Source organism: Brucella pseudogrignonensis, from assembly GCF_032190615.1.
Classification (GTDB): Bacteria; Pseudomonadota; Alphaproteobacteria; order Rhizobiales; family Rhizobiaceae; genus Brucella; species Brucella pseudogrignonensis_B.
Genome location: NZ_JAVLAT010000001.1, coordinates 284669 through 340151 on the forward strand (window position 1 = coordinate 284669; position 55483 = coordinate 340151).

Here is a 55483-nt window from a genome sequence, read left to right on the forward strand (position 1 = left end):
GTGACAAGCTTTTCTACGATTGGACGGATTTCCTTAGCTTTAGGAAGCGTGGTCACAATCTGTTCATGCTCGATGAGCGAAGCCGCCATGTTGGCGAACATTGCCTTGCGATGCGAGGCAGTGCGGTTCAGCTTACGCTGTCCATTACCGTGGCGCATGGCCTTCTCCTTTAATTCAGTTCAGCCGGAATTGTCCGGTCTTAATATTGGTCTTCGTAGCGCTTGGCGAGATCTTCGATATTTTCAGGCGGCCAGGCTGGGATTTCCATACCAAGATGGAGACCCATCGACGCCAGAACTTCCTTGATCTCGTTGAGCGACTTGCGGCCGAAATTCGGAGTCCGCAACATCTCGGCTTCCGTCTTCTGGATCAGATCGCCGATATAGACGATGTTGTCGTTCTTCAGGCAGTTTGCCGAACGTACTGACAGCTCGAGTTCGTCAACCTTCTTGAGCAGAGCCGGATTGAAAGCGAGCTCCGCAACTTGTTCCTGCGGAGCTTCCTTCTGTGGCTCTTCGAAGTTAACGAAGACAGCCAGCTGGTCCTGAAGAATGCGTGCTGCATAAGCAACGGCATCTTCACCGCTCACCGAACCATTGGTTTCGATGTTGAGCGTCAGCTTGTCATAATCAAGAACCTGGCCCTCACGGGTGTTCTCAATCTTGTACGATACCTTGCGGATCGGCGAATAAAGGCTATCAACCGGAATAAGGCCGATTGGAGCATCTTCCGCACGATTACGGTCGGCAGGCACATAGCCCTTACCGGTGTTAACGGTGAATTCCATGCGGATCTCAGCGCCTTCATCCAGTGTGCAGATGACGTGTTCCGGGTTAAGGATCTCGACATCGCCAACAGTCTGAATGTCACCAGCCGTAACAACGCCCGGGCCCTCCTTACGGACAACCATGCGCTTCGGGCCCTCGCCTTCCATACGGATGGCGATTTCCTTGACGTTCAGAACAATATCCGTGGTGTCTTCGCGGACGCCCGGAATAGAAGAGAACTCATGCAGAACTCCGTCGATCTGAACAGCGGTAACTGCTGCGCCGCGCAGCGACGACAGAAGTACGCGACGCAGAGCATTGCCGAGTGTCAGACCAAAACCGCGTTCCAGCGGTTCAGCAACAACGGTTGCACGCGTGCGGGAGCCGTTGGTGATGAAATCCACCTTATTCGGCTTAATGAGTTCCTGCCAGTTTTTCTGGATCATGTATTTTTCCTCTATCAACTGTCGCTACTATCCAATCGTAGCGATCCTGTGAAGAACCGCAGAGGAACCCCGAAGTCACCTTCGGGGTTCATGCAGCATATAAAAGAAATTAGACCCGGCGCTTCTTGCGCGGACGGCAACCGTTGTGCGGGATCGGCGTAACATCGCGGATCGACGTGATCACAAAGCCAGCAGCCTGGAGGGCGCGCAGCGCGGATTCACGGCCAGAACCCGGTCCGCAAACCTCGACTTCGAGGGAGCGCATGCCATGTTCCTGAGCCTTCTTGGCGCAATCTTCAGCAGCGATCTGTGCGGCAAACGGGGTCGACTTACGCGAACCCTTGAAACCCTGAGCACCTGCAGACGACCAGGCAATCGCATTGCCCTGTGCATCCGTAATGGTGATCATGGTGTTGTTGAACGTCGAATTTACGTGGGCAACGCCCGACGAGATGTTTTTGCGCTCGCGACGGCGAATACGCTGGGCTTCCTTAGCCATGATAGTCCTTTCAAAACTCGATCTCGACACCGCCGTAATTCCAGCGGCTCCACCAGCCCTTTGATAAGGACCAGCACCGAACCCACCCAATCAAGGGCAAGCCCGGCAGAACGAATGGTTCTGCCGAAAATTACTTCTTCTTACCTGCGATAGCCTTTGCTGGACCCTTACGGGTACGTGCATTGGTATGCGTACGCTGACCACGAACTGGCAGCGAACGACGATGACGCAGACCGCGGTAGCAGCCAAGGTCCATCAAACGCTTGATGTTCATGGAAACTTCACGACGCAGATCACCTTCAACGCGGTAATCAGCATCAATTGCTTCACGGATCTGAAGGACTTCAGCATCCGAAAGCTGATTTACACGACGGTCGTCAGCAATCCCAACTTTCGTTACGATCTGACGAGCAAATTTTGGTCCAATCCCATGAATGTACTGAAGCGCAATGATAACGCGCTTGTTCGTTGGGATGTTGACGCCAGCTATACGTGCCACGTCTGTTCTCCTTGGTTATATAAAAATCCATCTGGGCGATGCGATCAACCAGACAGCATTGTTTGACCGGTCCCGGCCTCTTACTATTTCCGCCAGAACCGACCATTCAAAACAAATTGAAGTGGCGCAGTCTTTGACGGAATCGCCCGAAAAAGTCAACTCTTAACTGTCCGTAAAGTCGCCGTAACAACCTTGCAGACATTAAAAGCAACTTTTGGAAGCGACAAACGGGCAGAAAAACAAAAGATGCTTCTCTGCCCGTAATTCATGAAGGCTCATTTGAGCCTAATCCTTACCCACTCAAGCAGGAACGAGAATTCTCTCGATTTCAGCAGTGACCTCTTCAACAGGTGCCATGCCGTTTAAAACGCGCAATTCGCCTGTTCCAGCATAATACTCCGAGAGCGGCGATGTCTTCTCACGATATTCAACCAGACGCTTACGGAAAGCTTCAGGATTATCGTCAGAACGAACCTGACCACCTTTAGCAATCGTCTCGGCGACACGGCTCTCCATCCGGTTGACCAACGCGTTCTCATCAACCTTCAGCTCGATGACCGCATCAAGCTTCAAGCCTTTGCCACGAAGCATTTCACCAAGCGCCTGCGCTTGTGGAACTGTTCGTGGGTATCCATCGAGAATGAAACCACCGGCACAATCCGGAGCGTCAATGCGCTCCGAAACGATCTGGTTTACGATCTCATCAGAAACGAGCTGACCAGAATCCATGACGGCCTTGGCGCGCTTACCGATTTCGCTTTGCTGTGCGACTGCTGCACGCAGCATGTCGCCAGTCGAAAGCTGAGGTATTCCATGCTTCTTGGTAAGAAGTCCAGCCTGCGTCCCCTTACCTGCTCCGGGCGGCCCAAGAAGTATTAGTCTCATTTACTGCGTTTCCCACCTCTGAGTTTGGACTTCTTGATCAACCCTTCATACTGATGGGCGACAAGGTGTCCCTGAATTTGCGCAACCGTATCGAGCGTAACGCTGACCACGATCAGCAGCGACGTACCGCCAAGATAGAAAGGTACACCGGTCGCAGAAATCAGAAATTCCGGCAGAAGGCAGACAAGAACGATATAGATAGCGCCGACAACCGTAATGCGGGTCAACACATAGTCTATGTACTCGGCTGTACGCTCGCCCGGACGGATGCCCGGAATAAAGCCGGAGTGCTTCTTAAGCTGGTCAGCAGTGTCCTTGGGATTGAACACAATCGCCGTATAGAAGAAGCAGAAGAATGCCATCAACGCAGCATAGAACAGCATATAAAGCGGCTGACCATGGCCGAGGGCATTGAGAATAGTCGTACCCCAAGCAGGCATTTCAGCCGTATTCGCGAAACCAGCGACAGTCGCAGGCAAAAGCAGAAGCGACGAAGCGAAGATCGGAGGAATAACACCAGCAGTGTTCAGCTTAAGTGGCAGGTGCGAAGTATCACCCTGGAACATGCGGTTGCCAACCTGACGCTTCGGATATTGTATCAGAAGACGACGCTGAGCGCGCTCAACAAACACGATGATCGCAATCAGCGCGACAGCCAGAACGATAACACCAAGGATCAGGCCAGTAGACAAAGCGCCCGTACGACCCAGTTCCAGCGTGCCTGAAATAGCATGCGGAAGGTTTGCAACGATACCTGCAAAGATGATCAGCGAAATACCATTACCGATACCGCGTGCAGTGATCTGCTCACCAAGCCACATCAGGAACATCGTACCGCCAACAAGCGTGATGACCGATGAAACAAGGAACATTGGTCCAGGGTTCGTAACGATACCGTTACCCGCCTGCAAACCAACGGAAATTGCATAGGCCTGAACGATCGCCAAAAGAACAGTACCATAACGTGTGTACTGATTGATGATCTTACGACCCGATTCGCCTTCCTTTTTCAGCGCTTCCAGCGTCGGAACAACCGACGTCATAAGCTGCACGATAATGGAGGCGGAAATGTAAGGCATAATGCCGAGCGCAAAAATGGCCATACGACCAACAGCACCACCGGCAAACATGTTGAAGAGTCCAAGCACACCCTGGCTATGCTGCTGGAAAGCCTGCGCAAGCGCATCAGGATTGATGCCGGGTAGAGGGATATAGGTACCAAAACGGTACACGAGCAAAGCGCCCAGTGTGAACCAGATACGCTTCTTAAGTTCCTCAGCTTTCGAGAAAGCAGAAAAATTAAGATTGGAAACTAGCTGTTCAGCAGCCGATGCCATTAAATTACTCCGGTGAAAAGTATCGGGCCCCCTACTCCAACGACACGCATCAAAAAATCCGCATGCCTTCGGACAAAAGACTCTACCCAGATATGCGCATTGGCATAAATGTGCAAGCGGCGGCACTAAGGCCGCCGCTTTTATTTTTATCTCGATGCTTTATTCAGCAGCTGCTTCAGGAAGCTTTACGCTACCACCAGCCTTTTCGATCTTTTCGATCGCGGCCTTGGAAGCACCAGCAACATCAAAAGCTACCTTAGCAGTCAATTCACCGTCAGCAAGAACGCGAACACCGTCAAGCGCACGGCGAATCACGCCAGCAGCCTTGAGGGCTTCAATGTTCACAACAGCCTTTGCATCCAGCCTGCCTGCATCGATTGCAGCCTGAACACGGCCGAGCGATACAACGTTGAAGCTCTTTGCGAAGATGTTGGTGAAGCCGCGCTTTGGCAGACGACGGTAGATTGGCATCTGGCCGCCTTCAAAGCCGTTGATCGCTACGCCAGAACGGGACTTCTGTCCCTTGACGCCGCGGCCAGCGGTCTTGCCGGTGCCGGAGCCGATACCACGGCCAACGCGCTTACGCGCTTTTACTGATCCTGGCTTGTCACGCAGATCGTTGAGTTTCATGTCTCTATCCCCTGCGTTATCAGACCTCGTCCACAACGCGGACGAGATGCTGAACCTTGGCGATCATACCACGAACTGAAGGAGTATCCTCCAGTGTGCGGCGGCGGTGCATTTTGTTAAGTCCCAGACCGATCAGCGTTGCACGCTGTTCGGCTGGACGACGGATAGGGCTTCCGATCTGTTCGACCGTAACCGTCTTACCCTTCTTCTCAGCCATCACTCAAATCCCTTGTCTATGGCGTATCCGATGCTCGCGCACCGGACTGGCACAAACTATCGGCTATTCTTCCGAACCGACCACATCATGGCGGCGAGCCTGAAGGGTCGAGTACTTGATACCGCGCTGTGCAGCGATGTCCTTTGGATGCATCTGATGCTTCAGAGCGTCAAAGGTTGCACGAACCATGTTGTAAGGGTTCGAGGAGCCGAGCGACTTAGCAACAACGTCCTGAACGCCAAGCGTTTCGAACACTGCACGCATTGGACCACCAGCAATGATACCCTTACCGGCAGGAGCTGCACGGAGGAGGACCTTACCAGCGCCGTGACGGCCCTGCACATCGTGATGCAGAGTACGGCCCGAACGAAGCGGAACGAAAATCATGTCGCGCTTAGCAGCTTCAGTAGCCTTACGGATCGCTTCAGGCACTTCGCGTGCCTTACCATGACCGAAGCCAACGCGACCCTTCTGGTCGCCAACTACGACGAGCGCTGCGAAACCAAAACGACGACCACCTTTAACAACCTTGGCGACGCGATTAATGTGAACGAGCTTGTCAACGAATTCGCTGTCGCGCTCCTCACGACCGCGATCTTCGCGGTTACGTTCTCTCTGTGCCATATCCTATTCCTTTATTTTTTTCCGGAAGCACAAAATATTAGAAGCTCAGACCGCCTTCGCGGGCAGCTTCGGCGAGAGCCTTCACGCGACCGTGGTAAATGAATGCACCACGATCAAACACTACTTCACTGACGCCTGCTTTCTTAGCACGCTCTGCAACCAGCTTGCCAACTGCAGCAGCTGCTGCGGAGTCGGCGCCAGTCTTGAGCTTGCCCTTCAGGTCGCCATCCAGGGTCGAAGCAGCTGCGATGGTAACACCGCGAACGTCGTCGATAACCTGAACGTAGATGTTCTTGGAAGAGCGGTGTACGCTGAGACGTGGACGGCCGTTTGCGACAGCCTTGACCTGACGGCGTACACGAGCAGCGCGACGCTGCAAAGTTTCTTTTGGCGATGCCATGACGCGCTTCCCTTACTTCTTCTTGCCTTCTTTGCGGACGATCTTCTCGCCAGCATACTTGACGCCCTTGCCCTTGTAAGGCTCGGGGCCGCGATATTCACGAATCTCAGCCGCGACCTGACCAACCTGCTGCTTGTCGATACCAGAGACAACGATTTCCGTTGGCTTTGGAACAGCAACAGTGATGCCAGCTGGCACGTCATAGATAACTTCGTGAGAGAAGCCGAGCGAAAGCTGAACGTTTTTACCCTGCATAGCAGCACGGTAACCAACGCCGCTGATCTCAAGCTTCTTTTCAAAGCCCTTGTTGACGCCTTCGAAAATATTTTCAATCATCGAACGCGACATGCCCCACTTGGAGCGAGCTTCTTTAGACTGATCACGAGGATCGACGCTAACAGCGCCATCTTCAAGCTTAACCAGTACTTCTTCGTGCACAACGAAAGACAATTCGCCTTTCGCGCCCTTAGCCTTGACGGTCTGACCTTCAACGCTGGCAGTTACGCCTGCCGGGACCGGCACGGGTTTTTTACCGATACGAGACATTTTTATACCTGTCTTCTATCTGTTCACTGTCAGCCGCATCAGAAGATGCGGCAGAGCAGCTCACCACCAACGTTTTGTTCACGAGCTTCATGATCAGCCATCACACCCTTAGGGGTGGACAGGATCGAGATGCCAAGACCATTCGCGACCTGCGGGATCGACTTAACCGACACGTAAACGCGACGGCCAGGCTTCGAAACGCGGGTCAGTTCACGAATGACTGGAACGCCTTCATAATACTTCAGTTCGATTTCGATCTCGGCTTTGCCGTTCACGAATTCACTCTGCGTGTATCCGCGGATGTAACCTTCAGACTGAAGAACATCCAGAACGCGAGCGCGGAGCTTCGAAGCCGGGGTCGAAACCTTGGTCTTCTTGCGGCCTACTGCGTTGCGAATACGGGTCAGCATATCGCCGATAGGATCTGACACAGACATATGCTACTCCTTACCAGCTCGACTTAACTATGCCTGGAATCTGTCCAAGCGAACCCAACTGGCGAAGCGCAATACGCGACATCTTCAGTTTACGGTAATAACCACGCGGGCGACCCGAAACTTCGCAACGGTTGCGAATACGGACCTTAGCGGAATTGCGCGGCAGTTCGGCGAGCTGGATAGTAGCGCGAAAACGCTCATCCAACGGAAGGCTCTGATCCATTACGATCGCCTTCAGACGTGCACGCTTTTCAGCATGACGCTTAACCAACTTTTCGCGGCGCTTATTGTTTTCGACTGCGCTAGTCTTGGCCATATTATTATACCTCGCTACGCTTGCCGTTACTGCCGGAATGGGAAGTTGAAGGCGCGCAAAAGAGCGCGAGCTTCATCATCCGTTTTAGCGGTCGTGCAAACGATGATGTCCATGCCCCAGATCTGATCAACTTTATCGTAGTTGATTTCTGGAAACACGATGTGTTCCTTAACACCCATGGCAAAGTTGCCACGACCGTCAAAGCTCTTCGGATTCAGACCACGGAAATCTCGAACGCGCGGAAGCGCAATCGTGATCAGGCGATCAAGGAATTCGTACATGCGGTCCGAACGAAGAGTGACCTTCGTACCGATTGGCATGTCTTCACGCAACTTGAAAGTTGCGATCGAATTACGGGCGCGAGTAATGACAGGCTTTTGACCGGCAATCAAGGCCAGATCTGCTGCAGCAACAGATGGCTTCTTTGAGTCGCCAGTTGCTTCGCCTACACCCATGTTCAGGACAACTTTGGTGATGCGTGGAATCTGCATCTCATTGTCGTACTTGAATTCTTCAAGGAGAGATTTACGAATTGTTTCGTTGTAAATCTTCTTGAAGCGTGGAAGTTCCTTAACTTCAGCCATCAGATAACCGCTCCCGAACGCTTTGCAACGCGGACCTTCTTGCCATCTTCAATGCGGAAACCAACGCGGGTTGGCTTACCGTCTTTAGGATCAGCAATTGCCAGGTTAGACAAATGGATCGGCGCTTCTTTCGTGATAATGCCGGCTTCCTGAGTCTGTGTCTGGCGCTGGTGACGCTTTACAGTATTAATACCGCGAACAAGCGCTTTGTCGTCCTTAGGCATAACCTGGAGAACTTCGCCCTTACGGCCTTTGTCCTTACCGGACAACACGACAACGCTGTCGCCTTTGCGAATCTTTTGCATCGTCTTGCTTCCTTACAGAACTTCCGGAGCCAACGAGATGATCTTCATGTGGTTCTTAGCGCGAAGTTCGCGTGGAACCGGTCCGAAGATACGCGTACCGATAGGCTCTTTCTTGTTATCGATGAGAACAGCTGCGTTGTTATCGAAACGAATAACGCTGCCGTCTGCGCGACGGATGTCCTTAGCGGTCCGTACGACCACTGCCTTCATCACGTCGCCTTTTTTGACGCGGCCGCGCGGAATAGCTTCCTTGATCGACACCACAATGATGTCGCCCACGGAAGCATAACGCCGCTTGGAACCGCCCAGCACCTTGATGCACATGACACGACGTGCGCCGGAGTTATCCGCCACGTCGAGGTTTGTTTGCATCTGAATCATGACTGGCCGCCTTCTTTTCCTTCAGCTGGTTAAGGGCTCCTGCCCTACCTAAGCTGCGTGTTTGTAATTTAGCCTGCTGTTACGTTCGAAAGAACGATCCAGCATTTGTCCTTCGAAATTGGCTTGGATTCTTCGATAGAAACCTGATCACCAATCTTGAACTGGTTGTTTTCGTCATGCGCTTTGTATTTCTTAGACTGACGAATAGTCTTCTGGAGGAGCGGATGCGAATAGCGGCGCTCAACCTTAACTACAACAGTCTTATCATTCTTGTCGCTGACGACAACGCCCTGCAGAACGCGTTTAGGCATTATACTTGTTCCTTATGCCTTGCTTTCGGCCGCCTTCTGGCGGGCGATGGTCTTGATACGCGCAATGTCGCGACGAACTTGCTTCACGCGCGCGGTTTTTTCGAGCTGACCGGTTGCCTTCTGAAAGCGCAGGTTGAACTGCTCTTTCTTCAGGGAACCCAACTCATCGTTAATCTGATCGAGGCTTTTCGCCCGAACGTCTGCGGCTTTCATGACTGCCCTCTTACTCTGCGATGCGCTGAATGAAGCGCGTCTTGACCGACAACTTTGCAGCGCCGAGTCTTAAGGCTTCGCGTGCCACATCTTCGGGTACGCCGTCAAGCTCAAACATTATACGACCTGGTGCAACACGTGCTGCCCAGTAGTCAACGGAACCCTTACCTTTACCCATACGGACTTCGGTTGGCTTCGATGTTACTGGCAGATCCGGGAAGATTCGGATCCATACACGACCGGCACGTTTCATGTGACGGGTGATCGCGCGGCGGGCCGCTTCGATCTGTCGTGCTGTGACGCGGTCAGGCTCTACTGCCTTCAAACCGAATGCACCGAAATTAAGATCCGTACCACCCTTCGAGTTGCCGTGAATACGGCCCTTGAACTGCTTACGGAACTTGGTGCGCTTAGGCTGCATCATTGTTCTTTACTCCAATTTTCTCGCCGGCGGCCCGCTTTTTAAGCGTTTTCGCGGCGGCGGTTCTGATGGGAACCCTGATTGTCACCCTCAACCGCACGACGCTCAGAAGCCATTGGGTCATGCTCAAGGATTTCGCCCTTGAATACCCAGACCTTTACGCCGCAGATGCCGTAAGCAGTCTTTGCTTCAGCCGTACCGTAGTCGATATCGGCGCGCAGCGTGTGAAGAGGAACGCGACCTTCGCGGTACCATTCCATACGTGCGATTTCAGCGCCGCCCAAACGACCGGAGCAGTTGATACGAATACCTTCGGCACCGAGACGCATTGCCGACTGAACGGAACGCTTCATGGCGCGACGGAATGCCACACGGCGTTCGAGCTGCTGTGCGATCGACTGAGCGATCAGCGTAGCGTCGATTTCCGGCTTACGAACTTCAACAATGTTGAGCGACGTATCGGAATTCGTCATCTCGGAAAGCTTCTTGCGGAGCTTTTCGATGTCCGCGCCCTTCTTGCCGATGATGATGCCCGGACGAGCAGCGTGAATGGTCACGCGGCACTTCTTGTGTGGACGCTCGATTACGATCTTAGCAATCGCAGCCTGCTTGAGTTCGTTCTTAAGATACTCACGGATCTTAACGTCTTCATGCAGCAGCTTACCGTATTCGCCGGTATTCGCGTACCAACGCGAATCCCAGGTGCGGTTGATGCCGAGGCGAAAACCGATCGGATTAATCTTCTGGCCCATTATGCGGCCTCCCCTTTTTCCGCAACTTCGCGGACAACAATGGTGAGATGCGAAAACGGCTTTTCGATGCGGCTTGCCTTACCACGTCCACGAACGTGGAAACGCTTCATGACAATAGATTTGCCGACGTAAGCTTCTGCAACGATCAGCGCGTCAACGTCGAGATCATGATTGTTCTCTGCGTTGGCGATAGCCGATTCGAGCGTCTTTTTCACTGTTTCAGCGATCCGCTTGCGCGAGAAAGTGAGATCAGCAAGTGCCGCATTTACTTTCTTGCCGCGGATAAGTGCCGCGACAAGATTAAGCTTCTGCGGGCTGACGCGAAGCGTACGGGCGACGGCTTTCGCCTCGTTATCCTTAAGCTGGCGGGGAGCCTTGGCCTTGCCCATCTGTTACTTCCTCTTTGACTTCTTGTCCGCGCCGTGACCGTAATAGGTCCGTGTCGGCGCGAATTCACCGAACTTATGTCCAACCATTTCTTCGGAGATCGATACCGGCACATGCTTGTTGCCGTTATAAACACCGAAGGTCAGGCCAACGAACTGCGGCAAGATCGTGGAGCGACGGCTCCACATCTTGATAACTTCATTACGACCGCCCTCGCGTACCTTCTCAGCTTTCGTGAGAAGATAGCCATCGACGAACGGACCTTTCCAAACTGAACGAGCCACTTCAGACTACCTCTCTTACTTCTTGCGCTGATGACGCGAACGCATGATGAACTTGTCGGTTGCCTTGTTCGAACGGGTCTTTTTGCCCTTCGTAGGCTTACCCCAAGGGGTAACCGGGTGACGACCACCAGAAGTACGGCCTTCACCACCACCATGCGGGTGGTCAACTGGGTTCATAGCAACGCCGCGAACGTGTGGACGCTTACCGCGCCAAACCGAACGACCGGCCTTACCGTCATTGATGTTGCTGTGCTCTGGATTGGATACTGCACCAACCGTTGCAAAGCATGCACCCGAAACCAGACGCTGTTCGCCCGAGTTCAGACGCAGGATAGCCATACCCTGATCGCGACCGACGAGCTGTGCGTATGCACCAGCCGAACGAGCAATCTGACCGCCCTTGCCTGGCTTCATTTCCACGTTGTGGATAATGGTACCAACTGGCATCGACGAAAGCGGCATTGCGTTGCCTGGCTTAACGTCAACGGACTGACCGGCGATAACCTTGTCGCCAGCTGTCAGACGCTGTGGAGCCAGGATATAGCTCAGTTCACCGTCTTCGTAGCGGATCAGCGCGATAAACGCTGTACGGTTTGGATCGTATTCCAGACGTTCTACCGTCGCGACAACGTCGTGCTTACGACGTTTGAAGTCTACAAAACGGTAGGAACGCTTGTGACCGCCGCCCTGAAAGCGAACAGTGATACGACCTGTGTTGTTACGGCCACCCTTCTTGGACAGGCCTTCAGTCAATGACTTGACTGGCTTGCCCTTGTAGAGTTCCGAACGGTCCACGATGACCAGCTGACGCTGGCCTGGCGTGATCGGATTAAAGTGCTTGAGTGCCATTGTCTTTACTCCGTGGCCTCTCAGAGACCTGTCGAAACGTCGATGCTCTGGCCTTCAGCCAAAGTTACGATCGCTTTCTTGACATCGCTCTGGCGCCCGACAATGCCGCGGAACCGCTTCACTTTGCCTTTGCGCACAGTGGTGTTTACAGCCTTAACCTTGACGCCGAAAAGCGCTTCGATTGCAGCCTTGATTTCCGGCTTCGTCGCTTTGCGAGCTACGTTAAAGACGACCTGGTTATGTTCGGAAACAAGGGTCGACTTTTCGGTGATGACTGGGCTGACGATCACGTCATAATGGCGAAGATCGGTCATTTAAAACGCTCCTCGAGTGCTTCGACAGCTGCCTTGGAAAGCACGAGCTTGCCACGACGCAGAATGTCGTAAACATTGATGCCCTGTACTGGCAGAACATCGATGTTCGGGATGTTCGAAGCAGCGCGCTGGAAGTTCACGTCGATTTCTGCGCCGCCAATGAGCAGTGCATTTTCCAGACCGAGCTTTGCGAACTGCGACACAAGCTGCTTTGTCTTGGCTTCGGAAGCTGCCAGATCATCGATGATGATCAGGTCAGATGCCTTTGCCTTAGCCGACAGAGCGTGACGCAAGCCGAGAGCGCGAACCTTCTTTGGCAGATCGTGATCGTGGCTACGAACAACTGGTCCGTGAGCCTGACCACCGCCGCGGAACTGCGGTGCACGTGCTGAATGGTGACGAGCGCGACCCGTACCCTTCTGCTTGTACATCTTTGAACCGGTGCGGCTGATGTCGCTACGGCCCTTGGCATCATGAGAGCCCTGCTGGCGTCGAGCCAGCTGCCAGCGCACAACGCGCTGGAGAATGTCGTCGCGTGGGTCGAGACCGAAGATTTCTTCGTTCAGCTTGACCTGGCCGGCATCCTTGCCTTCAAGTGTTGTAATTGTGAGATCCATTATTCGGCTCCCTCAGTCGCTGCAGTTTCAGAAACTACAGCAGCTTCTACCTTGGCCTGTGCTGCTTGGCGCAGACCAGCTGGCTTGGGAGCATTATCTGGCAGCGATACCTTTACGGCGTCGCGAACGTAGATCCATGCACCCTTTGAACCAGGAACCGCACCGCGAACAAGGATAAGGCCGCGATCGAGGTCTGTAGAAACAACTTCGATATTCTGCGTGGTTACACGGGTCTGCCCCATGTGACCGGCCATCTTCTTGCCTTTAAATACTTTACCTGGGTCCTGACGCTGACCGGTCGAGCCGTGAGCGCGGTGGGTAACTGAGTTACCGTGCGAAGCACGATGACCAGCAAAGTTATGACGCTTCATAACACCGGCAAAGCCCTTACCGATCGAAGTACCCGTCACGTCGACCTTCTGGCCAGCGACGAAATGTTCGGCTGTGATTTCCGCGCCGACTTCGAGCAGATTGTCAGGAGAAACGCGGAATTCCGCAACTTTCGCCTTAGGCTCAACTTCAGCCTTCGCGAAGTGACCGCGCAGAGCCTTAGTTGTGTTCTTTACCTTGGCAAGTCCAACGCCAAGCTGAACAGCCGTGTAACCATTCTTTTCAACTGTACGCTGAGCTACCACGTGGCAGTCTTCCATACGGAGAACTGTTACTGGTACATGTTCGCCGGCGTCGTTATAGACGCGGGTCATGCCCAGCTTTTGTGCAATAACACCTGAACGCATCGGGTTCGTTCCTTCCGTCCTCAAGCCGATTAAAGCTTGATCTCGACATCAACACCGGCGGACAGATCGAGCTTCATCAGCGCGTCTACAGTCTGCGGGGTTGGGTCAACGATATCGAGAAGACGCTTGTGCGTGCGCATCTCGAACTGTTCGCGGCTCTTCTTATCGATGTGCGGCGACCGGTTTACTGTGAACTTTTCGATCCGCGTTGGAAGTGGGATCGGTCCGCGTACATTTGCACCGGTACGCTTAGCAGTCGACACGATTTCGCGCGTCGAAGCGTCAAGGATCCGATGATCAAACGCCTTAAGGCGAATGCGGATGTTTTGACCGTTCATTTGATCTGTTCCTTGTTACGCGGAGCGTTTCTGGAGAAACGCTCCTGTACAAATCTAATTACTCGATGATCGAAGCGACGATGCCTGCACCAACGGTACGGCCACCTTCACGGATAGCGAAGCGAAGCTTGTCTTCCATCGCAATCGGTACGATCAGCGTTACGTCAACGGTTACGTTGTCGCCTGGCATAACCATTTCCACGCCTTCTGGCAGGGTAACAACACCGGTAACGTCAGTTGTACGGAAGTAGAACTGTGGACGGTAGTTGGTGAAGAATGGTGTATGACGGCCACCTTCGTCCTTGGTTAGAATGTATGCTTCTGCCTTGAACTTGGTGTGTGGCTTAACCGAACCTGGCTTGCAGAGAACCTGACCACGCTCAACGTCTTCACGACCAACGCCGCGAACCAGTGCGCCGATGTTGTCGCCAGCCTGGCCCTGATCGAGCAGCTTGCGGAACATTTCAACGCCGGTAACAGTCGTCTTGCCAGTTGCCTTGATGCCGACGATTTCAACTTCTTCGCCAACCTTGATGATACCGCGCTCAACGCGACCGGTAACAACAGTACCACGACCCGAAATCGAGAACACGTCTTCGATTGGCATCAGGAACGGCTGATCAACAGGACGTTCTGGCGTTGGGATGTAGGTGTCAACAGCGTCCATCAGGTTGCGAATTGCGTCTTCGCCGAGTTCCTTCGAGGAATCTTCGAGAGCTGCAAGAGCCGAACCCTTGATGATTGGCACTTCGTCGCCTGGGAAGTCGTACTTCGAGAGAAGTTCACGAACTTCGAGTTCTACAAGTTCAAGAAGTTCAGCATCGTCAACCTGATCGCACTTGTTCAGGAACACAACGATCGCAGGAACGCCAACCTGACGAGCAAGCAGGATGTGCTCACGGGTCTGTGGCATTGGGCCGTCTGCTGCCGAAACAACGAGGATCGCGCCGTCCATCTGAGCAGCACCGGTGATCATGTTCTTAACATAGTCAGCGTGGCCTGGGCAGTCGACGTGTGCGTAGTGACGTGCAGGGGTTTCATATTCAACGTGTGCTGTCGAAATGGTGATACCACGAGCGCGTTCTTCTGGTGCAGCATCGATCTGGTCGTACGCCTTGAATTCACCAAAGAACTTGGTGATCGCTGCAGTCAGCGAGGTCTTGCCATGGTCAACGTGACCAATGGTGCCGATGTTTACGTGTGGTTTATTACGTTCAAATTTGCTCTTTGCCATCTGAGCTCTCCTAAAATTACAGCCTGCTCAGGCTTTTTACTGTTTGGCGTAATCAGAAATTACGCGAACTTCTTCTGAATTTCCTGTGCGACCGCGGTCGGAACCGGCTCATAGTGGTCGAACTGCATGGTGTACTGCGCACGGCCCTGAGACATCGAACGCAGGTTGTTCACATAACCAAACATGTTGGCGAGTGGAACGTTTGCGTTGACGACCGTAGCAATGCCACGAGCTTCCGTACCGGAAATCTGACCACGACGTGAGTTCAGATCGCCAATTACGTCACCGACGTAATCTTCCGGAGTTACGACTTCGACCTTCATGATCGGCTCGAGGAGCTGAGCACCGGTCTTCTGCGCGCCTTCACGGAATGCAGCGCGAGCAGCGATTTCGAAGGCGAGAACAGACGAGTCAACGTCATGGTATGCGCCGTCGATCAGGGTGGCTTTCACGCCGAGCATTGGGAAGCCAGCAAGTGGACCCGCGCCCATGACGCTTTCGATACCCTTCTGAACGCCTGGGATGTATTCCTTAGGAACAGCACCACCAACGATCTTGGATTCGAAGATGAAGTCATCGCCTTCATGTGGTTCGAAAACGATCTTGACGCGAGCGAACTGACCCGAACCACCCGACTGCTTCTTGTGGGTGTAATCGATTTCAGCAGCACGTGTAATCGTTTCACGGTAAGCAACCTGCGGCGCGCCGACGTTTGCTTCAACCTTAAATTCGCGCTTCATACGGTCAACGAGAATGTCGAGATGAAGCTCACCCATACCAGCGATAATTGTCTGGCCGGATTCTTCATCAGACTTAACGCGGAACGAAGGATCTTCAGCGGCCAGACGGTTGAGCGCGAGGCCCATCTTTTCTTGGTCAGCCTTGGTCTTTGGTTCAATCGCGATTTCGATAACCGGATCTGGGAATTCCATGCGTTCAAGAATAACCGGCTTCAGTGGATCGCAAAGCGTATCACCTGTTGTGGTTTCCTTGAGGCCAGCCAGAGCAACGATGTCGCCTGCGAAAGCTTCTTCGATGTCTTCACGGCTGTTGGAGTGCATCTGCAACATACGGCCGATACGCTCACGCTTGCCCTTAACAGTGTTTTCGAGCGAAATACCCTTGGTCAGCTTGCCCGAGTAAATACGAGCGAATGTGAGCGAGCCAACGAACGGATCGTTCATGATCTTGAATGCGAGCATCGAAAGCGGTGCTTCATCCGAAGATTCACGGGTCGTTTCGGTTTCCGTCTTAACGTCGATGCCCTTAATTGCAGGAACGTCGATTGGTGATGGAAGGAATTCCACAACAGCGTCGAGAAGCGGCTGAACGCCACGGTTCTTGAATGCTGTACCGCAAAGGATTGGATGGAACTTAACGGCAATCGTACCCTTACGGATCAATGCGCGAAGCTGTTCATTCGAAGGCATGTTGCCTTCAAGGTAAGCTTCCATTGCAGCTTCGTCGATTTCCACTGCCAGCTCGATGAGCTTTTCGCGGTACTCTTCAGCCTTATCCTTAAGATCTGCAGGAATTTCACCAACGGTCGCAGCTGCACCGATTGTACCATCCCAAGTCAGGGCCTTCATCTCGATCAGATCGATGACGCCTTCGAACTCGTTTTCAGCGCCAATTGGCAGCTGAACTGGGAGCGCGACTGCACCAAGACGCGAGCCAACCATTTCTACGCAACGGTAGAAGTCAGCACCGATCTTGTCCATCTTGTTAACGAAGACCATACGTGGAACGTGGTACTTCTCAGCCTGACGCCATACGGTTTCAGTCTGTGGCTCAACACCAGCATTCGCATCAAGAAGAGCGATTGCGCCATCGAGAACGCGGAGCGAACGCTCAACTTCGATCGTGAAGTCAACGTGGCCCGGGGTGTCGATGATGTTGAAGCGACGCTTCTTGCCATCCTGACCCTGCCAGAAAGTGGTCGTAGCAGCGGACGTGATGGTGATACCGCGTTCCTGTTCCTGCTCCATCCAGTCCATGGTGGACGCGCCATCATGGGTTTCACCAATCTTGTGGTTCTTACCGGTATAGAACAGAATACGCTCGGTCATCGTCGTCTTACCGGCGTCGATGTGAGCCATAATACCGAAATTGCGGTAGTCTTCGATTTTATATTCGCGGGCCATGTTTTTGCTCTTTGAATAGGGTTCGACGATTACCAGCGGTAATGCGAGAATGCGCGGTTGGCTTCAGCCATGCGATGCGTATCTTCACGCTTCTTCACAGCAGAACCACGGTTGTTTGCAGCATCAAGCAACTCACCGGAAAGGCGATCAATCATTGTGGTTTCGTTACGACCGCGAGCTGCGTTGATCAACCAACGAATGGCAAGCGCCTGGCGGCGTTCTGAACGCACATCGACCGGAACCTGATAGGTTGCACCACCAACGCGGCGCGAACGGACTTCAACGTGCGGAGCGACATTGTCGAGCGCCTGATGGAACAGCGCGACCGGCTCTGACTTCGCCTTGGCTTCAATTGCTTCAAGAGCACCGTAAACAATGCTTTCTGCAACCGACTTCTTACCATGAAGCATAACTGCATTCATGAACTTGGTGATGACGAGATCGCCGAACTTTGGATCCGGATTAATCTCACGCTTATCAGCTTTATGGCGTCTGGACATTTCGTCTCAACTTTCAATTACATCGGGCTCAACTCGCCATTATGGCGGCCGGTATCCCCGGAAAATTCTTACTTAGGACGCTTCGCACCGTACTTCGAACGACGCTGCTTACGGTTCTTAACACCCTGTGTATCAAGTACACCACGAATGATGTGGTAACGCACACCTGGCAAATCCTTGACGCGGCCGCCGCGGATCATAACCACGGAGTGCTCCTGAAGGTTGTGACCTTCACCAGGGATATAACCGATGACTTCAAAGCCATTGGTGAGACGAACCTTGGCAACCTTACGAAGAGCCGAGTTAGGCTTTTTAGGGGTTGTCGTATAAACGCGGGTGCAAACGCCGCGCTTCTGTGGGTTTGCCTGCAGAGCAGGAACCTTATTACGCTTTACCGGCGCAATGCGCGGCTTGCGGATCAACTGGTTTACGGTAGGCATTGAACCTTCCTCTATAAAAAATCTCGTAACAGAGCCCAATAAGGGCCGTTCCACCGGAGTGAACATGCACAAATTCGGGATGAGCCACTCCATCAGCGGCCAACCCGAACAAAAGCAGAGGAAGCAACAGCTTCATGCGAACGGCAAGTTGCATTTCGATCGTAAAACGAACCCTGTTTGAGGCGAACTCCAGAGCGTGTCGCTCCGAAAAGACCAGCCTCACATCGGCTCAGATGGGCTGCTGATACGCGTTAACGGGCGTTTCGTCAAGGGCAACGGGGTAAGTTTCTTATGGAAGGGCCGCAAAACGGGATTTTGGACGACCAATGACAGTCAGTTGGGCCAATTCAATCGGCATATCTCAAATATTTAGGAGACAAAACTGTCATTTTCATGTGTCAGCATAGCATCTGACATCAACAGAGTTTATTGAAGCACATCTGAGTCGAAAAGCAACGCCATTTTAAGGGATTCTTAATGTCATCCACCACCCCATCCACAGAAAATGATTCGCCGCTGGTACATCTGGTCATCGCTGATGTCTGGAATGAAGGTGAAGAAGAATCTATCGAAGTTCATATTCTTCTGAAGTCGAACGAAGACGAAGATTTGGTTCAGACCGTTCTCGCGATCCTCGCAGAAGAAGGCTATAACGAAGCTGAACTGGTTGAGATGGGCACTATCACTGAAGAGCCTGAAGAAGAGCCGCACAAAAGTGCATGGCACACTGCCCTCACCGGCGAAGTTGCACTGATCGAATTTGATGGTGAAGAAGAAGACGAGTAAGTTTTCTCTCCTACATCTGAATGAAAAAGGGCGGTTTCAAACCGCCCTTTTTCTTTTATCCGCCATACAAAAAGGCCGCCTCGAAAGGCGGCCTTATCTATTTCTCTAACAACTTGCCTTATTCGGCTGCGCTGTTGGTCATATCTGCCAGCATCGCATTTGCGTCCGACGAACCAGTCGACTTGCGACGCTCGTCGATAATCAGATCGTCGCGCGCTGTTGCAATGCGACGGATCTGGTTGGTCATGCCACCCGTACCAGCCGGGATAAGACGACCAACGATGACGTTTTCCTTGAGACCCTGTAGCGTATCCATCTTGCCGGCAACTGCGGCTTCGGTAAGAACGCGCGTGGTTTCCTGGAACGACGCTGCCGAAATGAACGACGGTGTCTGCAACGAAGCCTTGGTAATACCAAGCAGAACCGGATTACCAGAACCTGGCTTCTTACCTTCTTCGATCAGACGATCGTTAACTTCATCCAGTTCGATGCGGTCGACATGATCACCAACGAGATAACCCGTGTCACCCGACTCCGTGATCTCAATCTTCTGGAGCATCTGACGAACAATCACTTCGATGTGCTTGTCGTTGATCAAAACGCCCTGAAGACGATAGACTTCCTGGATTTCGTTCACGAGGTAAGAAGCAAGTGCTTCAACGCCCTTGATCGCCAGAATGTCGTGCGGAGCTGGATTACCGTCGAGGATATATTCACCCTTTTCGATAACGTCACCGTCCTGAAGATGGAACGGCTTGCCTTTGGGGATCAGATACTCAACAGGCTCGATCGTATCGTCGTTTGGCTCGATGATGATGCGACGCTTGTTCTTGTAATCGCGACCGAAGCGGACAGTACCATCAATCTCGGCGATGACGGCGTGATCCTTAGGACGACGAGCTTCGAACAGTTCCGCAACGCGTGGCAGACCACCGGTAATATCCTTGGTCTTCGCGCTTTCCATCGGCAGACGCGCAATAACGTCACCCGCATTCACATGAGCACCAGGCTCGAACGAAAGGATCGTTTCAACTGACAGCAGGAAGCGAGCTTCGCCACCCTTCGACAGCTTCTGGATCTTGCCGCTCTTATCCTTGATGACCATAGCAGGCTTGAGATCGGCACCGCGTGGTGTCGAACGCCAGTCAATGATAACGCGCTTTGTGATACCGGTCGACTCATCCGCTGTTTCCGAAACCGAGAGACCATCGACGAGATCTTCGAACTCGACGTAGCCTTCCACTTCCGTAAGAATTGGACGGGTGTATGGATCCCATTCAGCAATACGTTGACCGCGCTTGACTGTATCGCCTTCGTCAACGAACAGACGCGAACCGTAAGTTACACGGTGAACGGCACGTTCCTTGCCCGTTGCATCAACAATCAGAACCGCCATGTTACGGCCCATGACAACGAGGTTGCCATCGGTGTTGCGAACCACATTGCGGTTACGCAACTTAACGGTGCCTTCATACGATGCTTCGAGATACGAGCTATCAACAACCTGAGCAGTACCACCCAAGTGGAAGGTACGCATGGTCAGCTGAGTGCCGGGCTCACCGATCGACTGCGCAGCGATAACGCCAACAGCTTCACCCTGGTTAACCGGCGTACCGCGTGCAAGGTCGCGACCATAGCACTTGGCGCAAACGCCGTTCCGGGTTTGACATGTCAGAGCCGAACGAATGCGGATCGACTGAATGCCAACCTTCTCGATAACTTCGACGTCCTTTTCATCGATCATACGGCCAGCTTCAACGATAACATCGCCGGTGGCTGGATTGATGATCGGATCAAGAGCCGTACGACCCAGAACGCGCTGACCAATTGGTGCAACGATCTGACCAGCATCGACGATTGGCTGCATGGTGAGACCGATTTCGGCGCCGCAATCGACTTCCGAAATGATCGCGTCCTGTGCAACGTCAACGAGACGGCGTGTCAGGTAACCCGAGTTAGCGGTCTTCAAAGCAGTATCAGCAAGACCCTTACGGGCACCGTGTGTCGAGTTGAAGTACTCGTTAACGGTCAGACCTTCTTTAAAGTTCGAGATGATCGGTGTTTCGATAATTTCACCCGACGGCTTGGCCATAAGACCACGCATACCGCCAAGCTGACGCATCTGGTTGACCGATCCACGGGCACCCGAATGCGACATCATGTAAACCGAGTTCATCTGCTTCTGACGGCCAGTCACCGGATCAAACTCAACAGCCTTAATACGGGCCATCATTTCTTCCGTGATCTTGTCCGTCGCCTTACCCCAGGCATCAACAACCTTGTTGTACTTTTCGCCCTGAGTGATCAGACCGTCATTGTACTGCTGTTCATATTCTGTGGTCAGCGCTTCGGTTTCTGCAACGATCTTGGCCTTCGAGTCAGGAATAACCATGTCATCCTTACCGAACGAAATACCCGCGCGACATGCATGGGCAAAGCCGAGCTGCATGATGCGATCGCAGAAAATAACCGTCTCTTTCTGACCGCAATGGCGATAGACGTGGTCGATCATCTTGGAGATGTTCTTCTTCGTCATTTCCTGATTGCAGATATCAAAAGATACGTTTGCATTCTTCGGCAGAAGCTCACCCATAATCAAGCGACCAGGCGTGGTGTCGTAAACCTTGGAAACAGGCTTTCCTTCCGCGTCAACCGTCTTGAAGCGGCCCTTGATCTTCGTGTGAAGCGTGACAACCTTGTTTTCAAGCGCATGCTGAAGTTCGCCCATATCGGCAAAAATCATGCCCTCGCCCGGCTCCTTGTCTGCCACAATCGACAGATAATAGAGGCCAAGAACCATGTCCTGCGACGGTACGATGATCGGCGCACCGTTTGCTGGGTGCAGGATGTTGTTGGTGGACATCATCAGCACGCGTGCTTCAAGCTGAGCTTCAAGCGACAGTGGAACGTGAACAGCCATCTGATCGCCGTCAAAGTCAGCGTTAAACGCTGTACAAACGAGCGGATGCAGCTGGATGGCCTTGCCTTCGATCAGCGTAGGTTCGAATGCCTGAATACCAAGACGGTGCAGCGTAGGCGCGCGGTTCAGAAGAACCGGATGCTCACGGATCACTTCGTCAAGGATATCCCAAACTTCTGGACGTTCCTTTTCAACCAGCTTCTTCGCCTGCTTAACGGTCGAGGAATAACCCTTTGCGTCAAGACGAGCGTAGATGAATGGCTTGAACAGTTCGAGTGCCATCTTCTTTGGAAGGCCGCACTGGTGAAGCTTCAGCTCAGGACCAGTCACGATAACCGAACGACCAGAATAGTCGACGCGCTTACCGAGAAGGTTCTGACGGAAACGACCTTGCTTACCCTTCAGCATATCGGAGAGCGACTTCAGCGGGCGCTTGTTAGCACCGGTGATGACGCGGCCACGACGGCCGTTATCGAACAGCGCGTCAACAGCTTCCTGCAACATACGCTTTTCGTTACGGATAATGATGCCAGGAGCGCGTAGTTCAATCAAACGCTTCAGACGGTTGTTACGGTTGATCACACGACGGTAAAGGTCGTTAAGATCGGACGTAGCAAAACGACCGCCATCAAGTGGAACCAGAGGACGCAGATCCGGTGGGATAACCGGAACGATCTTCATGATCATCCACTCAGGACGGTTGCCAGATTCCATGAAGTTCTCAACGATCTTGAGACGCTTCATCAGCTTCTTGGTCTTCAGTTCCGAGGTGGTTTCTGCAAGATCAACGCGCAGGTCTGCAGCGATGTTTGGAAGATCCATCGAAGCCAGAAGTTCAAAGATAGCTTCTGCACCAATCAGGGCTGTGAACTGATCTTCGCCGAATTCATCGACGGCAATCATGTATTCTTCTTCCGAAAGAAGCTGATGCTCCTTCAGTGAAGTCAGACCTGGTTCGGTAACGATGTAGTTTTCGAAATACAGAACGCGCTCAATATCCTTGAGCGTCATATCGAGAAGCGTACCGATGCGCGATGGCAGCGACTTCAGGAACCAGATATGGGCAACAGGTGCTGCAAGCTCAATATGGCCCATGCGCTCACGACGAACGCGTGACAGCGTCACTTCAACGCCGCACTTTTCGCAGATGATGCCTTTGTATTTCATACGCTTGTACTTGCCGCACAAGCATTCATAATCCTTGATCGGGCCAAAGATACGCGCGCAGAAAAGACCATCGCGTTCAGGCTTGAACGTACGATAGTTGATGGTCTCTGGCTTCTTGATCTCGCCGTATGACCAGGACAGAATCTTCTCAGGGCTGGCAATCGAGATTCTAATGGAATCGAACGTCTGTGCCGGAGCCTGAGGATTGAAAAGATTCATGACCTCTTGGTTCATGCCGTTCTCCTTGAGGGCGATCCGCCGCCCTGTGTGTCGTAGACAACAGGCTGAAAGTCCCTGCCGTCTTGAAAAGAAATCGCGGTATTTCGCAGTATTAACTGCGCATTCCGTTTGGCATTTCGTTCACACAAATCGCTTTACGCTTTTGCTGGAAACACCTTACGGGCGCGCCACGGCAGAACCATGGCGCGCCTTGATACTTTTTATTCCGCCGCGTCCGGAAGTGCCGGCTGCTCGTCACGTGTATCGTCCAACTCAACATTGAGACCGAGCGAACGCATTTCCTTAACGAGAACGTTGAAGCTTTCCGGAATACCGGCTTCAAACGTATCGTCGCCACGAACGATGGCTTCGTAGACCTTGGTACGGCCTGCAACGTCGTCGGACTTGACTGTAAGCATTTCCTGCAGCGTGTAAGCCGCACCATATGCTTCCAGAGCCCAGACCTCCATTTCACCGAAGCGCTGACCACCGAACTGCGCCTTACCACCAAGCGGCTGCTGGGTGACGAGCGAGTAAGGTCCGATAGAACGAGCGTGGATCTTGTCGTCAACCAGATGGTGAAGCTTGAGCATGTAAATGTAGCCCATTGTCACCTGACGGTCGAACGGCTCACCCGTACGTCCATCATACAGTGTCGACTGACCCGAGGTCGCAAGACCTGCATCTGTCAACATCGCATTGATGTCAGCTTCAACCGCACCGTCGAATACCGGCGTTGCGATCGATACGCCGCGCTTCACCTGATTTGCCAGCATGAGGACGGAATCGTCGTCATACGAACGGACAGGTTCATTGCGGTCGTTGTCCGGATAGATGTGCTCCAGAGTATCGCGCAGCGGCTGAATATTTGCCGTCTTGCGATAAACGTCGATCAGCTCACCGATCTTCTTACCCATGCCTGCGCATGCCCAGCCAAGATGTGTTTCCAGAATCTGGCCCACATTCATACGGCTTGGAACACCAAGCGGGTTCAACACGATATCAGCATGCGTACCGTCTTCGAGGAACGGCATGTCTTCTACAGGCAGAATGCGGGAAACCACACCTTTGTTGCCGTGACGGCCAGCCATCTTGTCGCCTGGTTGGATCTTGCGCTTAACAGCAACAAAGACCTTAACCATCTTCATGACGCCTGGAGGCATCTCGTCGCCGCGCTGTACCTTTTCAACCTTATCCATGAAGCGAGCTTCGAGCAGCTTCTTGGATTCGTCGTACTGGCCACGCAGAGCTTCAAGTTCGCCCTGATGCTTTTCGTCTTCGACAGCGAACTGCCACCACTGCGAACGCGGATATTCGGTGATCAGATCACGCGTAATGGTCGTGCCCTTCTTGAAGCCCTTAGGGCCTGCAGCAGCAACCTTACCGTCGATCATATCAACGAGACGGCCGTAAACGTTACGGTCGAGAATAGCCTGCTCGTCGTCGCGATCCTTCGCAAGACGTTCGATCTCTTCGCGCTCAATCGCCATTGCACGTTCGTCTTTTTCAACGCCGTGGCGGTTGAATACACGAACTTCAACGATTGTACCGTATGTTCCCGGAGGCATACGCATTGAGGTATCACGAACGTCAGAAGCCTTTTCACCGAAGATGGCGCGCAGAAGCTTTTCTTCCGGCGTCATTGGGCTTTCGCCCTTCGGTGTGATCTTGCCGACAAGAATGTCGCCAGGATGGACTTCCGCACCGATGTAGACAATACCAGCTTCGTCGAGGTTCTTCAGCGCTTCTTCCGAAACATTCGGAATATCGCGAGTGATTTCCTCAGGTCCAAGCTTCGTATCGCGAGCCGCGACTTCAAATTCTTCGATATGGATCGAAGTGAAGACGTCTTCCGAAACGATCTTTTCAGAAAGAAGGATCGAATCTTCGTAGTTGTAGCCGTTCCATGGCATGAACGCGACGAGCACGTTACGGCCAAGAGCCAGATCACCAAGATCGGTTGACGGACCATCAGCAATGATGTCGCCCTTACCGATTGGATCACCAACGCGTACGAGCGGACGCTGGTTGATACAGGTCGACTGGTTCGAACGCTGGAACTTCTGCAGACGATAGATATCAACGCCAGACTTCGACGGATCGAGGTCTTCAGTCGCGCGGATAACGATACGCGTTGCGTCAACCTGATCGACGATACCACCGCGACGAGCGGCAATAGCGGCACCGGAGTCACGCGCAACAACTGCTTCCATACCTGTTCCAACGAACGGTGCTTCTGCACGGACGAGTGGAACAGCCTGACGCTGCATGTTCGAGCCCATGAGAGCGCGGTTCGCATCGTCGTTTTCAAGGAATGGAATAAGCGCTGCTGCAACCGAAACGAGCTGCTTTGGCGAAACGTCCATCAGATCCACGTTTTCACGCGGGGTCATCATCACTTCGCCTGCATGACGGCAGATGACGAATTCGTCAACGAAGCTGCCATTTGCATCCAGCTCTACGTTTGCCTGAGCAACCGAGTGCTTTGCTTCTTCCATAGCCGAAAGATAGACAACGTCGAGCGTTACCTTGCCATCGACAACTTTACGGTATGGGCTTTCGATGAAGCCATACTTGTTGACGCGGGCAAAGGTTGCGAGCGAGTTGATCAGACCGATATTCGGGCCTTCCGGCGTTTCAATCGGGCAGATACGGCCATAATGCGTTGGATGCACGTCGCGGACTTCGAAGCCAGCGCGCTCACGGGTCAAACCACCAGGTCCAAGAGCCGAAAGACGGCGCTTATGGGTGATTTCCGAAAGCGGGTTGGTCTGATCCATGAACTGCGACAGCTGCGAAGAACCGAAGAATTCACGTACAGCCGCAGCAGCAGGCTTCGCGTTGATCAGATCCTGCGGCATGACCGTGTCGATTTCGATCGAGGACATACGTTCCTTGATCGCACGTTCCATACGCAGGAGACCGACGCGATACTGATTTTCCATCAGCTCGCCGACCGAACGTACACGACGGTTACCGAGGTTATCGATATCGTCGATTTCGCCGCGACCATCACGCAGTTCAACCAGCATCTTGACGACGGCAAGAATGTCTTCCTTGCGCAGAACGCGCACGGTGTCTTCTGCATCGAGGTCAAGACGCATGTTCATCTTCACGCGACCAACAGCTGAGAGGTCGTAGCGTTCAGAATCGAAGAACAGCGAGTTGAACATAGCCTCAGCCGAGTCCATTGTCGGCGGCTCACCTGGACGCATCACACGATAAATATCGAAAAGAGCTTCCTGACGGCTTTCATTCTTGTCGACTGCTAGTGTGTTACGGATATATGCACCAATATTGACATGATCAATATCGAGTACATTAATCTCCTCTACGCCTGTGTCGAGAAGCGTCTTAAGAACCTTCTCGTCAATTTCGTCACCGGCTTCGAGATAAATCTCACCCGTTGCGTAATTGACAGTATCTTCAGCAAGATACGCACCAAAGAGATCGTCTTCAGTTGCCTTGATGAACTTCAGGCCCTTTTCAGCAAGCTGCTTCGCAGAGCGAGCGGTCAGCTTCTTACCTGCTTCGAGAACAACTTCACCTGTGTCAGCATCGATAAGATCAGAAATGATCTTCATGCCCTTGAAGCGTTCAACCGAATAAGGAATGCGCCAATTATCACCGTCACGCGAATAGGTGACAGTGTTATAGAACGTCGACAGAATTTCTTCGCCGTCCATGCCAAGCGCCATCAGCAACGTCGTAGCAGGAAGCTTACGACGACGATCGATACGCGCATAGACCACGTCCTTGGCATCGAACTCGATGTCAAGCCACGAACCGCGATAAGGAATAACGCGAGCAGCAAACAAAAGCTTGCCCGAGGAGTGCGTCTTACCCTTGTCGTGATCGAAGAACACACCAGGTGAACGGTGCATCTGCGAAACGATAACACGTTCCGTACCGTTGACGATAAAGGTGCCGTTGTCTGTCATGAGCGGCATATCGCCCATGTAAACGTCCTGCTCCTTGATGTCCTTGATGGACTTCGCACCGGTATCTTCATCAATATCGAACACGATCAGACGCAGCGTCACCTTGAGAGGTGCCGAATACGTCAAATCGCGCTGACGGCATTCGTCAACGTCGAATTTTGGTGCATCGAATTCGTAGCGAACGAATTCAAGCATTGAAGAGCCGGAGAAATCCTGAATAGGGAAAACAGACTTGAAAACGGCCTGCAAACCCTCGTCAGAACGCCCACCAGCTGGTTCCTCAACCATGAGAAACTGGTCGTAGGATGCCTTCTGAACCTCAATGAGGTTAGGCATTTCCGCGACCTCGGGAATCTTACCGAAAAATTTGCGTACGCGCTTGCGACCATTGAAAGAATGGGTCTGAGCCATCGTCGCTCCTCGTTCTATAGCCTTGCGGCTTGCTCACGCCTTGCGGCCTTTATCGTGCGCCGCCTTTCGGCGGTCCTTCTAACGCATGCCCCTTCAAATCTTTTGAATTTGAAGAAAGGATCATGCGTAATCTCTAGTATCAGGGCGACCTTTACGTGTCGTTTTCGACACGTGGCGCCCTAACGGGCTAAACCCGTTTCCTGAAAGCCTCAGCCGAGGCCATCAGAAAAAGGGTTCAAAAAGATCAGAACGTAGTAACCAAAATCGCTCTGACTATGATTTGCATAAAGAGAACCTATTTCCGCGCTTTTCGTTTCTTTTCATGCATTTACTCCAGATGCAAGCCCAGAGTTTAATAAGGATTAAACTGGCGGACGTTTCCGTCCGCCAGAATAAAGAACTTACTTAAGTTCAACCTTAGCACCAGCTGCTTCGAGCTGTGCCTTGATCTTTTCAGCTTCGTCCTTGGAAGCGCCTTCCTTGACAGCCTTAGGAGCTGCTTCAACGAGGTCCTTAGCTTCCTTGAGGCCGAGACCAGTGATCGCGCGAACTTCCTTGATCACGTTGATCTTGTTTGCGCCGCCGTCTGCGAGAACAACGTCAAACTCGGTCTTTTCTTCAGCAGCAGCAGCTGGTGCGCCAGCAGCAGCAGCAACAGCTACAGGAGCAGCAGCAGAAACGCCCCACTTTTCTTCGAGAAGCTTCGAAAGCTCAGCAGCTTCGAGAACTGTCAGAGCCGAAAGGTCTTCAACGATCTTTGCGAGATCAGCCATTTTGGTATTTCCTTAGTTTAAGGTTTGAACTGTTTGAAATGAGAAACGGCCTTAAGCCGCCTCGTTCTTCCGGGCGTGCGCACCAATAACGCGAGCGATCTGGCCCGCTGGAGCGCTGGTAAGTACTGCAAGACGCTGAGCTGGGGTTTGGATCATTCCAACCAGCTTTGCGCGCAGTTCGTCGAGCGATGGGAGCGAAGCAAGCGACTTTACGCCATCGGCGTTAAGTGTTGTTGCGCCCATTGAACCACCAAGAATAACGAGCTTGTCGTTAGTCTTAGCGAACTCGACGGCTACTTTCGGTGCAGCAATCGGATCGTCTGCATATGCAACGACCGTCTGACCTACGAATAGGTCTGAAATGCCTTCCGATTCCGTGCCCTGAAGAGCGATTTTGGCAAGGCGGTTTTTCGCGACTTTAACGGTGCCACCAGCGTCACGCATCTTGGAACGAAGATCGCTCATCTGCGCAACAGTGAGACCGGTATAGTGGGCCACGACGACCGAACCGGACTCTTTGAAAGCGCCGTTCAGCCACGCGACAAATTCGCGTTTTTCCGCTCTATCCACTGTGTCTCTCCAGTAGACAGGACCAGTTTGGCCCTGTCGGGTTGCCTTTGCCAGATTTGCCTTACGGCGCATCTGACGTTCGAGGATCCTGTCCCCTTCAGCTTCACCCGCAAAGCGGACTACACTCAAAGGCAACTACGGTTCAAACCTCGCATGCACTTTCGTGCGAAACAGGGTTATTCCACGTCTCATGCAGGCCATATGTTTAAGGACAACCACCGAAGGTAATTATCCGCCTGCAATCTCGGACAGGATAACCGGACTTTCGTCCGGCTATCCGGATCTTGCGATCCGGAATTTGTGCACATTCGACTGCTTGCACAGTCCGGTAGCGCGACCAACCTCCCCTCAGGAGAGGTAAAGGCTCCGGCAAACCGGAGCCCAAAAATTAAGCGACGACCTTAACGGTAGCCGGGTCGACCTTAACGCCAACGCCCATGCTCGAAGAGATGGATACGCGCTTAACGTATTCGCCCTTCGCAGCCGAAGGCTTCGCCTTGATGACCGCATCAGCAAAAGCTTTGATGTTTTCTTCGAGCTTCTGATCGTCGAAGGAAACTTTGCCAATGCCAGCGTGGATGATACCAGCCTTTTCGACGCGGAACTCAACTGCGCCGCCCTTAGAAGCGGTAACAGCAGCTGCTACGTCAACAGTCACAGTACCGACCTTAGGGTTTGGCATCATGCCGCGTGGGCCGAGAACCTTACCAAGACGACCAACGAGTGGCATCATGTCTGGTGTCGCAATGCAGCGATCGAATTCGATCTTGCCGCCATTAACGATTTCAAACAGGTCTTCTGCACCAACGATATCAGCGCCAGCCTTCTTAGCTTCTTCAGCCTTGTCGCCGCGTGCAAAAACTGCAACGCGAACGGTACGGCCAGTGCCGTTTGGAAGGTTGACAACGCCACGAACCATCTGGTCCGCATGACGTGGGTCAACGCCAAGATTCATAGCGATTTCGATAGTTTCATCGAACTTTGCAACAGCGCGCTCCTTAACGAGGCCGATTGCATCGGACAGGTCGTAAAGCTTGTTGACGTCAATGCCTTCGCGGATTTTAGCTACACGCTTGGAAATCTTTGCCATCGTCTTAGCCCACCACTTCCAGGCCCATCGAACGGGCAGAACCTTCGACCATACGCATAGCTGCTTCAACGTCAGATGCGTTCAGATCTTTCATCTTAGCCAAAGCGATTTCGCGAACCTTTTCGCGCGCAATCGTACCAGCCTTTTCCTTGCCAGGCGCCTTCGAACCGGACTTGAGGTTCGCAGCCTTCTTAAGGAAGTAGGTCACAGGAGGCGTCTTCATCACAAAAGTGAAAGACTTGTCCTGATAATATGTAATCACGACTGGAACAGGCGAACCTTTTTCCATTTCCTGCGTGGCAGCATTGAATGCCTTACAGAATTCCATGATATTGATGCCGCGCTGACCCAAAGCTGGACCAATCGGAGGCGATGGTGTGGCCGAAGCCGCTGCAACCTGCAGCTTCAACTGGCCTGCAATTTTCTTAGCCATTGCATTCTGCCTTCATATAAATGCTGGGAATCCAGCGTTCTCGATTAATGCCGGAAACCCGGCTCTCGACTGACGTCAGTTAAAACTGACTGGCAGCTCGGTGGTGCGAAATCGGCAACCGGCTAAGCCGCCTATCCTCCCACCATTTTTCGTCACTTACGACGAAAACCCTTGCGGGTAACAATCAGACCTTATCGACCTGACTATATTCAAGATCCACAGGCGTCGCACGCCCGAAGATGGAAACTTCAACCTTGAGGCGCGCACGCTCTTCGTCAACTTCCTGAACGATACCATTAAACGACGCAAACGGACCATCGGAAACGCGAACATTTTCACCGATCTCGAAGGTGACCGACGTCTTAGGACGCTCAGCACCATCCTGAACCTGATTCAAGATCAGATCGACCTCTTTCTGCGAAACAGGGACCGGCTTTGAATCACCAAGAAAACCAGTAACACGTGGCGTATTCTTAATCAGCGAAAACACAGCATCGGTCAGCGTCGCCCGCACCAGAACATAACCCGGAAAGAATTTGCGCTCAGCATCAACCTTACGGCCGCGACGAACTTCAACAACCTTTTCGGTCGGCACAACGATCTGCTCAATGAGACCGGAGAGACCCTTCTGGGCAGCTTTCAGCTCGATATCCTCAGCCACCTTCTTTTCGAAGTTGGAATAGGCGTGAACGATGTACCAGCGCGCTGTCATCTCAAAACTCCCCAATCCTGCTTAGCGGCCAAGGCCAAGTATAAATTCTACGCCATAGGCCATAAGCTGATCGGCAAGAAAAAAGAATGTAGCAGCCAAAAAAGCCATAACCACAACCATGATTGTGGAGATGATCGTTTCACGCCGTGTCGGCCAGGTCACTTTCGCCGTCTCGGCGCGAACCTGCTGAAAAAAGGTGATCGGATTCGTCTTAGATGCCATCTGTCACTCTACTTGCTTGGTGAACCGCCATTTTTGAAGCTGAAACACGAATCAAAAACAGGAACCCACGCGTATACGGTACGCAAAGCCGAAGATTCAGCCCCACGCACCGCGTGTCTGTTGACGTTACATAGAATCGATTCCCAAAAAAAACAAGCCCAATAGTTAAAAGAATACCATACAGGCTTATCGGAAATCCGATCCATACGAACATCGCTTGTAGCACCATTCAATCGCACCACAGCGACCTCCCCTGCCCGATCATCAAGTCGGCGGAAAGTTATCGATATCTGACTTAGCAGCTCTAAGCAAAAGCGCCCTTCAGATCAGTCAGCGAAAACGCAGCATTAAAATACAAAAAACGAGCACTCACAGTCAACCCATGAGTACCCGTTAAATGGCAGGGGCAGCAGGGTTCGAACCCGCGACCTACGGTTTTGGAGACCGTCGCTCTACCAACTGAGCTATACCCCTATTTGGCATTCAAGATGCCAGACCGGCGGCATAACCGCCAGTCAAATTCTTTACTCGATGATCGAAGCGACGATGCCTGCACCAACGGTACGGCCACCTTCACGGATAGCGAAGCGAAGCTTGTCTTCCATCGCAATCGGTACGATCAGCGTTACGTCAACGGTTACGTTGTCGCCTGGCATAACCATTTCCACGCCTTCTGGCAGGGTAACAACACCGGTAACGTCAGTTGTACGGAAGTAGAACTGTGGACGGTAGTTGGTGAAGAATGGTGTATGACGGCCACCTTCGTCCTTGGTTAGAATGTATGCTTCTGCCTTGAACTTGGTGTGTGGCTTAACCGAACCTGGCTTGCAGAGAACCTGACCACGCTCAACGTCTTCACGACCAACGCCGCGAACCAGTGCGCCGATGTTGTCGCCAGCCTGGCCCTGATCGAGCAGCTTGCGGAACATTTCAACGCCGGTAACAGTCGTCTTGCCAGTTGCCTTGATGCCGACGATTTCAACTTCTTCGCCAACCTTGATGATACCGCGCTCAACGCGACCGGTAACAACAGTACCACGACCCGAAATCGAGAACACGTCTTCGATTGGCATCAGGAACGGCTGATCAACAGGACGTTCTGGCGTTGGGATGTAGGTGTCAACAGCGTCCATCAGGTTGCGAATTGCGTCTTCGCCGAGTTCCTTCGAGGAATCTTCGAGAGCTGCAAGAGCCGAACCCTTGATGATTGGCACTTCGTCGCCTGGGAAGTCGTACTTCGAGAGAAGTTCACGAACTTCGAGTTCTACAAGTTCAAGAAGTTCAGCATCGTCAACCTGATCGCACTTGTTCAGGAACACAACGATCGCAGGAACGCCAACCTGACGAGCAAGCAGGATGTGCTCACGGGTCTGTGGCATTGGGCCGTCTGCTGCCGAAACAACGAGGATCGCGCCGTCCATCTGAGCAGCACCGGTGATCATGTTCTTAACATAGTCAGCGTGGCCTGGGCAGTCGACGTGTGCGTAGTGACGTGCAGGGGTTTCATATTCAACGTGTGCTGTCGAAATGGTGATACCACGAGCGCGTTCTTCTGGTGCAGCATCGATCTGGTCGTACGCCTTGAATTCACCAAAGAACTTGGTGATCGCTGCAGTCAGCGAGGTCTTGCCATGGTCAACGTGACCAATGGTGCCGATGTTTACGTGTGGTTTATTACGTTCAAACTTGCTTTTTGCCATCGCCGTTGTTCTCTTTGTTCTAGAACCGCTCGAGCGCCCGCGCAAAAGCCTCTATAGACATTCGCGCCGACATTTATGCCAAAACGGAACGGCGAACCGCCCGTCGATGATACCTTACGCCTATCCGCTCACAAAAACTGGAGCGGGTAACGGGAATCGAACCCGTGTATTCAGCTTGGAAGGCTGCTGCTCTACCATTGAGCTATACCCGCATACTCTAAACCCTGATCCGACAGTGGTGGAGGAAGTTGGATTTGAACCAACGTAGGCTTAGCCAACGGATTTACAGTCCGTCCCCTTTAACCGCTCGGGCATTCCTCCTAATATCACTATCAGCAGAGTCGAGTAACTAGGCATTTTGTACAGAATGTCTGGCTGCCCGTTTGGGCCGTACCGTCGTTCTGCGAGGGGGCTTATGCCGATATGCGTCGCTCCTGTCAACAGGGTAAAAGTGAAAAGAATGCAGAACTTTCCACAGCTTGCACATATTGATCGATAGAAGACGCCCGAGAACCGCACGAAACAGGGATTTCACGCCCTTAGCAAACAATTATTTCTTGTCTTAAATAAAATCGCACATGCTATCTTCCCTGTTGTGGACAGGATATAAGCGCCTCATGAACGATAAAAACTCTTCCCACACTCCAAAAGATTCTCACTATGCACGCCTGCGTCGCGAACATCGCGACCAGAAAGCCGCATCTGAGGGCAAAGCGCCGCACAGACCGCAACGCGCACCGATTCCTGCTGGTCGCATAAGCGATGGAACAGTCCGTCTTTACGGCCTGCATACCGTACGCGCAGCAGTAGAGAATCCCGCGCGTAAGATTTTGCGCATGCGCGCCACACGCAATGGCTTCGCTCGCCTCGAAATTGGCGAAGCTGAAAATCAGCCCTTCCCTGTTGAAATCGTCGAACCAAAAGAGATCGACAAGGAAACAGGTTCAGATGCCGTGCATCAGGGCGTTATGATTGAAGCAGAACCGCTTCGTCATAAAAAGCTCTCTGAACTGAAAGACAGCCCACTTCTTCTTGTGCTTGATCAGGTTACCGATCCACATAATGTTGGCGCAATCATCCGTTCCGCTGTCGCCTTTGGCGCGGGCGCAATCATCACAACAAGCCGCCACAGCCCGCAAGAAAGCGGTGTTTTGGCGAAAGCGGCATCCGGTGCACTGGAAATAATTCCGCATATCGAAGTGCGTAATCTTGCAGATGCAATCGAAGAGCTTCATTCCCTTGGCTTCATGACGATTGGTCTTGATTCTGAAGGACCAAATGAAATGGAAGCGACGCTGAACAGTGATCGGGTTGCCCTTGTTCTGGGCGCAGAAGGCAAAGGCCTTCGCCAGAAAACCCGCGAAACAGTCACGGCACTGGCACGTCTCGACATGCCGGGCGAAATCAAATCGCTCAACGTCTCGAACGCCGCTGCAATTTCACTTTATGCAGCCGAGCGCTACCTGCGCACCCGTCGCTCTGCCTGACGAATCGAAAAAATATAATATCTGGAGCGTTTTTCACGCTCCAGATTATGAATTAAGCGGTTGCGATATAGCTGCGAATATCTTCCGCTTCTTGCTCAACATCCTCTATACGCCGTTTGACGACGTCACCGATTGAGATGATTCCCGCGAGTTTACCGTTTTCTTCAACCGGCATATGACGGAAGCGGTTATTCGTCATAATTTCCATCACCTGATTGATCGTGTGATGCTCGCGGCATACCTGCACTTGTGCCGTCATAAAGTCCGAAACTGGACGCTTCCATATTTCCGCATCCATCGTCGCCATTGCACGAACCACGTCGCGCTCGGAAAGAATGCCCTTGATATGGCCTTCCGCGTCGCAGGCAACAATTGCACCGATTTTATATTGGGCAAGAATGGCAATGGCGTGTGCAAGCGTATCATCAGGCCTGATGACAACGACTTCCCTGCCCTTGGTTTCAAGAATCGATCTAACAGTCATGCCAAAGTCCCTCCCAAGGTTCAGCAATCCAATCAGCAGCAGCGCTGCATGATTCTGACGCAGCTCCTCCAGCTGCGCTCCCATAATGGTGCGCTTTGATGCTCTGCTTTGCAAGCGTGCGAAATAGGAAGAATTAACTTCTGCGACGGATAACAGCGTCGTAACTGCGTGGCTTATCCAGCAAAGCAATGCCGAAAAAACCTGCAACGAATCCGCCGATATGCGCTTCCCATGCGATTCCCGAGAGATCCTCACCGCCTGTCGAATAAAGCCCCGTGACAATATTGATCAGGAACCAAACGCCAACAAAGGTCAACACAGGCTTCAAGGTCAATGTGAGACCAATCGGCAAAACGGGCCCTGCAAATTCTGATTTGCGTCCATGACTTACTCGTCGAAAGCCGTAACGCGCAGCAGCACCCATCATGCCCGAAATAGCACCCGAGGCACCGACAAGCGGCGTCACGCTCTCAGGATAAATCGCATAATGCGTCAATCCGGCGACCACAGAAGTAAGAATCCAGAAGATAATCATCCGTCCGGTGCCGATACGGCCTGCAAGGGGAGAACCGAAAGCCGCAAACCAGATCATATTCACTGCTATATGCGCCAAACCACCGTGCATGAAGGAATAGCTGATGAGCGTGAACAGGGCTGCGGGGTCAGTGAAACCACCCGCCAATGAGAACCGCGCAGGAATGAGTGCGAAGTTCAGCATGAAGGCATAGTTCTGCTGCTCGCTGATAATATAGTTCTGATAGATATAAACGCCAGCGCAAATGGCCATCAATGCCAGCACGACGCCTGGTATGTTGAATATCGGCTCTCCTCCACGAGAGGAGTGCGAATTTTCCCGCATATCAGGCTGAGGTATGCTCATGAACCGCCGCTTTCCAGCTAAAAATCTTCCGAATAATGATTCTAGATAAGTGACAATTCGTTAAAAATAAAGGCCGCCGGATTGAACCGTACGGCCTTGTCGCAAATGTTGAAGCATTGCGAGACGGAATCTGGAGATCAGGAAAAAGTCAGCCAAGACAATGACTTCTTCTGATAGCCCATCAAAGCGTTATCATAGATTCTTTGCAACCATTACTTCCTGTTAACCTTAACAGACATCCCTCGTGGATGAAGAAAGGGTTAAGCTGGCGTCCCTGTCGTTAATACTATTTTAATGCGCTGAGCGATGGGCAAAGCCCGCAAACCCAGACGAGCAATAAGCAGCGCAAGATGAAAAACCGCAGCACGATCGCAATTTTTAGCGAATGGCAGCGACTGGCACTCAGCCAGAGCGGTAGCCTTCAAGCGCCCTCACGCGAATCTATTCAGCCACGCAAACTCGGACGGCATTTGTCTGATCTGTTCTTTCTGGAAGAAGATGAAACAGGGCAGCTGATCTTTCGTCTCGCAGGCACACGAATCTGTACCTTGTTCGGGCGTGAACTTAAAACGACGCATTTTCTTGGTCTCTGGCCAGAGCGGAATCGTCCTGCCCTTCATGAGTTGACGCGAAACATCAATGAATTTCTGGTTCCAGCCTTGAGCCACAATGACGGCATTAGTCTTTCGGGGCGCAGTCTGTCATTTGAAATGTTGCTGGCGCCGCTCTCAATCAGCGATGATGGCAGACTAAACCTGCTTGGCAGCATTTCTGTACTGAATGATATCGCATGGGCGGGAGCTGATCCAATCGTGCTCGGCAATCTCAACCGAATCGAACCGCTGGCTCCTGATCTGCTTGTCGCACAAGAGGAGCATAAGTCCTCTGCTATCACGATGACCGCGACCAGCGGACGGCAACGCTGGGCAACGCCTGTGCCGAGCCGTAATATGCCACAGCTGCGCGTGATCACCGGCGGCAAAGCCTGAACTGTCGCAAATCAAAAGGTAAACGCGCACTAAGGTTACGGATTCGCAAATAGCACTTCAGGCCCTTTTGGGCATCAAAAGGCCATAAATCACGCTAATATTAGCTGAAATGCGCTATTTCTGAACAAAACCTTGCTGCGTTCAGTTCAGTTTTATTCAAATTAGATTCGCATTTTCGCTTCTGAATTTTCCCACTCTCAAAGTCTTGCACGCATTCTTGTTTCCAACAGGGAGACAAAAGAATGACAAAGCAGACAATCATCGCAGTCCTGATGCTGATGCTGGGAACTGCCTTTGCACAAGCTGCAAACCCCGCGTCCAAATCGCATTGGATGCCGACCGGCGAACGCACGTCGCAGCCGATTGGCCACTATGAATTTTGTGAGCGTCATCCTGCTGAATGCAGCATATCAAGTAAGAATAGCGCGCCACTGACGCTCAATCAGCAAGTCTGGCAGGAAATCATCACGATCAACGCCAGTATCAACGAACGAATCGCTCCGCGCACTGACATGGAAGTCTGGGGCCACGAAGAATATTGGGAATACCCAACGACTGCCGGTGATTGCGATGACTATATGCTACTCAAGCGCCGCGAACTGATTGCGCTCGGTATTCCGGCGAACACATTACTCATGACCGTTGTGCGCCAGCCAAATGGTGAAGGCCATGCGGTTCTGACGATTCGCACAGACCGCGGCGATTTCATTCTCGACAATATGGATCAGCGTGTGCGGCTCTGGAATGACACCGATTACACCTACCTCAAACGCCAGTCGACAACGAACACCGGCGTATGGGTTTCCATTAAAGATGGTCGCGATACTTTCGTCAGCAGCATTCGCAACTGATCTAGCTAAATACCTCTTTAAAAAAGGAAGGGTGTCATTCCCCTTCTTTTTTTTATGCCGGTTCCAGACCACGCATAAAAGACTGGCCTTTTTCAACATAATGCTTTGCAGATAGCTTCAGTTTTTCGACTGCCGCAAAGTCAAGCTCCCGAATAACGCGCGCTGGCGAACCAACAATCAGCGAGTTATCTGGAAATTCTTTGCCTTCGGTCACAAGTGCACCCGCACCGATAAGGCAATTATTACCGATCTTCGCACCGTTCAGAATAATTGCCCCCATCCCGATCAGCGTATTATTGCCAATAGTGCAGCCGTGCAGAATCGCACGATGGCCAATTGTACAACCTTCGCCAATGCTCAGAGGAAATCCAATATCGGTGTGCATAATGGTATGTTCCTGCACATTGGTATTCGCGCCAACCGTAATCGGTTCATTGTCGCCGCGCAGAACGGAACCAAACCAGAAGCCAGCATTCTCACCAACGAGAACTTTACCAATCAGCGTTGCGTCCGGCGCAATCCAATTACTTGCACGGTCTGCAAACTCCGGCTTGTGGCCGTTATACACGTAGATTGGCATCAGCTTCCCTCCATTGCGATATTTCCCAACAGAATGCGCTATTTATCCCAAGAACGGAATGCGAATCTCAATAAAAAACGCCCTCTCTGCAAGGCAGAAAGGGCGTCTAATCTAATTGCAAAAAATCTCAGAGATCGACGTCGAGAATAGCCATCGAGAAATTATAGGAGAGTTCGCCTTCGTCTTCATCCTTATAGACAAGACCCAGGAACTCATCATCCAGATAGACTTCAGCGGAATCGTCCTTACGTGGACGCGCCTTAATCTGAAGGCCAGGATTGTTAAAAGTCCGCTTGAAATATGCGTCGAGTTTTTTGAGTTCTTCGGGTTTCAACCGGCTTCTCCTGATATTGACTTAAGGCCGGTGTAATGCACCCGGCATTGTTTGATGTAAAGCACTAACGCACGCGCGAATGAACGCATGCACCGTTAGTTGGAATAGCTTTTCAGACATATAGTCCGCTCTGGTTAAAAAGCCAGAAGCAGTCAGTTTTATGATATTATGGAACGAATAGGCCTATATGCCTTCGCCATACATATGTTCGCCAAACGCAGCTTCGCTGAGCATCTGGTCCATCACGCGAGACGGCTCAGAACACCCACTCTCACCGACAACTTTGGCTGGAACACCCGCAACCGTCGCATTGTTCGGCACTGGCTTGAGTACTACGGAACCGGCGGCAATCTTGGAGCAGTGACCAACTTCGATATTGCCAAGAATCTTCGCGCCAGCACCAATCAGAACGCCGTGGCGAATCTTTGGATGTCGATCACCGCTGGCCTTACCTGTACCACCGAGTGTCACGCCGTGCAGAATCGACACATTGTCTTCGATGACAGCTGTCTCACCAACCACAAGCCCGGTCGCATGATCAAGGAAAAGTCCGCTGCCAAATTGTGCGGCAGGATGAATGTCGGTCTGGAAAATTGATGATGACCGGCTTTGCAGATAATAAGCAAAGTCTTTTCGGCCTTCCTTATAAAGCCAATGCGCCAGACGATGCGTCTGGATGGCGTGGAATCCCTTCAAATAAAGAATGGGATCCATGAAACGGCTATAGGCCGGATCGCGATCATAAAAAGCCTGAATATCTACCCGTACGATATGCGACCAATCAGGAGTTGCCTCGAACATCGCATCAAATGTCTGACGCAAAATATCAGCGCTTAAGTCAGCATGTCCAAGACGTTCTGCGATGCGATGCATAACCGCATCTTCCAACGTCGTCTGGTTGAGTATCGTCGCGTAAAGGAACGTTCCAAGCACGGGATCATTCTTGGCAGCTTCCTCCGCTTCAGCGCGGATGGAATGCCAAATCGGATCTACCTGCCCCAGCGACGGGGACAATTTTGCGTTCGAACGAACGGACATTATGCATACTCCAATTTTGCTTATCGCAGGCACTGAGCACTCCCGTTGCTCTATACCTGCACCGCAATGCGCGTTCAGCCGTTAACATATCTCAAAATGCTGCGCGTTGACACTGCGTAAATCTCGTTGATGCTTTGGTCGAAACTCAGAGACGGTTCTCTTCGAGAAACGCCAGAACGCCTTTCTTATAGACCTTATCACCTACCGCCAACATGTGATCACGATCAGGTATGTCAAGCGCCTGTCCATTTGGCAGCATATCGGCCAGTTCCTGCGCACTGCCCGCTATATCGTCAGTCGTGCCAACGGCGACAAGAACAGGCTGCATGATGCGCGCAATTGCCTCGGGCGAAACCAGTTCCTTCGAGGTGATGACACAAGCTGCAAGCGCAATACGATCACTCTTGGTCTGATCAGCAAATTTACGGAACATCAATCCACGCGGATGCGTAATGGTCGATGGATCTTCCGCAAGAAGCGCCTCACCAATTGGTTCCCAATCGCCAGCACCCGTAACCATACCTATACCGAGGCCACCGAAAACGGCGCTATGCACACGCTCAGGATGCTCAATGGCTAAAAACGCGGTGATACGCGCGCCCATCGAATAACCCATGACATGCGCTTTTTCGATGCCAAGATGATCAAGCAACGCAGCAGCATCACCCGCCATAGCACTTGGCGTATAATCAGCGGCATCATGACTTTTGGCAGAAAAGCCGTGGCCACGATTATCAATCGCGATCACGCGATAACCAGCTTCGGTCAGCGTGCGAAACCAGCCCGGCGACACCCAGTTAACCAGACTTGACGACGCAAAACCATGAATAAGCAGGATCGGGTCGCCCTCGCCATCCTGACGATAAGCCAGACGCAAACCATCATGTTCGAAATATTCGATGTCGAGCGCGCTCAATTTTTATTCCTTTTGAATTTCAGATGCGGGTTTTATGAGAGAGCTAGTTACGGCAGTCGCCGCAGATCGCTTTATGGATTGCCCTGTCACCACGCTTGATACCGGTCCGTTTAACAGTCCCGGCCAGAAGTTCAACCACATAGGCCGCCGGCCCCTGCGAAGAAATAATGTCTTCCGAAAAAGGAACTGCGTTTTCGTGGATCGCGGATACATGGCCGGTATCGTCGAGAAACACCATATCAAGCGGCGATGGCGTGTTCTGCATCCACATCATCACATCGCGCATCTGGCCAAAAACAAAAAGCATTGCCCGATCTTTTGGGAAGTCAGTGCGCCACATTAATCCACGCATACGCGCTTCATCAGTGTCAGCAATTTCCAATGCAAAAGATGCTTTACCGCCGGAGGTAACGAAAGTCAGTGGCTCTTTATCCAAAGGCAGCAGCATGGGTTTGGTTTCCTGCGCCTGTGCAGAAGCCGCAAAGAACAGAAAAGCGAATGCGAAAAGAATGCGGCCCATGAAGTGCTCTTGCCCTGCATCTTGGCGCTCATCCCCGAATGTCAGGAAATGAACAATGATGGAATTGAGCTGGGCACAATATCAATGAGGTGGTGGCATCACAAGAGCCACTCACAGCCTTGTTACATCGTGAAAGGCTGTAAGATCAGTGAGAGAAAGGAATCGCTGTTCCAATATCCGGATGGATTTCGGCAGCCATCAAGCCTTTGTCACCGTCGCCAAAGCGGATCAGGACGACCTGACCGGGACGCAATTCCATCATTCCGAAACGACGCAGCGTTTCCATATGGATGAAAATATCTTCAGTACCCTCTCCGCGCGTCAAAAAGCCAAAACCTTTGGTGCGGTTGAACCATTTAACGATCACACGTTCCAGACCGCTCGATGGCGTCACAGTCACATGCGTGCGCTGCGGCGGCATTTGTGCAGGATGCACGGCTGTCGATGTATCCATGGAAAGAACGCGGAAGCATTGCATACCACGATCACCATTGCGCACTTCACAAACAATCCGAGCGCCTTCAAGCGCTGTCTGAAAGCCATCGCGGCGCAATGTTGTGACGTGAAGCATAACATCAGTAAAGCCCGGCTGATCTGGAACGATAAAGCCGTAGCCTTTTGCAACGTCGAACCATTTGATATGGCCCGAGAGTTCAACGAGTTCGCCAATCTCTTCTGAGGAGGCCTGACTGCGAAACTGGTCATTTGACACAGATTTGTCTGCCATGCGCTCGTCCCTCCTCTTTTGTTCCGTTGCGATTCTGACGTGATTCTTGCCCAAAGAATAACACTTCCTTAACCGTAGGCGGCAAGCCCTATCTTTTGTTCAATTGAAGATGACCACAGGCTTTATGCGCTCATCGTTAATTCCTAAATTTCTCAAACAAAAACGGCCTGCCGAAAACATAACGCAGCGCGGGCATTCGACAACTTGTTACTTGCGTTTTTATGCTGGCCACTTATCCACGTTAACAGCTCTTTCAAGGGGGCACGAGAAACGTACTGAACCATTCTTTCGGGAAAGCGTTGAGTTTGTGACCCGCCTATCTGCAAAACAGGAGAAGACAATGCGCTATCTGCACACCATGGTTCGCGTTCGCGATATTGATGAATCGCTGGACTTTTATGTGAACAAGTTCGGCCTCGAAGAAATGCGGCGTACGGAAAATGAAAAAGGCCGCTTCACACTTATTTTCCTTGCAGCTCCAGCGGACAAGGAAAAAGCCACGGCAGAACGCGCTCCAGAGCTGGAACTAACCTATAACTGGGATCCTGAAACCTATACGGGTGGCCGTAATTTCGGTCATCTCGCCTATGCGGTCGATAATATCTACGAAGCCTGTCAGAAGCTGAAAGACGCAGGTGTTACCATCAACCGTCCGCCGCGCGACGGTCACATGGCATTTATCAAATCACCAGATGGCATTTCAATTGAACTGATCCAGAAGGGTGAGCGTCTGGCTCCGCAGGAGCCTTGGGCTTCTGCCGAAAACATCGGCAGCTGGTAAAAATAAAGCCCGGTCTCGCGACCGGGCTTTTTTCTATTATTCAGTGCCCTGAATGGCTGCAAGCAACCAATCACCACCGTCAACGCGGGTAAACGTCCAGACTTCGACGCTTTCCACTGGCTCATCCGGGTTGCCTTCAACGACCGCACCCGTGTTGCGATCAAGCATAACATCGATTGCCGAGTAGCGGATAGCGACAGTCGCATAATCGACATTGCCTTCGCGCCATGCTTCGGAAACATCGCCCTGAAGCAACTTCACGTCCTTCACTTCATTGCGCATACCGCTCGAAGCGATTTCGCCGAGTTCTTCTGCGAGATACGACATGGCTTCCGGTGTTGCGAGCTTACGCAGCGCCGCATAATCCTCACGGCCATAAGCGGTCTGGATTTCAGAAAGCATCTGCTCAAAACGATCAAGCTCTTCCTGACCCACATCCATTGGCTCTTCTTCAACAACAGGCGCAGCTGGAGCTTCTGCCTGCTTGTTGGCAAACGGATTAACCGAAGGCGTGCGGCTTGCAGTGTTTGACTTCGGTGCAGCAGTCTTTGCAGAACCAAAGACCTGCGAAGCATTAAAAGGCTGAGCACCTGCATTGCCTGCGCCCGCTGCTGCCGTCTGACGACGATTTGCAATCATGCGCATAACGAACATTGCAATCAGAGCGATGACCGCAACCTGCAAGAGAAGGCCGAACATGCCAGCCATTCCGCCAAGTCCGTTACCCAGCAGCATGCCAATCAGACCCCCAACAAGAAGGCCACCGAGCATCGAACGACCAAAATTGCCGAACATTCCACCCGAACGTGCTGCTGCATTTTGCGTGCCAGCAGCAGCACCCGGACGATTGGTCTGTTGTGCACCTGTATTTGGCGTCATCGAACGCTCAACAGGCGCTGCATTGTTCGGTGCAGTCCGCGTTGGTGCTGGCGCCTGATAAGTACGCGCACCACGGCTACCAAAACCGCCCCCGCCTGCACGGCGAGCCTCGGCGAAATCGACAGCGGCAAAAGAGGCGATAAGCCCAAGGACCATTGCAGCGGTCAGTTTGGTCAGGCGGTTTCCGGAACCCGGCATAAGTATCTCCCAATAGAGTCATCACAGATTATTTTATTCCGTGATCATATGGGAATTCACCCCCCACTTTCACAAGAGCGTGAAGACAAAAAAGTTGAGAAAATTCAAACAGGCACAGCCGCATCCAGAATCTGTATCTGAGGTGTGACAGAGCCGTTCCAATGATTGAGCGACAGATTGCCAACTATGTGTACGCTTTGACCAATATTATTGAACAAAAACCGCCCCAGATCGCCTTCAGCAGCACGAAACGCAATCGCATTCACACGCTTTCCATCGGCTCCACGCAAGACAACACGGACATGATCACGCCCGACTGTTCGTACATCAGCGAGAACGTGATGTGGCAGCGCCAGAACCGGCTGCGGATGCGCAGAGCCAAAAGGCCCTGCCTTCTGCAAAGATTCGTAAAGTGCGACTGTTGCACCTGATGCAGCCACCGCACCATCAATCGAAAGACTCTGATTTTCACGCAAACGCGCGACAGTATCAGCCGATTCTTCTTCAAGATATGCCCGCAGCGCGCCAAGCTTGGAACGCTCAATGGTGATACCAGCAGCCATCGCATGACCGCCACCTTTCACAAGCAATCCGCGTTCCATCGCGCCGCGCACAAGCTTGCCAAGATCAAGCCCGGAAATTGAGCGTCCCGAGCCGGAACCAATACCGTTGGCATTAAATGAGATAGCAAAAGCAGGGCGACGCGCTTTTTCTTTGAGCCGTGAGGCCAGAAGCCCGACAATACCCGGATGCCAGCGATGACTTGCCGTCACGATCACAGATGCGCCAGCTCCACCCGAAAGCTCCAGCGAGGCTTCTGCTTCTGCTTCAATCAGCATTTCGGCTTCCATCGCCTGCCGCTCCTGATTGAGCCGGTCAAGCTCAACCGCAATCGGATCAGCGGCAGTGGAATCATCCAGTGTCAACAAGCGAGCACCTAAGCCCGCATCACCAATGCGGCCACCGGCATTGATACGCGGGCCAATCAGATAACCGAGGTGGAAAACATTAAGCGGTTCGCCAATACGTGCAACGCGCCCCAGCGCTGCAAGTCCGGCATTGCTCTGGCTACGCGCAACGAGCAAACCTTTAACCACAAACGCGCGGTTTACACCTTTGAGCGGCACCACGTCGCAAACGGTTGCAAGTGCGACCAGATCAAGCAGCGAAAGCAGATCAGGCCCTGCCCCTTTGCCCCGCTCCCGCAGAATTTTTGTCACCTGAACAAGCGTCAGAAAAACAACGCCCGCGGCACATAGATGCTCTTGCTGCGAAATATCGTCTTCGCGATTCGGATTGACGATTGCCACAGCATCGTCGGGCAGATCGCCGCCGACCTGATGGTGATCAAGCACGACAACATCAGCGCCCGCTTCTTTTGCAGCGGTGATAGATGGCGCGCTGTTAGTGCCGCAGTCGACCGTCACGATAAGCGAAGCGCCCTTTGCGACCAGCTCACGCATAGCATCAGGGTTCGGGCCATAACCCTCAAAAATACGATCCGGAATGTAGATCGAATGCGTAATGCCGTAATGCTTGAGAAAACGCGCCATCAACGCAGATGAACATGCGCCATCCACATCATAGTCACCAAAAATCGCAACGGTTTCGCGACGCATAATGGCATCTGCAATCCGGTTTGCGGCTTTATCCATATCGGTCAGCATAGCCGGATCGGGCATCAGATTGCGCAGGCTAGGATCAATAAATTCCGGCGCACCCTCAACACTCACACCACGCCCCGCCAACACCCGCGAAACCAGATCGGAAATGCCGTGATGTTGCGCGATCGCAAGCGCTGTATTGGCCTCGCGCGGGCCGAGCCGGTCCATCCATTTCTGGCCGGTGACAGATTTACGGATACCGAGAAAATAGCGTTCTGTTGTCATGGTTTCTTAAAGACACAAAAGGCGGCATTTTTGCAATGCCGCCTTTTAAACAACCCGATGATAGTTATGTCAGAACTTCGACAAATCCTGATGTCTCGCCTTAATTTCACGAACGGTCTGCGAGCTTGAACGCATAACGATTGTATGAGTTTGGATATAATCGCGTGCGAACTTAACGCCTGAAAGCATATTGCCATCGGTCACGCCGGTTGCAGCAAACAGCACGTCGCCCTTGGCCATTTCTTCCATGGTGTAGATTTTCTTGGGGTCAGAAATGCCCATCTTGGCTGCGCGAGCGATCTTCTCATCCGAATTAAGCTGCAAGCGTCCCTGCATCTGACCACCAATGCAGCGCAAAGCCGCCGCAGCCAGCACACCCTCCGGCGCACCACCGATACCGATATAAATATCGATGCCGGTTTCGTCCGGATTGGTCGTGTGCATCACACCCGCAACGTCGCCATCACCGATCAAACGAATGGAAGCACCAGTCGCCCGTACTTCTTCGATCAGGCGCGCATGACGCGGACGATCCATAATGCAGGCCGTGATTTCATGCGGCTGCACGCCTTTTGCTTTCGCAATAGCATGGATATTATCGGTCGGTGATGCATCGAGATCGACGACACCTTTCGGATAACCCGGTCCCACAGCAATTTTTTCCATGTAAACGTCGGGCGCATAAAGCAAATTGCCCTTCTCAGCGATAGCGATGACCGCCAATGAATTCGGCAGGTTCTTTGCGCAGATCGTGGTGCCTTCCAGCGGATCTAGCGCAATATCGACATCCGGCCCCTGCTTAGTGCCGACTTCTTCGCCAATATAAAGCATCGGCGCTTCATCGCGTTCGCCTTCACCGATCACGACTGTTCCGGCAATCGGCAGACGATTGAGTTCCTGACGCATGGCATCAACAGCGGCCTGATCAGCAGCCATCTCATCGCCACGTCCGCGCAGACGCGCAGCTGCAACCGCTGCTCGTTCGGCAACGCGAACCAGCTCAAGCGTCAAAATGCGATCAAGTCCCTGCGCTGGTCGTTGCGGTTGCTGTTCTGAAGTCTTGGCCATGTGAACAAAGTCCTGAATTCATATGAAATGTGTGTTTCGCCATCTATAGCGACATTGAGCAAATGTTTTGTCAAAGTCCCTGCCGACCTGCAAGAGAAAGAGCGGCAAAAACATTTTCCGCTCTAACTCTTAATCGATTTAGCGCAAAAGGCCCGATATTTCAGCCTGTAGCACCGTCAAAGAAAGCTTCGGGATTTTCCACTTCGATCAGCTTTTTTCGATCAATAACCCAGAAACGATTGCCAATATTGCGCACGAAACTGCGATCATGCGAAACAATCAGGCTCGCGGTTTCATCGCTCAGCAGTTCTGCTTCCAGCATTTCCTGCCCATCAATGTCGAGGTGATTGGTCGGTTCATCAAGAATGTAGAAGTTTGGCTTTGTAAGCCGCAGAACCAGCATGGCAAGCCGCGCCTTTTGTCCGCCCGAAAGCCGCGACAAAGGTTTGGCCTGCATCTCAAGCGTCATACCGGCACCGGCAAGCAAGGAACGTGCTCGCTGGTCGCCGACATCGAAACGCTTCATGATCGTTTCAAAAGGCGTCCAGTCAGCTTTCAACTCAGACAAAGCCTGATCACTATAGCCCAGCACGAGCGAAGGCGTCGCTTTAATGCCCGTAAGCGATTGTTCTGGATGAATTATGGCTTCGCGAACTAGTGTCAGAAGCCGCGTTTTGCCCGTTCCGTTCGCGCCAAGCAATACGATTCGATCACCCGGATTGATCCAAAGCTGGCCGGTTTTGTAGAGAGCCCGACCGTCAGGCGTCGCAATCTCGGCCTGACCAATCACAATCAGCGCTTTGGCATGGCTACCTCGCCCATCAAGCTTGATCTTGCCCGCAGAGCGCTCAACATGCGCTGCTTTAGCACTTTCCTCAATTTTCTCGGCACGCGCACGCAATTGTTTGGTTTTCACGACCAGCAAATCACTGCCCGAATTGATACCGATATTGTTGAGCTTGGCGGCCTGTCTGCGCAATTGCTGAACAGTTTTCATGTCCTTTTCAAACTGGCGCGCATCAGCCGCATCAATCTCGTCAAGCGCCACACGCGCTTGGCTGTACGGCAACGCAAAGACGAACGACTTTTCTGCACGCAGGAAAAGTGTGCGTTTCGTGACCTCATCGAGAAAAGCACGATCATGGCTGCATACGATCACGGCGACTGAACGGGGCAGTGCATCAAGCCAGTTTTCCAGCAAATGCACTTTTTCAAGGTCGAGGTGATTGGTCGGCTCGTCGAGCAAAAGCACGTCAGGCTCGGAAACCCATGTGCGCGCCAGCAGCGCAAGCCGTTGCCAACCTCCGCTTAATTGTCGAACAGCAAGATCGCGCAGTTCTGCCGGAACATTCAAATCATCGAGCACTATGTCTGCGCGCCAGCTCTCATAGTCGCGCGCATCTTCATCCAATCCACTGAGGACCAGATCATAAAAAGAGAGGTCCATCAGGTCGTCGGCAACATACTGGCTGACATAACCAATTTTCAGCCCACGCGAGCGGGTAATGACACCGCTGGTCGGCTCACCTTCGCCAACTATAAGGCGTAAAAGGCTGGTCTTTCCACGACCATTAGCGGCAACAATACCCAGACGTTCACCCTCACCCACGACAAAATCGAGGTTAGCGAACAAGGTCTGATGAAGGGTAAGCGAAAGATTCTGAACAGATAAAAGAGACATGGCAATAGGCCCAATTTGGCCAAGCACTGGCGAGCAGTTCTCAAACAGCTTCAATCAATGTGCTTGCAAATTTTTGGCTACAGCAAATAAAGCTGAGCCTTCAGAAAAGGCAGAAAAAGACTGTTCTGTAAGTCTTAATCGGCCCTGCACAATTTACTGTTGCAGGGCAAAATCAGGGCCATACTGACGATGACGGTCGTGACGCGTCACATCCATATTACAGCCCTCCTTTTCCGTTTTATCTCTCAACCGGATTATTCCGATGCAGTTTTCATAGCAAAAACGCTGCCGCCCATCAAGAGCGGCAGCTTTAGCCAGCAATCAGCCAGCGCGTTCGATGCGGATCATCTGCGGCTTGTTGACCAGATGATCATCCTTAAGAATCACCTCAAGCGCCTTTTTAACAGCGGATTCGGTCGTTTCATGGGTAACAAGAATGACTGTCTTGATACCGTCGCTGACATCGCTATCCATCAGCGGGCGCTGGACAATCGATTCAAGCGAAATGTCATTTTCGGCCATGCGCTTAGCGATAGCGGCAAAAGCACCGATGCGATCATAAACCGTCAAGCGAATGAAGTAGCCGCCAGCATGCTTGCGCATTTTAGCGCGCTTATATGGCTGCAAGGCTTTCGCAGGTGTGCCGAATACCGGACCATGCTGGAAGCCAGGGCGACTCTTGGCAATGTCAGCAATATCGCCAATCACCGCCGATGCTGTGGCATTACCGCCAGCACCCGGACCCGAAAGCAGCAGTTCACCCAGAAGGTCAGTCTCGATTGCAACCGCATTGGTCACACCATGCACCTGCGCGATGACTGATGATGTCGGCACCATTGTTGGATGCACACGCTGTTCGATACCAGTGTCGGTCTTCTGCGCAACGCCAAGCAACTTGATACGATAGCCAAGCTCATCAGCGGCGCGAATATCGGCAAGTGAAATATTGCTGATGCCTTCGAGATATATATCGTCAGCAGCGATCTGGGTGCCAAATGCGAGGCTCGTCAGCAGCGCAAGCTTGTGCGCCGTGTCATTGCCTTCAATATCGAAAGTCGGATCAGCTTCGGCATATCCAAGGCGCTGCGCATCCGCGAGGCAATCCTCAAACGAAATGCCTTCTTCCCACATCCGGGTCAGGATATAGTTACAGGTGCCGTTCATAATGCCGTAAACGCGCGAAACCGTGTTGCCGGTCAATGATTCACGCATCGCCTTAATGACTGGAATACCGCCTGCAACGGCTGCTTCAAAGTTGAGAAGCACACCTTTTTCTTCCGCAATCTTGGCAAGCGCGACACCATGCTTGGCAAGAAGCGCCTTATTGGCAGTCACAACATGATGGCCTGCGCGCAATGCAGCTTCAACAGCCAATTTGGCCGGACCTTCATCGCCACCGATCAGTTCAACAAAAACATCAATATTCGCACTTTTCGCGAGTTCGACTGAATCATCAAACCATTCAATGCCAGAAAGATCGACACCGCGATCGCGCGAGCGGTCACGAGCGCTCACCGCTGTAACAACAACCGGCTTACCGCATTGACGAGTGAGCATTTCGGCCTTGTCACGTAGAATACGCAACACCGAAGCACCAACGGTGCCCAGTCCGGCAACGCCGATCCGCAATGCATCACTCATTGTTCTGTCTTTCTGAATTGTTGATTATATGTGGTGGGAAACAAGGGCCGACCAGAAGACGGCCCTTGCTTTATCTTAAAGGCTGTTAACGCCGACCTTCAAGCGGAATGATGTTCTGCACATTCTCATCCTTAGCGGACAGGAAGCGCTTGATGTTGCGAGCCGCCTGACGGATGCGATGTTCGTTTTCAACCAGTGCGATACGAACATATTCATCGCCATGCTCACCAAAGCCTACGCCCGGAGCAACAGCAACATCGGCCATTTCGACCAGCAGCTTGGAAAATTCAAGCGAACCCAACGCGCGGAAACGTTCTGGAATCGGAACCCAAGCGAACATGGTTGCCGCTGGTGGCGGCACATCCCAGCCTGCGCGGCCAAAACTGTCGACGAGCACATCGCGACGCTGCTTATAGACGTTGCGGACATAAGCAATGTCAGAACCGTCGCCATTGAGTGCTGCGGTTGCTGCAACCTGAATTGGCGTGAAAGCACCATAATCGAGATAGGATTTAACGCGCGTCAGTGCTGCAATCAGACGCTCATTGCCAACCGCAAAGCCCATACGCCAACCCGGCATCGAGAATGTCTTCGACATCGAGGTGAACTCGACCGCAACATCCATAGCACCCGGCACTTCAAGAACCGATGGCGGAGGATTGTTATCGTCGAAATAGATTTCCGAATAGGCCAGATCAGAAAGAATGATCAGATCATTCTTACGCGCGAAATCGACTACATCCTTGTAGAAATCAAGGGTCGCGACATAGGCAGTCGGGTTCGACGGGAAGTTCAAGATCAGCGCAAGCGGCTTTGGAATGGAATGCTTTACCGCACGATCCAGCGCACGGATGAACTCTTCATCCGGCTTTGCAGGGATCGAGCGAATAACACCACCCGACATGATGAAGCCGAACGAATGAATTGGATAGGTTGGATCCGGGCAAAGTACGACATCGCCGGGCGCAGTGATCGCCTGCGCCATATTGGCGAAGCCTTCCTTGGAGCCAAGCGTAGCCACAACCTGCGTATCCGGGTTGAGCTTCACGCCGAAACGGCGCGCATAATATTGTGCCTGCGCACGACGAAGACCGGGAATACCCTTTGACGACGAATAACGATGCGCGCGCGGGTCCTGCACCGCTTCGCAAAGCTTATCGACAATGTTCTTCGGTGTTGGCAAATCAGGGTTACCCATTCCGAGATCAATGATGTCGGCTCCGGCCGCTCGCGCCGATGCCTTCAGGCGGTTAACCTGTTCAAAGACATAAGGTGGCAAACGACGGACTTTATGAAATTCTTCCGACATGATCCTGTTCCAGAAGGGAGTTGAATGAAACGGCGCGCATGCGCCGCGTTTGGAGCTATACACCTGTTATCGAATCGGGTCGAGACTTGTTACAGTTCTGCGACGAAGCTTTTATTGACGAAAAGCCTCTTATTCCCCGGCTTCGATCTGCTTCAGTGTAGCGGCGGCTTCATCCTGCGCTTGCTTGCGCAATGCGGCAGCTTGAGCAGGAGTGAGCGTACTTGCGGACGAGCGTGTTGCGGCCAATCGCGTGCGATCAGAATCAAGACCAGACATCATCTGCGCCTTTTCTTCCGGCGTAATCTGGACGGTGGCAGCTTTCGGCATACGTCCAAAGGTCGGATAGGTATCAGTGCGCTTCGCACCTTCCTGCGGCGTACCCTGAAATTCAGGACCGCCAGCACAACCCGCGAGAAGCGCCACGGCTGTTGCTGCCAGCATGATATTGGCAAACGTCCGCGTGCTCTTGGTCATATGTCGGGTTCCAATCCTGGTGTTCTTCACTAATGTCTGTTCTGGCGAAATCTATAACTCGCCCGACGCAGATAATATATCGGAAAGTGGATAGCACCAACTCGCTACGTCATGTCAACAACCGAGTTGCGACCCGGCACAATCCTTACGCTTCAAAAACACGTTCAACAACAAGTATAACCAAAAGTTACAATTAGTAATATTGCGTTATTTTTACGTAAAACAAAAGTGAAATGCGATTTATTCAAACACTGATCACTTTCAATAGTTGCGCTTGGCAGTTAAAAACCCTAAAAATTGGTTACAACTTATCATTTGGTAACTTGTCTACTCATGCTTTAGACCAACTGCATTCACGATGAATTTGTAATAAGGCATTGAAGAAATTGAACTATCTAAGCTGGCCTTCATTGCCGGTCTTTGTGAGTAAAGCTGCTTGAAAATGCTTTAGCGCGACTCACATGGGGAAGCCGATCTCCCCAAACCAAACGAGATCAGGATTTTTCCGGCTCGTTAAAATGGTCAAGCCCATCTGTATGGGACATCGAGCTGGAGCAGATATTGAAATTCGCAGTAGCAACGCACACGACAACAAGAAGACTACTTTCTGGTAGCGTAGCCTTGCTCGCGCTCGTTCTTACATCTTGTACATCGACCAGTAATGGCACCTCACCATTACAAATGACGAATGACCCAGATGGTTCCGTCATTGCTGAAACTCTTCAAAGCGCGGCCGACCAAACAGTAGCAGCTGAAACAGCCAAAGAATCAACAAAGCCAGCGGCAGCTGAAAAAATAGCTCCCACCGAAAACGTAAAAACAAATCCAACAGCGACTGCATCTACAGAAGGCGCACAGAAACAGGAAGCGCCTGTTCAGGTTGCAGCCCTCGCCTCAGAGACAAAATCCAGTTCATTGTTTGGTATGTTTGGCAAAAAGCCAGTTGAAGCTGCTCCTGCAGCACCAGAACAAGCGTCGGAAACTCAAAAGCCTGAAGAACAAGCCACGACAGCGTCGCCTCAATCAAAGCCCGAACCGGAAGCAGCTCCGGCAACTGAAGCTTCCAAGCCCGTTGAGGCGGAAAAGCCAACACAGGTTACGTCGCTTTTCGGGTCAGCGAAGAACGCAAATGCTTATGTCGCTCCGCAGCGCCCAGCGACAGCTGGTCAGGGAAGCATTGCTCGTCTCTTCAACGAAGATGGTGCGAATGGGCAAAGCAAAGCAGAAAACAAAAAACTTGCTGTTGTGCGTCCAACAAAAAAATCAACGCAAGAATATAATTATGCCCTTCCCGGTGTGCGCGCCAATGGCGGGTTTGAAATCAAGCATCGGAAAAGCATTTATGATGACAGCGACATTGATGCGAACGAATATGATGATTATGCATCCGTACAGCTTGCGTCCGCGCCTGGTCTAGCGCGCCTTGCGCCCAACGGCCTGAAAGTTCAGCGCGAGACTGTGGATGTCGCTTGCCTGAAGCCTCAGCTTGTTTCCATGCTCAAGACTATGGAACGGCACTTCCGCAAGCCGGTCATGGTCACTTCTGGCTACCGTAGCCCGTCTTATAATCGCAAAGTGAATGGCGCCCGCAAATCACTGCATATGATTTGCGCTGCGGCTGACATTCAAATCGACGGCGTGTCGAAACACGAAATCGCACGCTACGCTCGCAACATGTCCAATCGCGGTGGTGTTGGCACCTATTGTCATACGACGTCGGTGCATGTGGATATCGGTCCGGAGCGCGACTGGAACTGGAGCTGCAAGCGATAAACAAGACAAAAGCCGGGCCGAATTGCCCGGCTTTTTTGTTGCATTTCAGTCAGATAGATCTTTTATCCACAAGGCTCACACCCCGAAAATTAGCCTTGAATGATATTTTTATGAAAAAGTCGAATTAAGGGCTTGCGAGTCACAATCTTCCTGCATATAAGCCCACTCACACCAGCAACAGGCGCCCATCGTCTAGCGGTTAGGACAGCGCCCTTTCACGGCGCAGACAGGGGTTCGATTCCCCTTGGGCGTACCAATTGCTGGTTTTTCTTTTTCCAAACAAGTGATCGATCTACTGAAAGCGACTTGTTGCAAGCGCTTCCTGCTGCGGAAGCACTACTTCAATTCGCTGCTCTATCTCTTTGTTTTCAAACGCGCCGCGCATAAAAATCTCCAAATAAAATTTTCTTGGATTTTTTCTAAAAAGGACTTGCGCATCGGAAATTTCCTGCATATAAGCCCACTCACACCAGCAACAGGCGCCCATCGTCTAGCGGTTAGGACAGCGCCCTTTCACGGCGCAGACAGGGGTTCGATTCCCCTTGGGCGTACCACTTGCTGGTTTTTTATTCTCCCGAAAAATTGATATCTTGCTGAGTGACATTCCTCAGATAGCAATGCTAGGCACTGTCCGTAAAACTTGAAATTGGACAGCAAGATTATGGCTAAAACCACCGCTATCGTACCAACTGCCCACGCCAGCCGTTATTTGCAGCAGCTCTGCAAACATTGGGCACATAAATTTTCCATTGAATTCACCCCAGAGCACGGGCGAATTGATCTCGGTGAGAATCGCATCGTTACTCTTGATGCAGATTCGGAAAAACTCACAGCAATCGTTGAGGCTCCACAAGAAGCCCTGTCACAGATGGAAGATGTTGTCGCAAGCCACATCATACGCTTTGCATTCCGTGAGGAGTTGGCTTTCAACTGGGTAAAAGAATAACCCTTATTGGCTCTCACACTTTGCCCGCAAAATGCCGCGAATAAACATTTTCGCATCATATTGCGGGCTAAATTAAGCGTGAAGTTTCCACCAGTTCAAAAAATATTTGGTGGCGACCGTGATTACCAGCGAAACAAAAACAACACTCACCTTACTCGGCGCTGGCCTTATCGCAACTATGCTCGTACTGAGTGCCGATATGCGTTGGGCAGATATCTTCACGGCGCTCTTCTAAAGCCACTGACGCTTGCATCGGAGCATATATCCGCCTAAATCGGACCATGCTTTTCAACCCTCCTCTTGTGACAGGTCGCCTTGAGCGCCGCTATAAGCGCTTTTTGGCCGATGTTACGCTCGACGATGGGCAGTTCATTACGGCTTCCGTTCCAAACACAGGATCAATGCTCGGCCTCACGGCACCGGGATCTCGCGTTTGGTTAAGCGTTTCAGATGCCCCTCACCGGAAATATCGGCACACTCTGCAAATTGTTGAAGCTGACAATACACTTGTCGGGGTCAACACGGGGCTGCCGAATAGAATCGCCGAAGAAGCCATTCTTGCCGGCATGATTCCAGACTTGAAGAATTACGGTCTTCTCAAGCGCGAACAAAAATACGGTAAAAACTCACGCATCGACATATTGCTTGATGAAGGTGAGCAGCCACGTGCCTATGTGGAA

At 52.1% G+C, this 55483-nt stretch carries 64 protein-coding genes and 5 tRNA genes (2 of these 69 cut by a window edge); 10 read left to right on the forward strand and 59 right to left on the reverse strand.

Features of this window, described 5'->3' with window-relative positions:
- From rplQ to rpsL, 31 genes are all read right to left on the reverse strand, one after another.
- Positions 1-158, reverse strand: partial view of a 50S ribosomal protein L17 gene (gene rplQ, locus RI570_RS01385; protein WP_313826624.1) — the 5' end (the start) only. Its footprint begins 271 nt before the window's first position; 158 of the gene's 429 nt are visible here — the first part of the coding sequence; its start codon is at positions 156-158; the stop codon falls past the left edge of the window.
- Between the two features lie 41 nt (positions 159-199).
- Positions 200-1213 carry a DNA-directed RNA polymerase subunit alpha gene (locus tag RI570_RS01390; RefSeq protein ID WP_250040976.1) on the reverse strand — a complete coding sequence of 338 codons (1014 nt, stop codon included), beginning with the start codon at positions 1211-1213 and terminating at the stop codon, positions 200-202.
- Between the two features lie 109 nt (positions 1214-1322).
- Positions 1323-1712 carry a 30S ribosomal protein S11 gene (gene rpsK / locus RI570_RS01395; protein ID WP_024897028.1) on the reverse strand — a complete coding sequence of 130 codons (390 nt, stop codon included), beginning with the start codon at positions 1710-1712 and terminating at the stop codon, positions 1323-1325.
- Positions 1713-1842: 130 nt separating this feature from the next.
- On the reverse strand, positions 1843-2211 hold the full coding sequence (gene rpsM / locus RI570_RS01400; RefSeq protein ID WP_024897027.1) for a 30S ribosomal protein S13: 369 nt from the start codon (positions 2209-2211) through the stop codon (positions 1843-1845).
- Between the two features lie 300 nt (positions 2212-2511).
- Complete coding sequence (locus RI570_RS01405; protein WP_313826625.1) at positions 2512-3096, reverse strand: adenylate kinase; 585 nt, start codon at positions 3094-3096, stop codon at positions 2512-2514.
- Positions 3093-4433 (reverse strand): preprotein translocase subunit SecY, encoded by a 1341-nt coding sequence (gene secY, locus RI570_RS01410; protein WP_250040979.1) that lies wholly within the window; start codon positions 4431-4433, stop codon positions 3093-3095. Before secY ends, RI570_RS01405 begins: the two co-directional genes overlap by 4 nt.
- A gap of 159 nt (positions 4434-4592) precedes the next feature.
- On the reverse strand, positions 4593-5063 hold the full coding sequence (rplO, locus tag RI570_RS01415; RefSeq protein WP_313826626.1) for a 50S ribosomal protein L15: 471 nt from the start codon (positions 5061-5063) through the stop codon (positions 4593-4595).
- 19 nt (positions 5064-5082) lie between these two features.
- Entirely contained in the window at positions 5083-5280 is a 198-nt protein-coding gene (gene rpmD, locus RI570_RS01420; RefSeq protein ID WP_094504974.1) for a 50S ribosomal protein L30, read from the reverse strand.
- A 63-nt stretch (positions 5281-5343) separates the two neighbouring features.
- Positions 5344-5904 (reverse strand): 30S ribosomal protein S5, encoded by a 561-nt coding sequence (gene rpsE, locus RI570_RS01425; RefSeq protein ID WP_024897023.1) that lies wholly within the window; start codon positions 5902-5904, stop codon positions 5344-5346.
- Between the two features lie 37 nt (positions 5905-5941).
- Positions 5942-6304: a 50S ribosomal protein L18 gene (rplR, locus tag RI570_RS01430; RefSeq protein WP_064320721.1), complete on the reverse strand. Its 363-nt coding sequence runs from the start codon at positions 6302-6304 to the stop codon at positions 5942-5944.
- 12 nt (positions 6305-6316) lie between these two features.
- Positions 6317-6850: a 50S ribosomal protein L6 gene (gene rplF / locus RI570_RS01435; protein ID WP_313826627.1), complete on the reverse strand. Its 534-nt coding sequence runs from the start codon at positions 6848-6850 to the stop codon at positions 6317-6319.
- 38 nt (positions 6851-6888) lie between these two features.
- Positions 6889-7287 carry a 30S ribosomal protein S8 gene (gene rpsH / locus RI570_RS01440; protein WP_007875325.1) on the reverse strand — a complete coding sequence of 133 codons (399 nt, stop codon included), beginning with the start codon at positions 7285-7287 and terminating at the stop codon, positions 6889-6891.
- Positions 7288-7297: 10 nt separating this feature from the next.
- Positions 7298-7603 (reverse strand): 30S ribosomal protein S14, encoded by a 306-nt coding sequence (gene rpsN, locus RI570_RS01445; protein WP_007875326.1) that lies wholly within the window; start codon positions 7601-7603, stop codon positions 7298-7300.
- Between the two features lie 26 nt (positions 7604-7629).
- Positions 7630-8187 carry a 50S ribosomal protein L5 gene (gene rplE / locus RI570_RS01450; protein WP_250040984.1) on the reverse strand — a complete coding sequence of 186 codons (558 nt, stop codon included), beginning with the start codon at positions 8185-8187 and terminating at the stop codon, positions 7630-7632.
- Positions 8187-8492, reverse strand: a complete 306-nt coding sequence (gene rplX, locus RI570_RS01455) for a 50S ribosomal protein L24 (protein WP_250040986.1) — start codon at positions 8490-8492, stop codon at positions 8187-8189. The genes rplE and rplX overlap by 1 nt, the downstream gene beginning before the upstream one ends.
- A 12-nt stretch (positions 8493-8504) precedes the next feature.
- Complete coding sequence (gene rplN / locus RI570_RS01460) at positions 8505-8873, reverse strand: 50S ribosomal protein L14 (RefSeq protein ID WP_094504980.1); 369 nt, start codon at positions 8871-8873, stop codon at positions 8505-8507.
- A 68-nt stretch (positions 8874-8941) separates the two neighbouring features.
- The gene (gene rpsQ / locus RI570_RS01465; protein WP_313826628.1) at positions 8942-9184 is read right to left on the reverse strand and encodes a 30S ribosomal protein S17; all 243 of its coding nucleotides are present in this window, start codon (positions 9182-9184) and stop codon (positions 8942-8944) included.
- 12 nt (positions 9185-9196) lie between these two features.
- Positions 9197-9397 (reverse strand): 50S ribosomal protein L29, encoded by a 201-nt coding sequence (rpmC, locus tag RI570_RS01470; RefSeq protein WP_187544594.1) that lies wholly within the window; start codon positions 9395-9397, stop codon positions 9197-9199.
- Positions 9398-9407: 10 nt separating this feature from the next.
- Positions 9408-9821, reverse strand: a complete 414-nt coding sequence (gene rplP, locus RI570_RS01475) for a 50S ribosomal protein L16 (protein ID WP_024897015.1) — start codon at positions 9819-9821, stop codon at positions 9408-9410.
- Between the two features lie 38 nt (positions 9822-9859).
- Positions 9860-10570, reverse strand: coding sequence for a 30S ribosomal protein S3 (rpsC, locus tag RI570_RS01480; RefSeq protein ID WP_250040989.1), 711 nt, complete (start codon positions 10568-10570; stop codon positions 9860-9862).
- A complete protein-coding gene (rplV, locus tag RI570_RS01485; protein WP_007875336.1) occupies positions 10570-10959 on the reverse strand; it encodes a 50S ribosomal protein L22 in 390 nt (129 codons plus the stop codon). The genes rpsC and rplV overlap by 1 nt, the downstream gene beginning before the upstream one ends.
- A gap of 3 nt (positions 10960-10962) precedes the next feature.
- Entirely contained in the window at positions 10963-11241 is a 279-nt protein-coding gene (gene rpsS, locus RI570_RS01490; protein WP_010659917.1) for a 30S ribosomal protein S19, read from the reverse strand.
- A gap of 15 nt (positions 11242-11256) precedes the next feature.
- Positions 11257-12090: a 50S ribosomal protein L2 gene (rplB, locus tag RI570_RS01495; RefSeq protein WP_250040991.1), complete on the reverse strand. Its 834-nt coding sequence runs from the start codon at positions 12088-12090 to the stop codon at positions 11257-11259.
- A 20-nt stretch (positions 12091-12110) separates the two neighbouring features.
- Positions 12111-12404 (reverse strand): 50S ribosomal protein L23, encoded by a 294-nt coding sequence (locus tag RI570_RS01500; RefSeq protein ID WP_007875343.1) that lies wholly within the window; start codon positions 12402-12404, stop codon positions 12111-12113.
- Entirely contained in the window at positions 12401-13021 is a 621-nt protein-coding gene (gene rplD / locus RI570_RS01505; protein ID WP_250040993.1) for a 50S ribosomal protein L4, read from the reverse strand. The genes RI570_RS01500 and rplD overlap by 4 nt, the downstream gene beginning before the upstream one ends.
- Positions 13021-13758, reverse strand: coding sequence for a 50S ribosomal protein L3 (rplC, locus tag RI570_RS01510; protein WP_313826629.1), 738 nt, complete (start codon positions 13756-13758; stop codon positions 13021-13023). The genes rplD and rplC overlap by 1 nt, the downstream gene beginning before the upstream one ends.
- A 29-nt stretch (positions 13759-13787) precedes the next feature.
- Complete coding sequence (gene rpsJ, locus RI570_RS01515; protein WP_002964363.1) at positions 13788-14096, reverse strand: 30S ribosomal protein S10; 309 nt, start codon at positions 14094-14096, stop codon at positions 13788-13790.
- A gap of 58 nt (positions 14097-14154) precedes the next feature.
- Positions 14155-15330 (reverse strand): elongation factor Tu, encoded by a 1176-nt coding sequence (gene tuf / locus RI570_RS01520; protein ID WP_310009957.1) that lies wholly within the window; start codon positions 15328-15330, stop codon positions 14155-14157.
- 59 nt (positions 15331-15389) lie between these two features.
- Positions 15390-17474, reverse strand: a complete 2085-nt coding sequence (gene fusA / locus RI570_RS01525; RefSeq protein ID WP_313826630.1) for an elongation factor G — start codon at positions 17472-17474, stop codon at positions 15390-15392.
- 29 nt (positions 17475-17503) lie between these two features.
- Positions 17504-17974 carry a 30S ribosomal protein S7 gene (gene rpsG, locus RI570_RS01530; RefSeq protein ID WP_313826631.1) on the reverse strand — a complete coding sequence of 157 codons (471 nt, stop codon included), beginning with the start codon at positions 17972-17974 and terminating at the stop codon, positions 17504-17506.
- A 68-nt stretch (positions 17975-18042) separates the two neighbouring features.
- Positions 18043-18414: a 30S ribosomal protein S12 gene (rpsL, locus tag RI570_RS01535; RefSeq protein WP_006471111.1), complete on the reverse strand. Its 372-nt coding sequence runs from the start codon at positions 18412-18414 to the stop codon at positions 18043-18045.
- A 477-nt stretch (positions 18415-18891) separates the two neighbouring features.
- Here rpsL and RI570_RS01540 point away from each other — a divergent pair, with 477 nt between their 5' ends.
- On the forward strand, positions 18892-19200 hold the full coding sequence (locus RI570_RS01540; protein WP_250044731.1) for a hypothetical protein: 309 nt from the start codon (positions 18892-18894) through the stop codon (positions 19198-19200).
- A gap of 118 nt (positions 19201-19318) precedes the next feature.
- On the opposite strand, the gene rpoC is transcribed toward RI570_RS01540, so the two are convergent.
- The 12 genes from rpoC to RI570_RS01600 form a co-directional block, all read right to left on the reverse strand.
- On the reverse strand, positions 19319-23521 hold the full coding sequence (gene rpoC, locus RI570_RS01545; RefSeq protein ID WP_313826632.1) for a DNA-directed RNA polymerase subunit beta': 4203 nt from the start codon (positions 23519-23521) through the stop codon (positions 19319-19321).
- Between the two features lie 206 nt (positions 23522-23727).
- Positions 23728-27858: a DNA-directed RNA polymerase subunit beta gene (gene rpoB / locus RI570_RS01550; protein WP_313826633.1), complete on the reverse strand. Its 4131-nt coding sequence runs from the start codon at positions 27856-27858 to the stop codon at positions 23728-23730.
- A 401-nt stretch (positions 27859-28259) separates the two neighbouring features.
- Complete coding sequence (gene rplL / locus RI570_RS01555) at positions 28260-28631, reverse strand: 50S ribosomal protein L7/L12 (protein WP_250044721.1); 372 nt, start codon at positions 28629-28631, stop codon at positions 28260-28262.
- 51 nt (positions 28632-28682) lie between these two features.
- Positions 28683-29201 (reverse strand): 50S ribosomal protein L10, encoded by a 519-nt coding sequence (gene rplJ / locus RI570_RS01560; protein ID WP_250044736.1) that lies wholly within the window; start codon positions 29199-29201, stop codon positions 28683-28685.
- Positions 29202-29589: 388 nt separating this feature from the next.
- Positions 29590-30291: a 50S ribosomal protein L1 gene (rplA, locus tag RI570_RS01565; protein WP_313826634.1), complete on the reverse strand. Its 702-nt coding sequence runs from the start codon at positions 30289-30291 to the stop codon at positions 29590-29592.
- 4 nt (positions 30292-30295) lie between these two features.
- Positions 30296-30724 carry a 50S ribosomal protein L11 gene (gene rplK, locus RI570_RS01570; RefSeq protein ID WP_313826635.1) on the reverse strand — a complete coding sequence of 143 codons (429 nt, stop codon included), beginning with the start codon at positions 30722-30724 and terminating at the stop codon, positions 30296-30298.
- A 184-nt stretch (positions 30725-30908) separates the two neighbouring features.
- Complete coding sequence (gene nusG, locus RI570_RS01575; protein ID WP_313826636.1) at positions 30909-31436, reverse strand: transcription termination/antitermination protein NusG; 528 nt, start codon at positions 31434-31436, stop codon at positions 30909-30911.
- A 21-nt stretch (positions 31437-31457) separates the two neighbouring features.
- Positions 31458-31658, reverse strand: coding sequence for a preprotein translocase subunit SecE (gene secE, locus RI570_RS01580; protein WP_094577505.1), 201 nt, complete (start codon positions 31656-31658; stop codon positions 31458-31460).
- A gap of 398 nt (positions 31659-32056) precedes the next feature.
- Positions 32057-32132 (reverse strand) — tRNA-Trp (locus tag RI570_RS01585).
- A 50-nt stretch (positions 32133-32182) separates the two neighbouring features.
- The gene (gene tuf, locus RI570_RS01590) at positions 32183-33358 is read right to left on the reverse strand and encodes an elongation factor Tu (RefSeq protein WP_310009957.1); all 1176 of its coding nucleotides are present in this window, start codon (positions 33356-33358) and stop codon (positions 32183-32185) included.
- 138 nt (positions 33359-33496) lie between these two features.
- A tRNA-Gly gene (locus RI570_RS01595) sits at positions 33497-33570 on the reverse strand.
- Between the two features lie 24 nt (positions 33571-33594).
- A tRNA-Tyr gene (locus tag RI570_RS01600) sits at positions 33595-33679 on the reverse strand.
- Positions 33680-33975: 296 nt separating this feature from the next.
- On the opposite strand from RI570_RS01600, the gene rlmB reads away from it, so the two are divergent.
- Positions 33976-34845: a 23S rRNA (guanosine(2251)-2'-O)-methyltransferase RlmB gene (gene rlmB, locus RI570_RS01605; protein WP_313826637.1), complete on the forward strand. Its 870-nt coding sequence runs from the start codon at positions 33976-33978 to the stop codon at positions 34843-34845.
- Between the two features lie 52 nt (positions 34846-34897).
- Here rlmB and RI570_RS01610 read toward each other — a convergent pair whose 3' ends face one another.
- Together RI570_RS01610 and RI570_RS01615 are read right to left on the reverse strand one after the other, a co-directional pair.
- Positions 34898-35329 carry a CBS domain-containing protein gene (locus tag RI570_RS01610; RefSeq protein ID WP_313826638.1) on the reverse strand — a complete coding sequence of 144 codons (432 nt, stop codon included), beginning with the start codon at positions 35327-35329 and terminating at the stop codon, positions 34898-34900.
- 133 nt (positions 35330-35462) lie between these two features.
- Entirely contained in the window at positions 35463-36209 is a 747-nt protein-coding gene (locus RI570_RS01615) for a rhomboid family intramembrane serine protease (protein WP_313826639.1), read from the reverse strand.
- Positions 36210-36559: 350 nt separating this feature from the next.
- On the opposite strand from RI570_RS01615, the gene RI570_RS01620 reads away from it, so the two are divergent.
- A complete protein-coding gene (locus RI570_RS01620; protein WP_313826640.1) occupies positions 36560-37198 on the forward strand; it encodes a PAS domain-containing protein in 639 nt (212 codons plus the stop codon).
- 242 nt (positions 37199-37440) lie between these two features.
- Complete coding sequence (locus tag RI570_RS01625; protein ID WP_313826641.1) at positions 37441-38049, forward strand: transglutaminase-like cysteine peptidase; 609 nt, start codon at positions 37441-37443, stop codon at positions 38047-38049.
- A 52-nt stretch (positions 38050-38101) separates the two neighbouring features.
- Here the strand turns inward: RI570_RS01625 and RI570_RS01630 are convergent, their stop codons facing one another.
- From RI570_RS01630 to RI570_RS01655, 6 genes are all read right to left on the reverse strand, one after another.
- On the reverse strand, positions 38102-38629 hold the full coding sequence (locus RI570_RS01630; RefSeq protein ID WP_250044590.1) for a gamma carbonic anhydrase family protein: 528 nt from the start codon (positions 38627-38629) through the stop codon (positions 38102-38104).
- A gap of 127 nt (positions 38630-38756) precedes the next feature.
- The gene (locus RI570_RS01635; RefSeq protein ID WP_095446832.1) at positions 38757-38963 is read right to left on the reverse strand and encodes a DUF3126 family protein; all 207 of its coding nucleotides are present in this window, start codon (positions 38961-38963) and stop codon (positions 38757-38759) included.
- Between the two features lie 183 nt (positions 38964-39146).
- Positions 39147-40001: a serine O-acetyltransferase gene (gene cysE / locus RI570_RS01640; protein ID WP_313826642.1), complete on the reverse strand. Its 855-nt coding sequence runs from the start codon at positions 39999-40001 to the stop codon at positions 39147-39149.
- A gap of 145 nt (positions 40002-40146) precedes the next feature.
- The gene (locus RI570_RS01645) at positions 40147-40917 is read right to left on the reverse strand and encodes an alpha/beta hydrolase (RefSeq protein WP_313826643.1); all 771 of its coding nucleotides are present in this window, start codon (positions 40915-40917) and stop codon (positions 40147-40149) included.
- A 43-nt stretch (positions 40918-40960) separates the two neighbouring features.
- A complete protein-coding gene (locus tag RI570_RS01650; protein ID WP_313826644.1) occupies positions 40961-41437 on the reverse strand; it encodes a DUF192 domain-containing protein in 477 nt (158 codons plus the stop codon).
- A gap of 145 nt (positions 41438-41582) precedes the next feature.
- On the reverse strand, positions 41583-42164 hold the full coding sequence (locus RI570_RS01655; RefSeq protein WP_313826645.1) for a cold-shock protein: 582 nt from the start codon (positions 42162-42164) through the stop codon (positions 41583-41585).
- 340 nt (positions 42165-42504) lie between these two features.
- Between RI570_RS01655 and gloA the strand changes: the two genes are divergently transcribed.
- Entirely contained in the window at positions 42505-42945 is a 441-nt protein-coding gene (gloA, locus tag RI570_RS01660; protein WP_313826646.1) for a lactoylglutathione lyase, read from the forward strand.
- 36 nt (positions 42946-42981) lie between these two features.
- Here gloA and RI570_RS01665 read toward each other — a convergent pair whose 3' ends face one another.
- From RI570_RS01665 to RI570_RS01695, 7 genes are all read right to left on the reverse strand, one after another.
- A complete protein-coding gene (locus RI570_RS01665; RefSeq protein WP_313826647.1) occupies positions 42982-44022 on the reverse strand; it encodes a Tim44 domain-containing protein in 1041 nt (346 codons plus the stop codon).
- Positions 44023-44126: 104 nt separating this feature from the next.
- Positions 44127-45911, reverse strand: a complete 1785-nt coding sequence (gene recJ / locus RI570_RS01670; RefSeq protein WP_313826648.1) for a single-stranded-DNA-specific exonuclease RecJ — start codon at positions 45909-45911, stop codon at positions 44127-44129.
- Positions 45912-45980: 69 nt separating this feature from the next.
- A complete protein-coding gene (gene glpX / locus RI570_RS01675) occupies positions 45981-46979 on the reverse strand; it encodes a class II fructose-bisphosphatase (RefSeq protein ID WP_313826649.1) in 999 nt (332 codons plus the stop codon).
- Positions 46980-47139: 160 nt separating this feature from the next.
- Complete coding sequence (locus tag RI570_RS01680; protein ID WP_313826650.1) at positions 47140-48660, reverse strand: ABC-F family ATP-binding cassette domain-containing protein; 1521 nt, start codon at positions 48658-48660, stop codon at positions 47140-47142.
- A 321-nt stretch (positions 48661-48981) separates the two neighbouring features.
- The gene (locus RI570_RS01685; protein WP_313826651.1) at positions 48982-50301 is read right to left on the reverse strand and encodes a homoserine dehydrogenase; all 1320 of its coding nucleotides are present in this window, start codon (positions 50299-50301) and stop codon (positions 48982-48984) included.
- 85 nt (positions 50302-50386) lie between these two features.
- Positions 50387-51610 (reverse strand): LL-diaminopimelate aminotransferase, encoded by a 1224-nt coding sequence (locus tag RI570_RS01690; RefSeq protein ID WP_313826652.1) that lies wholly within the window; start codon positions 51608-51610, stop codon positions 50387-50389.
- Positions 51611-51739: 129 nt separating this feature from the next.
- Positions 51740-52084: a hypothetical protein gene (locus tag RI570_RS01695; protein WP_250044567.1), complete on the reverse strand. Its 345-nt coding sequence runs from the start codon at positions 52082-52084 to the stop codon at positions 51740-51742.
- Between the two features lie 561 nt (positions 52085-52645).
- Between RI570_RS01695 and RI570_RS01700 the strand changes: the two genes are divergently transcribed.
- A complete protein-coding gene (locus RI570_RS01700) occupies positions 52646-53857 on the forward strand; it encodes a YcbK family protein (protein ID WP_313826653.1) in 1212 nt (403 codons plus the stop codon).
- A 181-nt stretch (positions 53858-54038) separates the two neighbouring features.
- A tRNA-Glu gene (locus RI570_RS01705) sits at positions 54039-54113 on the forward strand.
- Between the two features lie 36 nt (positions 54114-54149).
- Here the strand turns inward: RI570_RS01705 and RI570_RS01710 are convergent.
- Entirely contained in the window at positions 54150-54311 is a 162-nt protein-coding gene (locus tag RI570_RS01710) for a hypothetical protein (protein ID WP_313826654.1), read from the reverse strand.
- Between the two features lie 25 nt (positions 54312-54336).
- On the opposite strand from RI570_RS01710, the gene RI570_RS01715 reads away from it, so the two are divergent.
- The 3 genes from RI570_RS01715 to sfsA form a co-directional block, all read left to right on the forward strand.
- Positions 54337-54411 (forward strand) — tRNA-Glu (locus tag RI570_RS01715).
- A 107-nt stretch (positions 54412-54518) separates the two neighbouring features.
- Positions 54519-54803, forward strand: a complete 285-nt coding sequence (locus tag RI570_RS01720; RefSeq protein WP_310009938.1) for a DUF2218 domain-containing protein — start codon at positions 54519-54521, stop codon at positions 54801-54803.
- A 281-nt stretch (positions 54804-55084) separates the two neighbouring features.
- A protein-coding gene (sfsA, locus tag RI570_RS01725) for a DNA/RNA nuclease SfsA (RefSeq protein WP_313826655.1) crosses the window boundary here: on the forward strand, positions 55085-55483 show its 5' portion. Its footprint extends 303 nt past the window's final position; only the first 399 of its 702 coding nucleotides appear in the window; its start codon is at positions 55085-55087; its stop codon lies beyond the right edge, outside the window.

What these genes read in the sequence shown, in the direction of transcription:
- RI570_RS01390 (WP_250040976.1), bottom strand. Translation starts at nt 1,213, where the DNA reads ATGATCCAGAAAAACTGGCAGGAACTCATTAAGCCGAATAAGGTGGAT.
- rpsK (WP_024897028.1), bottom strand. Translation starts at nt 1,712, where the DNA reads ATGGCTAAGGAAGCCCAGCGTATTCGCCGTCGCGAGCGCAAAAACATC.
- RI570_RS01405 (WP_313826625.1), bottom strand. Translation starts at nt 3,096, where the DNA reads ATGAGACTAATACTTCTTGGGCCGCCCGGAGCAGGTAAGGGGACGCAG.
- secY (WP_250040979.1), bottom strand. Translation starts at nt 4,433, where the DNA reads ATGGCATCGGCTGCTGAACAGCTAGTTTCCAATCTTAATTTTTCTGCT.
- rplO (WP_313826626.1), bottom strand. Translation starts at nt 5,063, where the DNA reads ATGAAACTCAACGATCTGCGTGACAAGCCAGGATCAGTAAAAGCGCGT.
- rpmD (WP_094504974.1), bottom strand. Translation starts at nt 5,280, where the DNA reads ATGGCTGAGAAGAAGGGTAAGACGGTTACGGTCGAACAGATCGGAAGC.
- rpsE (WP_024897023.1), bottom strand. Translation starts at nt 5,904, where the DNA reads ATGGCACAGAGAGAACGTAACCGCGAAGATCGCGGTCGTGAGGAGCGC.
- rplR (WP_064320721.1), bottom strand. Translation starts at nt 6,304, where the DNA reads ATGGCATCGCCAAAAGAAACTTTGCAGCGTCGCGCTGCTCGTGTACGC.
- rplF (WP_313826627.1), bottom strand. Translation starts at nt 6,850, where the DNA reads ATGTCTCGTATCGGTAAAAAACCCGTGCCGGTCCCGGCAGGCGTAACT.
- rpsH (WP_007875325.1), bottom strand. Translation starts at nt 7,287, where the DNA reads ATGTCTGTGTCAGATCCTATCGGCGATATGCTGACCCGTATTCGCAAC.
- rpsN (WP_007875326.1), bottom strand. Translation starts at nt 7,603, where the DNA reads ATGGCCAAGACTAGCGCAGTCGAAAACAATAAGCGCCGCGAAAAGTTG.
- rplE (WP_250040984.1), bottom strand. Translation starts at nt 8,187, where the DNA reads ATGGCTGAAGTTAAGGAACTTCCACGCTTCAAGAAGATTTACAACGAA.
- rplX (WP_250040986.1), bottom strand. Translation starts at nt 8,492, where the DNA reads ATGCAAAAGATTCGCAAAGGCGACAGCGTTGTCGTGTTGTCCGGTAAG.
- rplN (WP_094504980.1), bottom strand. Translation starts at nt 8,873, where the DNA reads ATGATTCAGATGCAAACAAACCTCGACGTGGCGGATAACTCCGGCGCA.
- rpsQ (WP_313826628.1), bottom strand. Translation starts at nt 9,184, where the DNA reads ATGCCTAAACGCGTTCTGCAGGGCGTTGTCGTCAGCGACAAGAATGAT.
- rpmC (WP_187544594.1), bottom strand. Translation starts at nt 9,397, where the DNA reads ATGAAAGCCGCAGACGTTCGGGCGAAAAGCCTCGATCAGATTAACGAT.
- rplP (WP_024897015.1), bottom strand. Translation starts at nt 9,821, where the DNA reads ATGATGCAGCCTAAGCGCACCAAGTTCCGTAAGCAGTTCAAGGGCCGT.
- rpsC (WP_250040989.1), bottom strand. Translation starts at nt 10,570, where the DNA reads ATGGGCCAGAAGATTAATCCGATCGGTTTTCGCCTCGGCATCAACCGC.
- rplV (WP_007875336.1), bottom strand. Translation starts at nt 10,959, where the DNA reads ATGGGCAAGGCCAAGGCTCCCCGCCAGCTTAAGGATAACGAGGCGAAA.
- rplB (WP_250040991.1), bottom strand. Translation starts at nt 12,090, where the DNA reads ATGGCACTCAAGCACTTTAATCCGATCACGCCAGGCCAGCGTCAGCTG.
- RI570_RS01500 (WP_007875343.1), bottom strand. Translation starts at nt 12,404, where the DNA reads ATGACCGATCTTCGCCATTATGACGTGATCGTCAGCCCAGTCATCACC.
- rplD (WP_250040993.1), bottom strand. Translation starts at nt 13,021, where the DNA reads ATGGATCTCACAATTACAACACTTGAAGGCAAGGATGCCGGCCAGGTC.
- rplC (WP_313826629.1), bottom strand. Translation starts at nt 13,758, where the DNA reads ATGCGTTCAGGTGTTATTGCACAAAAGCTGGGCATGACCCGCGTCTAT.
- rpsJ (WP_002964363.1), bottom strand. Translation starts at nt 14,096, where the DNA reads ATGAACGGTCAAAACATCCGCATTCGCCTTAAGGCGTTTGATCATCGG.
- tuf (WP_310009957.1), bottom strand. Translation starts at nt 15,330, where the DNA reads ATGGCAAAGAGCAAATTTGAACGTAATAAACCACACGTAAACATCGGC.
- fusA (WP_313826630.1), bottom strand. Translation starts at nt 17,474, where the DNA reads ATGGCCCGCGAATATAAAATCGAAGACTACCGCAATTTCGGTATTATG.
- rpsG (WP_313826631.1), bottom strand. Translation starts at nt 17,974, where the DNA reads ATGTCCAGACGCCATAAAGCTGATAAGCGTGAGATTAATCCGGATCCA.
- rpsL (WP_006471111.1), bottom strand. Translation starts at nt 18,414, where the DNA reads ATGCCTACCGTAAACCAGTTGATCCGCAAGCCGCGCATTGCGCCGGTA.
- RI570_RS01540 (WP_250044731.1), top strand. Translation starts at nt 18,892, where the DNA reads ATGTCATCCACCACCCCATCCACAGAAAATGATTCGCCGCTGGTACAT.
- rpoC (WP_313826632.1), bottom strand. Translation starts at nt 23,521, where the DNA reads ATGAACCAAGAGGTCATGAATCTTTTCAATCCTCAGGCTCCGGCACAG.
- rpoB (WP_313826633.1), bottom strand. Translation starts at nt 27,858, where the DNA reads ATGGCTCAGACCCATTCTTTCAATGGTCGCAAGCGCGTACGCAAATTT.
- rplL (WP_250044721.1), bottom strand. Translation starts at nt 28,631, where the DNA reads ATGGCTGATCTCGCAAAGATCGTTGAAGACCTTTCGGCTCTGACAGTT.
- rplA (WP_313826634.1), bottom strand. Translation starts at nt 30,291, where the DNA reads ATGGCAAAGATTTCCAAGCGTGTAGCTAAAATCCGCGAAGGCATTGAC.
- rplK (WP_313826635.1), bottom strand. Translation starts at nt 30,724, where the DNA reads ATGGCTAAGAAAATTGCAGGCCAGTTGAAGCTGCAGGTTGCAGCGGCT.
- nusG (WP_313826636.1), bottom strand. Translation starts at nt 31,436, where the DNA reads ATGACAGCGCGCTGGTACATCGTTCACGCCTATTCCAACTTCGAAAAG.
- secE (WP_094577505.1), bottom strand. Translation starts at nt 31,658, where the DNA reads ATGGCATCTAAGACGAATCCGATCACCTTTTTTCAGCAGGTTCGCGCC.
- tuf (WP_310009957.1), bottom strand. Translation starts at nt 33,358, where the DNA reads ATGGCAAAAAGCAAGTTTGAACGTAATAAACCACACGTAAACATCGGC.
- rlmB (WP_313826637.1), top strand. Translation starts at nt 33,976, where the DNA reads ATGAACGATAAAAACTCTTCCCACACTCCAAAAGATTCTCACTATGCA.
- RI570_RS01610 (WP_313826638.1), bottom strand. Translation starts at nt 35,329, where the DNA reads ATGACTGTTAGATCGATTCTTGAAACCAAGGGCAGGGAAGTCGTTGTC.
- RI570_RS01615 (WP_313826639.1), bottom strand. Translation starts at nt 36,209, where the DNA reads ATGAGCATACCTCAGCCTGATATGCGGGAAAATTCGCACTCCTCTCGT.
- RI570_RS01620 (WP_313826640.1), top strand. Translation starts at nt 36,560, where the DNA reads ATGAAAAACCGCAGCACGATCGCAATTTTTAGCGAATGGCAGCGACTG.
- RI570_RS01625 (WP_313826641.1), top strand. Translation starts at nt 37,441, where the DNA reads ATGACAAAGCAGACAATCATCGCAGTCCTGATGCTGATGCTGGGAACT.
- RI570_RS01630 (WP_250044590.1), bottom strand. Translation starts at nt 38,629, where the DNA reads ATGCCAATCTACGTGTATAACGGCCACAAGCCGGAGTTTGCAGACCGT.
- cysE (WP_313826642.1), bottom strand. Translation starts at nt 40,001, where the DNA reads ATGTCCGTTCGTTCGAACGCAAAATTGTCCCCGTCGCTGGGGCAGGTA.
- RI570_RS01650 (WP_313826644.1), bottom strand. Translation starts at nt 41,437, where the DNA reads ATGGGCCGCATTCTTTTCGCATTCGCTTTTCTGTTCTTTGCGGCTTCT.
- RI570_RS01655 (WP_313826645.1), bottom strand. Translation starts at nt 42,164, where the DNA reads ATGGCAGACAAATCTGTGTCAAATGACCAGTTTCGCAGTCAGGCCTCC.
- gloA (WP_313826646.1), top strand. Translation starts at nt 42,505, where the DNA reads ATGCGCTATCTGCACACCATGGTTCGCGTTCGCGATATTGATGAATCG.
- RI570_RS01665 (WP_313826647.1), bottom strand. Translation starts at nt 44,022, where the DNA reads ATGCCGGGTTCCGGAAACCGCCTGACCAAACTGACCGCTGCAATGGTC.
- recJ (WP_313826648.1), bottom strand. Translation starts at nt 45,911, where the DNA reads ATGACAACAGAACGCTATTTTCTCGGTATCCGTAAATCTGTCACCGGC.
- glpX (WP_313826649.1), bottom strand. Translation starts at nt 46,979, where the DNA reads ATGGCCAAGACTTCAGAACAGCAACCGCAACGACCAGCGCAGGGACTT.
- RI570_RS01680 (WP_313826650.1), bottom strand. Translation starts at nt 48,660, where the DNA reads ATGTCTCTTTTATCTGTTCAGAATCTTTCGCTTACCCTTCATCAGACC.
- RI570_RS01685 (WP_313826651.1), bottom strand. Translation starts at nt 50,301, where the DNA reads ATGAGTGATGCATTGCGGATCGGCGTTGCCGGACTGGGCACCGTTGGT.
- RI570_RS01690 (WP_313826652.1), bottom strand. Translation starts at nt 51,610, where the DNA reads ATGTCGGAAGAATTTCATAAAGTCCGTCGTTTGCCACCTTATGTCTTT.
- RI570_RS01695 (WP_250044567.1), bottom strand. Translation starts at nt 52,084, where the DNA reads ATGACCAAGAGCACGCGGACGTTTGCCAATATCATGCTGGCAGCAACA.
- RI570_RS01710 (WP_313826654.1), bottom strand. Translation starts at nt 54,311, where the DNA reads ATGCAGGAAATTTCCGATGCGCAAGTCCTTTTTAGAAAAAATCCAAGA.
- RI570_RS01720 (WP_310009938.1), top strand. Translation starts at nt 54,519, where the DNA reads ATGGCTAAAACCACCGCTATCGTACCAACTGCCCACGCCAGCCGTTAT.